This window comes from Achromobacter maghribensis (assembly GCF_057334215.1).
In genome coordinates this window covers 366992-416605 of the sequence record NZ_JBHFII010000061.1, presented here as the reverse complement: position 1 = coordinate 416605, position 49614 = coordinate 366992, and the positions used below count along the sequence as shown (strand labels likewise).

47 protein-coding genes and 1 tRNA gene are annotated in these 49614 nt (G+C 65.7%); 25 read left to right on the top strand and 23 right to left on the bottom strand.

From position 1 onward, the window contains the following. Positions 1 to 16: 16 nt before the first annotated feature. The gene (locus tag ACE039_RS27895; protein ID WP_105560362.1) at positions 17 to 991 is read right to left on the bottom strand and encodes a sialic acid TRAP transporter substrate-binding protein SiaP; all 975 of its coding nucleotides are present in this window, start codon (positions 989 to 991) and stop codon (positions 17 to 19) included. Between the two features lie 129 nt (positions 992 to 1120). Next, a complete protein-coding gene (locus ACE039_RS27890) occupies positions 1121 to 1855 on the bottom strand; it encodes a FadR/GntR family transcriptional regulator (protein WP_105560361.1) in 735 nt (244 codons plus the stop codon). Positions 1856 to 2026: 171 nt separating this feature from the next. On the opposite strand from ACE039_RS27890, the gene ACE039_RS27885 reads away from it, so the two are divergent. From ACE039_RS27885 to pyrF, 3 genes are read left to right on the top strand one after another with little or no spacing between them, the layout of a single operon-like run. Beyond that, positions 2027 to 2425, top strand: coding sequence for a diacylglycerol kinase (locus tag ACE039_RS27885; RefSeq protein ID WP_105560360.1), 399 nt, complete (start codon positions 2027 to 2029; stop codon positions 2423 to 2425). A gap of 48 nt (positions 2426 to 2473) precedes the next feature. Continuing rightward, positions 2474 to 3793 (top strand): NAD(P)/FAD-dependent oxidoreductase, encoded by a 1320-nt coding sequence (locus ACE039_RS27880; RefSeq protein ID WP_448713205.1) that lies wholly within the window; start codon positions 2474 to 2476, stop codon positions 3791 to 3793. Between the two features lie 8 nt (positions 3794 to 3801). Beyond that, positions 3802 to 4620, top strand: coding sequence for an orotidine-5'-phosphate decarboxylase (pyrF, locus tag ACE039_RS27875; RefSeq protein WP_006227618.1), 819 nt, complete (start codon positions 3802 to 3804; stop codon positions 4618 to 4620). A gap of 113 nt (positions 4621 to 4733) precedes the next feature. Here the strand turns inward: pyrF and ACE039_RS27870 are convergent, their stop codons facing one another. The 6 genes from ACE039_RS27870 to ribBA all read right to left on the bottom strand — a co-directional run bounded on the left by ACE039_RS27870 (position 4734) and on the right by ribBA (position 9270). Further along, the gene (locus tag ACE039_RS27870) at positions 4734 to 5303 is read right to left on the bottom strand and encodes a CinA family protein (RefSeq protein ID WP_485823919.1); all 570 of its coding nucleotides are present in this window, start codon (positions 5301 to 5303) and stop codon (positions 4734 to 4736) included. Then, positions 5300 to 5806 carry a phosphatidylglycerophosphatase A family protein gene (locus ACE039_RS27865; protein ID WP_105560357.1) on the bottom strand — a complete coding sequence of 169 codons (507 nt, stop codon included), beginning with the start codon at positions 5804 to 5806 and terminating at the stop codon, positions 5300 to 5302. The genes ACE039_RS27870 and ACE039_RS27865 overlap by 4 nt, the downstream gene beginning before the upstream one ends. Before the next feature lie 89 nt (positions 5807 to 5895). Further along, on the bottom strand, positions 5896 to 6861 hold the full coding sequence (thiL, locus tag ACE039_RS27860; RefSeq protein WP_485823918.1) for a thiamine-phosphate kinase: 966 nt from the start codon (positions 6859 to 6861) through the stop codon (positions 5896 to 5898). 217 nt (positions 6862 to 7078) lie between these two features. Next, positions 7079 to 7582: a transcription antitermination factor NusB gene (gene nusB, locus ACE039_RS27855; RefSeq protein ID WP_105560355.1), complete on the bottom strand. Its 504-nt coding sequence runs from the start codon at positions 7580 to 7582 to the stop codon at positions 7079 to 7081. Next, positions 7551 to 8081: a 6,7-dimethyl-8-ribityllumazine synthase gene (ribH, locus tag ACE039_RS27850; protein WP_006227613.1), complete on the bottom strand. Its 531-nt coding sequence runs from the start codon at positions 8079 to 8081 to the stop codon at positions 7551 to 7553. The genes nusB and ribH overlap by 32 nt, the downstream gene beginning before the upstream one ends. A gap of 10 nt (positions 8082 to 8091) precedes the next feature. After that, complete coding sequence (gene ribBA / locus ACE039_RS27845) at positions 8092 to 9270, bottom strand: bifunctional 3,4-dihydroxy-2-butanone-4-phosphate synthase/GTP cyclohydrolase II (protein WP_105560354.1); 1179 nt, start codon at positions 9268 to 9270, stop codon at positions 8092 to 8094. Between the two features lie 156 nt (positions 9271 to 9426). On the opposite strand from ribBA, the gene ACE039_RS27840 reads away from it, so the two are divergent. The 8 genes from ACE039_RS27840 to ACE039_RS27805 all read left to right on the top strand — a co-directional run bounded on the left by ACE039_RS27840 (position 9427) and on the right by ACE039_RS27805 (position 19363). After that, on the top strand, positions 9427 to 10254 hold the full coding sequence (locus ACE039_RS27840) for an HAD-IIB family hydrolase (RefSeq protein WP_485823917.1): 828 nt from the start codon (positions 9427 to 9429) through the stop codon (positions 10252 to 10254). Between the two features lie 12 nt (positions 10255 to 10266). Beyond that, on the top strand, positions 10267 to 11082 hold the full coding sequence (locus ACE039_RS27835; protein WP_105560352.1) for an IclR family transcriptional regulator: 816 nt from the start codon (positions 10267 to 10269) through the stop codon (positions 11080 to 11082). A 184-nt stretch (positions 11083 to 11266) separates the two neighbouring features. Then, positions 11267 to 12265 carry a phosphate/phosphite/phosphonate ABC transporter substrate-binding protein gene (gene phnD, locus ACE039_RS27830; RefSeq protein ID WP_485811285.1) on the top strand — a complete coding sequence of 333 codons (999 nt, stop codon included), beginning with the start codon at positions 11267 to 11269 and terminating at the stop codon, positions 12263 to 12265. A 6-nt stretch (positions 12266 to 12271) separates the two neighbouring features. After that, on the top strand, positions 12272 to 13042 hold the full coding sequence (phnC, locus tag ACE039_RS27825; protein ID WP_485823916.1) for a phosphonate ABC transporter ATP-binding protein: 771 nt from the start codon (positions 12272 to 12274) through the stop codon (positions 13040 to 13042). Then, positions 13039 to 13923, top strand: coding sequence for a phosphonate ABC transporter, permease protein PhnE (phnE, locus tag ACE039_RS27820; RefSeq protein ID WP_310031675.1), 885 nt, complete (start codon positions 13039 to 13041; stop codon positions 13921 to 13923). The genes phnC and phnE (ACE039_RS27820) overlap by 4 nt, the downstream gene beginning before the upstream one ends. Continuing rightward, positions 13920 to 14744, top strand: a complete 825-nt coding sequence (gene phnE / locus ACE039_RS27815; RefSeq protein WP_105560348.1) for a phosphonate ABC transporter, permease protein PhnE — start codon at positions 13920 to 13922, stop codon at positions 14742 to 14744. The genes phnE (ACE039_RS27820) and phnE (ACE039_RS27815) overlap by 4 nt, the downstream gene beginning before the upstream one ends. 218 nt (positions 14745 to 14962) lie before the next feature. Further along, positions 14963 to 16621 carry a CYTH and CHAD domain-containing protein gene (locus ACE039_RS27810; RefSeq protein ID WP_485823915.1) on the top strand — a complete coding sequence of 553 codons (1659 nt, stop codon included), beginning with the start codon at positions 14963 to 14965 and terminating at the stop codon, positions 16619 to 16621. A gap of 534 nt (positions 16622 to 17155) precedes the next feature. Next, positions 17156 to 19363: a phosphocholine-specific phospholipase C gene (locus tag ACE039_RS27805; protein WP_485823914.1), complete on the top strand. Its 2208-nt coding sequence runs from the start codon at positions 17156 to 17158 to the stop codon at positions 19361 to 19363. A 105-nt stretch (positions 19364 to 19468) separates the two neighbouring features. Here ACE039_RS27805 and ftsY read toward each other — a convergent pair whose 3' ends face one another. Then, positions 19469 to 20563: a signal recognition particle-docking protein FtsY gene (ftsY, locus tag ACE039_RS27800; RefSeq protein WP_485824090.1), complete on the bottom strand. Its 1095-nt coding sequence runs from the start codon at positions 20561 to 20563 to the stop codon at positions 19469 to 19471. A gap of 334 nt (positions 20564 to 20897) precedes the next feature. Here ftsY and rsmD point away from each other — a divergent pair, with 334 nt between their 5' ends. The 4 genes from rsmD (at position 20898) to ACE039_RS27780 (ending at position 23616) form a co-directional block, all read left to right on the top strand. Beyond that, a complete protein-coding gene (gene rsmD / locus ACE039_RS27795) occupies positions 20898 to 21464 on the top strand; it encodes a 16S rRNA (guanine(966)-N(2))-methyltransferase RsmD (RefSeq protein ID WP_313457265.1) in 567 nt (188 codons plus the stop codon). Between the two features lie 58 nt (positions 21465 to 21522). After that, positions 21523 to 22026 (top strand): pantetheine-phosphate adenylyltransferase, encoded by a 504-nt coding sequence (gene coaD / locus ACE039_RS27790; protein ID WP_006227601.1) that lies wholly within the window; start codon positions 21523 to 21525, stop codon positions 22024 to 22026. A gap of 109 nt (positions 22027 to 22135) precedes the next feature. Further along, positions 22136 to 22387 carry a YfhL family 4Fe-4S dicluster ferredoxin gene (locus ACE039_RS27785; RefSeq protein WP_006221659.1) on the top strand — a complete coding sequence of 84 codons (252 nt, stop codon included), beginning with the start codon at positions 22136 to 22138 and terminating at the stop codon, positions 22385 to 22387. Then, positions 22384 to 23616 carry a benzoate/H(+) symporter BenE family transporter gene (locus tag ACE039_RS27780; protein WP_105556913.1) on the top strand — a complete coding sequence of 411 codons (1233 nt, stop codon included), beginning with the start codon at positions 22384 to 22386 and terminating at the stop codon, positions 23614 to 23616. Before ACE039_RS27785 ends, ACE039_RS27780 begins: the two co-directional genes overlap by 4 nt. A gap of 31 nt (positions 23617 to 23647) precedes the next feature. Here ACE039_RS27780 and ACE039_RS27775 read toward each other — a convergent pair whose 3' ends face one another. Both ACE039_RS27775 and ACE039_RS27770 read right to left on the bottom strand, forming a co-directional pair. Next, entirely contained in the window at positions 23648 to 24034 is a 387-nt protein-coding gene (locus ACE039_RS27775) for an MOSC N-terminal beta barrel domain-containing protein (RefSeq protein WP_105556914.1), read from the bottom strand. Continuing rightward, positions 24031 to 26520, bottom strand: a complete 2490-nt coding sequence (locus tag ACE039_RS27770; protein WP_485823913.1) for an AsmA family protein — start codon at positions 26518 to 26520, stop codon at positions 24031 to 24033. Before ACE039_RS27770 ends, ACE039_RS27775 begins: the two co-directional genes overlap by 4 nt. Positions 26521 to 26917: 397 nt before the next feature. Here ACE039_RS27770 and ACE039_RS27765 point away from each other — a divergent pair, with 397 nt between their 5' ends. Next, a complete protein-coding gene (locus ACE039_RS27765; RefSeq protein ID WP_313457246.1) occupies positions 26918 to 28516 on the top strand; it encodes an MDR family MFS transporter in 1599 nt (532 codons plus the stop codon). A gap of 3 nt (positions 28517 to 28519) precedes the next feature. Continuing rightward, positions 28520 to 28963: a MarR family winged helix-turn-helix transcriptional regulator gene (locus tag ACE039_RS27760; protein WP_105556917.1), complete on the top strand. Its 444-nt coding sequence runs from the start codon at positions 28520 to 28522 to the stop codon at positions 28961 to 28963. Between the two features lie 51 nt (positions 28964 to 29014). On the opposite strand, the gene ACE039_RS27755 is transcribed toward ACE039_RS27760, so the two are convergent. Then, positions 29015 to 29953, bottom strand: coding sequence for a LysR family transcriptional regulator (locus ACE039_RS27755; RefSeq protein ID WP_105556918.1), 939 nt, complete (start codon positions 29951 to 29953; stop codon positions 29015 to 29017). A gap of 89 nt (positions 29954 to 30042) precedes the next feature. Here ACE039_RS27755 and ACE039_RS27750 point away from each other — a divergent pair, with 89 nt between their 5' ends. From ACE039_RS27750 to ACE039_RS27740, 3 genes are all read left to right on the top strand, one after another. Continuing rightward, complete coding sequence (locus tag ACE039_RS27750) at positions 30043 to 31257, top strand: CaiB/BaiF CoA transferase family protein (RefSeq protein WP_485823912.1); 1215 nt, start codon at positions 30043 to 30045, stop codon at positions 31255 to 31257. Beyond that, complete coding sequence (locus tag ACE039_RS27745) at positions 31257 to 32309, top strand: NADPH:quinone oxidoreductase family protein (RefSeq protein WP_310032269.1); 1053 nt, start codon at positions 31257 to 31259, stop codon at positions 32307 to 32309. The genes ACE039_RS27750 and ACE039_RS27745 overlap by 1 nt, the downstream gene beginning before the upstream one ends. 65 nt (positions 32310 to 32374) lie before the next feature. After that, a complete protein-coding gene (locus ACE039_RS27740) occupies positions 32375 to 33298 on the top strand; it encodes a Bug family tripartite tricarboxylate transporter substrate binding protein (RefSeq protein WP_485824089.1) in 924 nt (307 codons plus the stop codon). Between the two features lie 72 nt (positions 33299 to 33370). On the opposite strand, the gene ychF is transcribed toward ACE039_RS27740, so the two are convergent. The 10 genes from ychF to ACE039_RS27690 all read right to left on the bottom strand — a co-directional run bounded on the left by ychF (position 33371) and on the right by ACE039_RS27690 (position 43263). Continuing rightward, the gene (gene ychF, locus ACE039_RS27735; RefSeq protein ID WP_105556919.1) at positions 33371 to 34462 is read right to left on the bottom strand and encodes a redox-regulated ATPase YchF; all 1092 of its coding nucleotides are present in this window, start codon (positions 34460 to 34462) and stop codon (positions 33371 to 33373) included. 96 nt (positions 34463 to 34558) lie between these two features. After that, on the bottom strand, positions 34559 to 35338 hold the full coding sequence (locus tag ACE039_RS27730) for a CPBP family glutamic-type intramembrane protease (protein ID WP_485823911.1): 780 nt from the start codon (positions 35336 to 35338) through the stop codon (positions 34559 to 34561). Then, a complete protein-coding gene (gene pth / locus ACE039_RS27725; RefSeq protein WP_006227589.1) occupies positions 35338 to 35934 on the bottom strand; it encodes an aminoacyl-tRNA hydrolase in 597 nt (198 codons plus the stop codon). Before pth ends, ACE039_RS27730 begins: the two co-directional genes overlap by 1 nt. Positions 35935 to 36034: 100 nt before the next feature. Then, positions 36035 to 36646 (bottom strand): 50S ribosomal protein L25/general stress protein Ctc, encoded by a 612-nt coding sequence (locus ACE039_RS27720; RefSeq protein WP_105556922.1) that lies wholly within the window; start codon positions 36644 to 36646, stop codon positions 36035 to 36037. A gap of 146 nt (positions 36647 to 36792) precedes the next feature. Then, positions 36793 to 37743 carry a ribose-phosphate pyrophosphokinase gene (locus ACE039_RS27715; RefSeq protein WP_006227587.1) on the bottom strand — a complete coding sequence of 317 codons (951 nt, stop codon included), beginning with the start codon at positions 37741 to 37743 and terminating at the stop codon, positions 36793 to 36795. A 145-nt stretch (positions 37744 to 37888) separates the two neighbouring features. Beyond that, a tRNA-Gln gene (locus tag ACE039_RS27710) sits at positions 37889 to 37965 on the bottom strand. 1 nt (position 37966) lies between these two features. After that, a complete protein-coding gene (ispE, locus tag ACE039_RS27705) occupies positions 37967 to 38866 on the bottom strand; it encodes a 4-(cytidine 5'-diphospho)-2-C-methyl-D-erythritol kinase (RefSeq protein WP_448710214.1) in 900 nt (299 codons plus the stop codon). A gap of 62 nt (positions 38867 to 38928) precedes the next feature. Next, positions 38929 to 40527, bottom strand: a complete 1599-nt coding sequence (locus tag ACE039_RS27700; RefSeq protein ID WP_485823910.1) for a methyl-accepting chemotaxis protein — start codon at positions 40525 to 40527, stop codon at positions 38929 to 38931. A gap of 250 nt (positions 40528 to 40777) precedes the next feature. Further along, a complete protein-coding gene (lolB, locus tag ACE039_RS27695) occupies positions 40778 to 41317 on the bottom strand; it encodes a lipoprotein insertase outer membrane protein LolB (RefSeq protein ID WP_233213994.1) in 540 nt (179 codons plus the stop codon). Between the two features lie 59 nt (positions 41318 to 41376). Then, positions 41377 to 43263 carry a tetratricopeptide repeat protein gene (locus ACE039_RS27690; protein ID WP_105556926.1) on the bottom strand — a complete coding sequence of 629 codons (1887 nt, stop codon included), beginning with the start codon at positions 43261 to 43263 and terminating at the stop codon, positions 41377 to 41379. Here ACE039_RS27690 and mutM point away from each other — a divergent pair. The 4 genes from mutM (at position 43262) to ACE039_RS27670 (ending at position 47207) form a co-directional block, all read left to right on the top strand. After that, positions 43262 to 44089 carry a bifunctional DNA-formamidopyrimidine glycosylase/DNA-(apurinic or apyrimidinic site) lyase gene (gene mutM / locus ACE039_RS27685; protein WP_313457226.1) on the top strand — a complete coding sequence of 276 codons (828 nt, stop codon included), beginning with the start codon at positions 43262 to 43264 and terminating at the stop codon, positions 44087 to 44089. The two genes, ACE039_RS27690 and mutM, sit on opposite strands and share 2 nt — an antisense overlap. 137 nt (positions 44090 to 44226) lie before the next feature. Then, complete coding sequence (locus ACE039_RS27680; RefSeq protein WP_105556928.1) at positions 44227 to 45180, top strand: MBL fold metallo-hydrolase; 954 nt, start codon at positions 44227 to 44229, stop codon at positions 45178 to 45180. Positions 45181 to 45310: 130 nt separating this feature from the next. Next, positions 45311 to 46990, top strand: a complete 1680-nt coding sequence (locus tag ACE039_RS27675; protein ID WP_485823909.1) for an FAD-dependent oxidoreductase — start codon at positions 45311 to 45313, stop codon at positions 46988 to 46990. A gap of 19 nt (positions 46991 to 47009) precedes the next feature. Further along, complete coding sequence (locus ACE039_RS27670; protein WP_006227578.1) at positions 47010 to 47207, top strand: DUF2783 domain-containing protein; 198 nt, start codon at positions 47010 to 47012, stop codon at positions 47205 to 47207. Between the two features lie 4 nt (positions 47208 to 47211). Here the strand turns inward: ACE039_RS27670 and ACE039_RS27665 are convergent, their stop codons facing one another. Beyond that, complete coding sequence (locus ACE039_RS27665; RefSeq protein WP_310031735.1) at positions 47212 to 48120, bottom strand: LysR family transcriptional regulator; 909 nt, start codon at positions 48118 to 48120, stop codon at positions 47212 to 47214. 163 nt (positions 48121 to 48283) lie between these two features. On the opposite strand from ACE039_RS27665, the gene hmgA reads away from it, so the two are divergent. Then, entirely contained in the window at positions 48284 to 49582 is a 1299-nt protein-coding gene (gene hmgA, locus ACE039_RS27660) for a homogentisate 1,2-dioxygenase (RefSeq protein ID WP_485823908.1), read from the top strand. Positions 49583 to 49614 lie beyond the last annotated feature (32 nt).

The window sequence follows — 49614 nt, the reverse complement described above, 5'->3', positions numbered from 1 at the left end:
GCCCCCCCCGCGCGGCTTACTTCACCGCCTGGATTTTTTCCCAATCCGATTTCTGGTAGCCGTATTGCTCGAACGGCACCTTCTCCAGCACGGTCTTGCGGAAGTCATCGACATTGACCTCGGCCACGTTCAGCCCGCGCTTCTTGAACACCTCGACCATCTTCTTCTCGCTGTCGGCCACTTCGGACGACGCCTTTTCCGCCGCCTGCCGGGCGACTTCGGAGAAGATCTTCTTGTCCTCATCGGACAGGCTCTTCCACAACTTGCCCGAGATCACCGTGTTCAGGTGATCGACGATGTGGCCCGTCAGGATAATGTTCTTCTGCACCTCGTAGAACTTCTTGGCTTCGATGGTCGTCAGCGGGTTTTCCTGCGCTTCCACCGTGCCGTTCTGCAGGGCCAGGTAGACCTCGGCGAACGCGATGGGTGCGGTGTTGGCGCCACAGGCGCGCGGCATCGCCAGGTAGGCGGCCACGTCCGGCACGCGGATCTTCAGGCCCTTCATCTCGGCGCACTTGGTGAAGGCGCGGTTGGAGGTCGTCTGGCGCGTGCCGTAATAGGTGGTGGCGACGATGTGGTTGCCGCTTTTCTCGTCGTAGCCCCGCGTCAGCTCTTTGTAGATATCGCTCTTGGTGTAGGCGATCAAGTGCTCGGGATTGCGGAAGATGTAGGGGTAGTACGTGACGCCGATGCGGGGAAAGCTCTTGGCGGCGAAGCTGGACCCGGAAATGATCATGTCCACCGTGCCGAGCGTCAGCCCCTGGTTGATGTCGTTTTCCTTGCCCAACTGAGAGGCGGGATAGACATCGATGTGATAGCGGCCGTTGGTGCGTTTCTCGATTTCCTGCGCCGCCCACACCGACGAGGTATGGAACGGTTCGGACGTCTCGTACACATGCGCCCATTTCAGCTTGGTTTGCGCCAGCGCGCTGCCACTGACGGCCAGCGCGACGGCGGCAAACAGCACTTTGATAGCGTTGCCTCGATTCATGATGTCTCCTCTCTCTGAGGTAGCGAGTCCGGCGAATGTCGTCACGCGCTCGGCCCGCTTTATGTTTCACATGGGAATTTCACATACAGGTTGCACCTTGGTACAGCGACTACGGCTTCCCCGAAGGCGTCAAGACGCCGCCGGTTCTTTGCTATCGGCACGCAATGCGTCCGCCGCTGCCGGCCAACTGGCCGTCAAACGGTCAAACGAGCAGGAAAGATGGTGATGCATGGCGGCGCGCGCGGCGGCCTCGTCACCGGCCGCGATGGCGGCGATGACGCGGCGGTGTTCGGTAATGGCCACGGCCCAGCTGTCCGGGTTCTCGAAGTAGTCCCCCAGCTTCACGGACAAGGGGTTGTGGCGTTCGTCGAAGAGTTCGCCCACGACGCGCACCAGGACGGCATTGCCGGCCATTTCAGCCACGCGCAAGTGAAACAACCGGTCGCCGCGGATAGGCACGCTGCCCGCCTGGGCCTCGTCTTCCATCGCGCCCATCGCTTCCAGCAGGCCGTCGACCAGTGCGGGCACGGGGTTGCGCGCCGCCTGCGCGGCAAGTTCGCCTTCGATCGTCCAGCGCGCGCGGATGGTTTCCAGGGGGCTTTCGGCGGTCAGGCTGGCGCGCGGCGCGCCGGCCAGGCTTTGCACATACACGCCGGACCCCATGCGCACTTCCACCCAGCCTTCGACCTCCAGCGCAATCAGCGCTTCACGCACCGACGGGCGGGACACGCCAAGCTTCAACGCCAGGTCGCGCTCGGGCGGCAGCCGGGCGCCGACCGGAAATTCGCCGGCTTCGATCAGCAAACGGAGCTGGTCGGCGATCTGGCGGTACAAGCGGCGGGGCTCGATAGTCTGGATCGGCATGGGATCAGATGGAGGCAACGGCGAAAAGGTAAAGTGGCCTTACCAATTGACCAGAATCCTGCGCCAGCCTTTCCTCCGTCACAATTAGGGTTTGCCCATAGCCCCACGCCGCACTACGCGGGCAACCCTTATCTGTTAAAAAGCCGCCACACCCGGCAATCTTCCGCATCCATGACCTACGACCCGCAACACTCGCCCTTTAAAAGCACTGGCGGCCTGCGCCGCATCCTGAATGCGCTGCGCTACTCCTGGCAGGGGCTGAAAGCGGCCGTCAAATACGAGGCCGCCTTCCGCCAGGAACTGGCGCTGGCGGTGTTGATGATCCCGGCGGCGTTCTTCCTGGGCCGGACCACGGTCGAGGTCTTTTTCCTGGTGGGCACCGTGATCATGGTGCTGGCGGCCGAATTGCTGAACTCCGCCATCGAGGCGCTGGCCGATGCGCTGTCCGTCGAGCGCCATCCGTTGCTGGGGCGGGCCAAGGACCTGGGCAGCGCGGCCGTGATGCTGCTGCTGCTCTTCGCGGGCGCGGTCTGGATCGGGGTGGCCATCAGCCGTTTCGTCATGCATTGACACGGCCGGCCTCCCACGAGGGGCGCGCCAGTCTTTATACTGGGAGCCATGATGCCTAAATCGACGTCAGCCCCCACTCAACGCATCGTCATCGTCGGCGGCGGTGCCGGCGGCCTGGAATTGGCCGCCAAGTTGGGCCGGATCCATGGCCGACAACACATCACGCTGGTCGACAGCCGCCCCTTCCATATCTGGAAGCCATCACTCCATGAGGCGGCCGCCGGCACGCTCGACATCCACCAGGAAGGCCTGTCCTACCTGATGCTGGCCCACATGAACGGCTTTTCGTTCGCGCAAGGCCGCTTGCTGAGCGTGGACCGCGAACGCCGCCAGATCGTGGTGGACACCGTCAACGACGCGCAAGGCCAAGAGGTCCTGCCCCGTCGCGAGCTGGCCTACGACACGCTGGTGCTGGCCCTGGGCAGTACCTCCAATTTCTTCAATACGCCCGGCGCGGCCGACCACGCCGTGACGCTGGACACCACCGAAAACGCCGAACAGTTCCGCCTGACCATGCTGAAGGCCATGGCGCAGGTGGACCTGGCCAAAGTGCGCAACCCGTCGGCCCGGCTGGATCTGGTCATCGTGGGCGGCGGCGCGACTGGCGTCGAATTGGCGGTGGAACTCACCGAAGCCAGCCACGTGGTCAGCGCCTACGGGCTGCCGAACTTCCGCGCCGAACGCGACCTGGCCATCACGCTGGTCGAAGGCGCGCCGCGCATCCTGTCGGCCCTGCCCGAGAAAATCTCGGAAGCCGCCACCCACCGGTTGAAAGAACTGGGCATCGGCGTGGAAACGTCCTGCCGCGTGTCGGAAGTCACGGACGGCAGCGTCAAGACCGCCGACGGGCGCGAATTTCCCGCCCAACTGTGCATGTGGGCGGCCGGCATCAAGGGCCCGGCCCTGTTGGCTGATCTGGACCTGCCGCTGAACAAGCTGGGCCAGCTGGAATTGAACGAACGCATGGAAACGGCGGATCCGCACATCCTGGCGCTGGGCGACTGCTGCTCGGTCCCCTGGCGCGACGGGCGCACCGTGCCCGCCCGCGCCCAGGCGGCCCATCAGCAGGCCGATTACCTGGCCAAGAAGTTGACGGCGCGATTGCGCGGCTCAGCCGAGCCCGCCGGCCCGTACGTCTATCAGGACCACGGTTCGCTGGTGTCGCTGGGGCAGGACGCCGGGGTCGGCAGCCTGATGGGCAAGCTGGCCGGACGGGGACTGTTCGTAAGCGGTACACTGGCGCGCTTGATGTACATGAGCCTGCACCTGATGCACCACAAAGCAGTGCTCGGCATCTCTCGCACCGCCTCCCTGGCCCTGGCCCGCCTGCTTATGCGGCGCACGCGCCCCCGGGTCAAACTGCACTGAACTCCCCCATGAATTTCCTGCAAAAACTCGAACACGCCTGGACCACCAGCAACTCGCTCCTGCAAGTCGGGCTGGATCCCGACCCCCAACGCTTTCCGCGCGAATTGCAGGACAAGCCGGACGCCATTTTCCAGTTCTGCCGCGACATCGTCGACGCCACCGCGCCCTACGCCTGCAGCTTCAAGCCGCAGATTGCGTACTTCGCGGCGCATCGCGCCGAAGACCAGCTGGAAGCCCTGTGCCAGCACATCCGTGACAAGCATCCGGACCTGCCCATCGTGCTGGACGCCAAGCGCGGCGACATCGGCTCCACCGCCGAGAACTACGCGCGCGAAGCCTACGAGCGCTATCAGGCGCACGCCCTGACGGTCAGCCCCTACATGGGCCTGGACTCGGTTGAACCCTACCTGGCCTGGCGCGACCGCGGCGTGATCGTGCTGTGCCGCACGTCCAACCCCGGCGGTTCCGACCTGCAATTCCTGAAGATGGACAACGGCGAACCGCTGTACCTGCACGTTGCAGGGCTGGTGGCCGACAAATGGAACGCCAATGGCCAGTGCGGCCTGGTGGTGGGCGCCACGTTCCCGAATGAACTGGCCGCCGTCCGCCAACGCATCGGCGACGCGCTGCCCCTGCTGGTGCCCGGCATCGGCGCCCAGGGCGGCGACATCACCGCCACCGTGAACGCCGGCGCGAACGCCGCCCGCAGCGGCATGATGATCAACTCCTCTCGCGCCATCATCTACGCCAGCGGCGGCGACGATTGGCGAGAAGCCGCCGGCCGCGCGGCCATGGGCCTGCGCGACGCGATCAACGCGGTGCGTTGATCCCGGGATGTGGCCGGGCGGCCTTTTTGCCGCCGGGCCGCCCCAAGGCAAAAAAGCCCCCTCGGGGGGCAGCAAACACACAAAGCGTGTGCAGCGTGGGGGCCAACACCCGCCTAGCGCCGGTTGACCGGCGCTCCCACGAATTCCAGCAGCCCCCGCAACGCGTATTCCACGGCGGCCTGGCGCACTTGCGTCCGGTCCCCCGGGAACACGTGCGTCACGGCGCGGCTGGTGATGCCGTCGCCGACGCGCATCGCGAAGCCGAAGCACACCATGCCCACCGGCTTGCCCGGCGTGGCGCCGCCCGGTCCGGCAATGCCGGTCGTGGACACGCCCACATGCGCGGCGGGCGACACCAGCAACACGCCATTGGCCATTTCCAGCGCAACGGGTTCGCTGACCGCGCCGAAGTGATGCAGCGCATCGGGTGAAACATCCAGCTCGGCCACTTTGGCTTCGTTGCTATAGGTGACGAAGCCGCGCTCGAACCATTCGCTGGAACCGGCTACCGATGTCATCGCGCCGGCCAGCAAGCCACCGGTGCAGGATTCCGCGGTGCCAAGCATCCAGCCATGACGCCGCATCGCGTCGCCCAGTTGTTCGGCCAGGCCGACGGTCATCGCCTCGGTCAACTGCGCGGCCGACAGATTCAAACGCGATCCTGCTGCTTGTTGCTCGTTCATCCCAAGACTCCTGTACGCGCGACCAACGCCATCACCAGCAAGGCATAGCCGGCCGCCACGATATCGTCCCACATAACCCCGAAGCCGCCCTTGATATGAGCGTCGAAGAACTTGATGGGAGGCGGCTTGACGATGTCGAACAGGCGAAACAGCCCGAACGCCAGCAACTGCGACACCCAGCCGGCGGGCGTCAGCCAGAGCACCAGCCAGAACGCCACCATCTCGTCCCAGACCATTCCGACATGATCCGCCTGCCCAAGTTCGCGGCCCACGCGATGGCAGGCCCAGCACCCGTACAGGAAAGCCAGCGCCAGGAACACGCCAATCGCCAGGTCCGATGCGGCAGGCGCGGCCGCCACCCAGATGCCCCATGCCAGCAAGGTGCCCCAGGTGCCCGACGCCGGACGGATCAAGCCGCTGCCCAGGCCAAAGGCGATCAGCCGGCCGGGATCGCGGCATATCCAGGACAGCGGCGGATACTCGGCCCGCGAACGTTCGCGCATGGACGGGGATGGCTTATCGGTAAGGGACATGGCGTTCCTGGGCCGGGGGTAGAGGGGGATGTCGGTAAAAGCAGGCGAATCCGCCGGGATCACGCCGCGGGAAAGTGGTCGAAACCGGCCGGCAGCGTGGTCATCGGCTGGCCCTGCCCGTCCAGCACGGTCAGGCCCGGCTGCGCCAGCGTCTGGCCGATGCGGGTCACGCGGGCGTTAGCCGCCAGGCCAGCGGCCTGGACGGCGTCGCGTTTGGCGGCGGGCGCGGTAAAGCACAACTGATAGACGTCGCCGCCGCCCAGCACCGCGCGTTGCAACGGCGCGGCGTCCATCGCCGCCAAGGCCGCGGCCACCGGCATCCGGCTGAACTCGATGGACGCGCCCACCCCGCTGGCGGCCAGAATGTGGCCCAGGTCTTGCAGCAGGCCGTCCGACAGGTCGATGGCGGCGTGCGCGACGCCGCGCAGCGCCAATCCCAGCGCGACCTGAGGCTGCGGCCATTCCAGCGCGCCGCGGGTGGCGGCCAGCAAGGGCGCATCGGCCGGATACTGGCCGTCCAGCAGGCGGTAGGCCACGTCGGCCGCGCCCAGCTCGCCCGATACCCAGATGTCGTCGCCAGCCTGCGCGCCGTCACGCCGCAGCGCCTGGCTGGCGGGCACGGCGCCAAACACGGTGACGCTGATCGCCAGGTCATGCGCGCTGCGCGTGGTGTCGCCGCCAATCAGGGGGCAGCCATGCGCGGCGGCCAGCGCGTGAAAGCCGTCCGCGAACGCGGCCAGCCAGGGTTCGTCCAGGCGCGGCAAGGCCAGCCCCAGGACGCAGCCGATCGGCCAGGCGCCCATGGCGGCCAGGTCGGAAAGATTCACGGCCAGGGCTTTGTGGCCCAGGGCGCGGGGGTCTACGTCGGGAAAGAAATGCCGGCCTTCCAGCAGCAGATCAGTGCTGGTGGCGACTTGTTCGCCAGGCGGCACGGGAAACAGGGCGCAATCGTCGCCCACGCCCAGCATTCCTGCCGGCGCGGTCCGGGTGAAATAGCGCGCGATCAGATCGAATTCGGACGCCACGGCGACTCCGCTATCCGGCACGGCCGGCCGGCATTAACGCCCACATGGGACGTACAGTCCCGAAGATCATGCGCGGCGCACGCAACGGGGAAAAAAGCCCACCGCCGCGCGCATCGCAAGAAGCAAATGCCCCCAAAAACAGGGCCACGCGGAGCCGGCTCCGCCGGTCCGCAGAGGCGCCCCCCTGGGGGGGAAGCGCGCAGCGCTCGGGGGGGGGCTACCTCCTAGCGGCGGCCTGGACTTCGGTCGCACGCACGTCGGCGGCCAGCTTGTCGAGCACGCCGTTGACGAACTTGAAGCCGTCGGTGCCGCCAAACGATTTGGCCAGCTCGACCGCTTCGTTGATGGCAACCTTGTACGGCACTTCGACATGATGAATCAGTTCGAAGCTGCCGATCAGCAGAATGCCATGCTCAACAGGCGACAGCTCGGCCAGCGGGCGGTCGACATAGGGCGTGAAACGCTCGCGCAACGCGGGCGCTTCGCGCAGGACACCGTGCAGCAAGGTCTTGAACCACTGCGCGTCGGCCTCGGAAAAATCCTCGGTGTCGCGCAGGTGGGCGTCGATCTCGCCGGCGTCTTGCGTGCCTTCGCCACCGCGCAGCAGCCACGCGTACACGCCCTGCAGCGCGAATTCGCGTGCACGGCGGCGGGCGCTGCGCGCACTGGCGCGGGCTTGCGCCGCGCTATCAGCGCTGGTCGTCGTCTTCTTCGTCGTCAAAATCTTCGTCCTCGTCTTCGTCGTCTTCGTCTTCTTCCTCGGGTTCCAGCGCCGCCACCAGGTTGGCCATTTCAACGGCCACCTGAGCGCAATCGCGGCCCTTGCCGGCGGCGCGGGCTTGCGCCTGCTCGTCGGTGTCGACGGTCAACACGCCGTTTGCGACGGGGATGCCGGTTTCCAGGGAGATACGGGTGATTGCCATGGCCATTTCATTGCTGACCACTTCAAAGTGATAGGTCTCGCCACGGATGACGGCGCCCAGCGCGATCAAGGCGTCGAATTCGAACGTTTCGGCCATGTGCGACAGGGCCACGCCCAGTTCCAGGGCGCCGGGAACGGTCGCGACCATCACGTCGCGTTCGTCCACGCCCAGCTCGGCCAGTTCCTTCAGGCACGCTTCAAGTTCGGCTTGACCGATTTCTTCATTGAAGCGGGCGCGTACGATGCCGATGTGCAGCCCTTCGCCGTTCAGGTCGGGGGTAAGGATGTAAGGGTTCATGTGTCGGCCTTCAGTGTGTTGCGGAAGTATTCAGCGGGTCGCAATCGTAACCCGTAATGGTGAGCGAAAAGCCCGCCATGCTGGGCATCTTGCGCGGCCGAGCCAGCAGCTTCATCTGGCCTACATTCAGGTCGCGCAGAATCTGGGCGCCGATGCCGTAGGTGCGCAGCCCGAACCGGTCGGTGCTGGCGGCGGCGTCGGCCTGCGCCTTCGGGTCGTTCCAGCCGGCGATCTGGCCGAACAGGTGCTCGGTGGACGATTGGCAGTTCATCAACACCAGCACTCCTGCCGGAGCGGCCGCAATCGCCTGCAACGCTTTTGCCACGCCCCAACTGTGCGGGCTGGCGCCGGTGTCCAGCACGTCCAGCACGGAGGCCGGCTCATGCACGCGCACCAGCGTTTCGACGTCGGGGCTCACGTTACCATGCACCAGCGCCAAATGGGCAGAGCCCGTGGCGGCGTCTTCGTAGGCCACGGCCTCGAAGGTGCCCCAGGCCGTCTGCATGGGGCGCTTGCCCACGCGCTTGACGATGGATTCGTGTTCGCTGCGGTACTGGATCAGGTCGGCGATCGTGCCGATCTTCAGATTGTGCTGGCGGCCGAATTCCACCAGGTCCGGCAGGCGGGCCATGGTGCCGTCCGGCTTGAGGATCTCGCAGATGACCGCGGCAGGCGTCAGGCCGGCCATGGCGGTCAGGTCGCAACCGGCTTCGGTGTGGCCGGCGCGCACCAGCACGCCGCCGGGCACCGCGCGCACCGGGAAGATGTGGCCGGGCTGCACCAGGTCGGCCGGTTTGGCGTCGCGCGCCACCGCCACCTGGATCGTGCGGGCGCGGTCAGCAGCCGAGATGCCGGTTTCCACGCCTACCGCGGCCTCGATGGACTGCGTGAAATTAGTGCCGTATCGCGTGCCATTGCGGGCTGCCATCATCGGCAGCTCCAACTGGCGGCAGCGCTCTTCGGTCAGCGTCAGGCACACCAGGCCGCGGCCGTGCGTGACCATGAAGTTGATCGCTTCAGGCGTGACGAATTCGGCGGCCATGACCAGGTCGCCTTCGTTTTCACGGTCTTCTTCGTCAACCAGGATGACGATGCGGCCGGCACGAAGCTCGGCGATGATCTCGGCAACCGAAGCGATACCGAAGGATTCCGGCTCGGAGCCGGGCAAAGAGGACAACTGGACGGACATGGCGGGCACGCAAACCAGGCGGGAAAGCCCGGATTTTAGCGCCCCTGGCGCCAGATCCCCTATCGAACCGTCAGAACGGCTGCCGGCGGGGGGCATCCGGTTAAACTTTCGCCCGGAGACCCCCCTGAAAACGACACCCCCTCGAGGATAAAACCCATGCAAGCCCTTGCGGCCATGCCTTTGACCGTCGCGGCGGCGGTTCGCGTCGTCCTGACCGATATCGACGACACGCTGACCACCGAGGGCCGCCTGCCGGCCGACGCCTACGCCGCGCTGGAACGCCTGGAACAGGCGGGTATCCAGGTCGTGCCGATCACCGGCCGCCCGGCTGGCTGGTGCGACCACATCGCCCGCATGTGGCCGGTGCGCGCCGTGGTGGGGGAGAACGGCGCGTTCTATTACGCCTACGACCGCCAGGCCCGCCGCATGACCACCCACTACTGGACGGACGCGGCGTCGCGCCAGGCCAGCCGCAAGCAACTGGACGCCATCCGAGACCGCGTGCTGGCCGAGGTGCCGGGCTCGGCCGTCGCCAGCGACCAGGACTATCGCGTGGCCGACCTGGCCATCGACTTCTGCGAAGACGTGCCCGCGCTGCCTGATTCGGCCATCAGCAAGATCGTCCAGATCTTCCACGACGCCGGCGCCCAGGCCAAAGTCAGTTCCATCCACGTCAACGGCTGGTTCGGCGACTACGACAAGCTGACCATGACCCGCACGATGTTCCAGCGCGAATTCGGCGCGGACGTGGCCAGCGCGCTGGACAGCACGCTGTTCATTGGCGATTCGCCCAATGACGAACCCATGTTCGCGTACTTCCCTATTTCGGTCGGAGTGGCCAACATCCAGGCCCAGTTGCACCGCCTGACGCACCGCCCCGCTTTCGTCGCCGCCTTCCATGGCGGCGCGGGCTTCGTTGAAATGGCGGACCGGTTGCTGGCGGCCCGCCAGTCCGTGCAATCGCCGCACGCGCAACCGGCCTGAGGTCCGCATCCCGTGGCCACCACCAAGACACCCGCCCCCGCCGCCAACGACGGCCGCCGCAGCATCCAGTCCATCGAAGTGGGCGTGCCGTTGCTGGCCGCCCTGGTGGACGCCGCCAAGCCCCTGACCCTGCGCGACCTGGCCGCGGGCGCCGGCATGACGTCCGCCAAGGCGCACCCCTATCTGGTCAGCTTCATCCGCGTTGGCCTGGTGCAGCAAGACACCATCACCGGCCAATACGAACTTGGCCCCTTCGCCCTGCAGATGGGGCTGGTCAGCCTGCAACGGCTGGACCCCGTGCGCATCGCCATGCCCGAGATCGCCAAGCTGCAATCCGAGATCGGCCACACGCTGGGCATCGCGGTGCTGGGTTCCCACGGGCCCACCATGATCCACATGACCGAAGCCAGCTACCCGGTCCACGTGAACATGCGCAAGGGCACCGTCATGTCCATGCTGCACACCGCCACCGGGCTGGTGTTTGCCGCCTGGCTGCCGCCCAAGGTCAGCGAACACTACATTGCTCGCGAAGAAGGCGACACGGCCGTCATCGCCAGCGTGCCGCCCCCGCGCAAGGCATCACGGGCCAATATCGAAGCCCAGTTGGCCGATATCCGCGTGCACGGCATGGCCCGCGCGCTGGGCAATCCGCTGCCCGGCGTGGACGCCCTGTCCGTGCCGGTATTCGACAACACCGGCAACATCGTCCTGGGGCTGACCAGCCTGGGGCCCACGGGTCTTTTCGACGTGAGCTGGGACGGCACGATCGCGCGCCCGCTGCTGGCCTGCGCGCAGGAGATCTCACGCAAGCTGGGCTACCGGGGCTGAACCGGCGGATCCTGGCCAGGCGCATACCCGGCACGTTCGAATGATCGAAAATAAACGAACATAAAACGAACAATTCGAACAAAAGACGAAAAGAAAGGCAGGGACTTTCCCAAGTGTGCCCGTCCCCGCTTGTGTGGTTGAATTCAGCGAATATTCAAATTCGTCCCACAAGAGGAGACAAACCATGCACGCGATGCGTCTATTGCAAGCGGCCGCCCTGGCCGCATTCGCCGTTGGCGGCGCCACCGCCCAGGCCGCCGACACCTGCTCCAACCGGGGCGATCTGGACCAGATGTATTGCGACAACAACAAGGACCTGGTGGCCGATACGCCCACCGACGCGTCCAAGTTGAAAACGCCTTCGACACTGGTGTTCACCTACACCCCGGTGGAAGACCCGGCGGTCTACGAAGACATCTTCAAGCCCTTCACCAAGCACCTGTCGGAATGCACCGGCAAGCGCGTGGTGTTCTACCAGGTGCAAAGCAACGCCGCGGAAATCGAAGCCATGCGCTCGGGCCGCCTGCACGTGGGCGGCTTCTCGACCGGTCCCACTGCCTTCGCCGTGAACATCGCGGGCGCCGTGCCGTTTGCCGTCAAGGGCTATGCCGACGGCTTCCAGGGCTACAACCTGATCGTCATCGTCAAGAAAGACAGCCCCTACCAGAAGCTGGCTGACCTGAAGGGCAAGAAGCTGGCGCACACCGCGCCGTCGTCGAATTCGGGCCACATGGCGCCCGTGGCCCTGTTCCCCAAGGAAGGCCTGACGCCGGACAAGGACTACAAGGTGATCTTCTCGGGCAAGCACGACCAATCCGTCATGGGCGTGAACTCCGGCGACTATGACGCCGCCGCCGTGGCCTCGGACGTGTTCAAGCGCATGGTCGAACGCGGCCAGGTCAAGGAAGCCGACTTCCGCGTGATCTACAAGAGCGAGAAATTCCCCACCTCGTCATTCGCCTACGCGCATGACCTGGAACCGAAGTTCCGCGACCAGATGTTGAAGTGCTTCTACGACTACCGCTTCCCCGCGGAAATGTCGAAGGCCTTCGACAACGCCGACCGCTTCTATCCGGTGACCTATCAGAAGGACTGGGCCATCGTCCGCCAGGTGGCTGAATCGGGTGGCGAAAGCTTCAACCGCGCCGCCTACGACCGCGAATCCGCAAAGAGCAAGAAGTAATCCAGCATGACGACGTCGCTACGCATTTCCGGCCTGGTCAAGGAATACCGGGCCGGCCGGCCGGTTCTCAATGGCATCAACCTTGAAATCGCCGGCCAGGGGCTGACCGCCATCATCGGCCCTTCCGGCACCGGCAAAAGCACGCTTCTGCGTTGCATCAACCGGCTGATCGAACCCACCCAGGGCGAGATCGTGCTGCAGTCCAAGGATGGGTCGGTGGACCTGGCCCGCGTGCGCGGCGCGTCGCTGCGCCGCCCGCGCCGGCGCATCGGCATGGTGTTCCAGGAATACAACCTGGTCGAACGCCTGACCGTGATGGAAAACCTGCTGACCGGACGGCTGGGCTACACCTCGGCGCTCAAGGCCTGGATGCGCCGCTTTGAACCGGAAGACATCGAGCACGCCTACAAGCTGCTGGATACCGTCGGCCTGGCCGGCTTTGCCGACCAGCGCGCCGACGCGCTGTCGGGCGGCCAGCGCCAGCGCGTGGGCATCGCCCGCGCGCTGATGCAGCGCCCGCAGTTGCTGCTGGCCGACGAACCCACGTCGTCGCTGGACCCGAAGACCTCCGTTGAAATCATGGAGCTGCTGTCCGACCAGGGCAGCGCCACCGGCATTCCCGTCATCGTGAACATCCACGACGTGGAACTGGCCCGCCGCTACGCCACCCGCATCGTCGGCATGTCCGGCGGGCACGTGGTCTACGACGGCGATGGCCAGGGCCTGGACGCGACCATGCTCAAGACCATTTACGGAGGCGAGTCTTGGCTGGAATGACGCATCCCCGGGGCGTCCGCCCCTTCGCCATGTCCGGGCGCGCCAAGGCGGGCCTGGTGTTGCTGGTGATCTACACAATCTACGCCGGCGCGCAGCTGGATTTCAGCTGGGCGCGCTTTGAAACCGGCATGGGGCACGCGTCGACGTTTCTTTCGCGCATGTTCCCGCCTAATTTCGAAAAGCCCGCGACCTTGTGGAAAGGCATCGCGGAAAGCCTGGAAATCGCGGTACTGGCCTCGGTGCTGGGCATCCTGTTCGCGCTGCCGGTCGGCCTGCTTGGCGCCCGCAACATGATGCCCGCCTGGGTGTCGTGGCCCGCGCGTTCGCTGGTGGCGCTGTGCCGCGCCCTGCACCCGGTCATCGTCGCCATCCTGTTCGTCAAGGCCGTGGGCTTCGGCGCCCTGGCGGGCATCCTGGCGCTGACCGTGGCGTCGATCGGATTCATCGGTAAGCTGTTCACCGAAGCCATCGAGGAAATTTCGCTCAAGCAGGTGGAAGCCGTGCGTGCAAGCGGCGCGTCGTTTGCCAACGTGATCATCTTCGGCGTGCTGCCGCAGGTGTTCGCGCGCTTCATCGGCTTTGCCACTTACCAGTTCGATTCCAATCTGCGCAACTCCACCATGGTGGGCATCGTGGGCGCGGGCGGCGTGGGCGGCACCCTGTTCTCGGCCTTCCAGCGTTTCGATTACGACTTCGTCAGCGCCATCCTGCTGACGCTCATCGCCATCATCATGCTGGGTGAAATCATCGCCGGCTTCGTGCGCGCCGTGTTCCTGGACAACCTGGGTTTCGACCGCATTCTGCAAGGCCGTTTCGCGGGGGCCCGCGGCATCGGCTCCGGCAAGACGCCCGCGGCGCGCAAGGCGGAGGTGGAAGAATGAACGTCCATGCCTCCACCCTGAACCCCGCAGGTTCCCCTCGCGTCTGGCAGCGCTACAGCATGGGCCAGCGGCTGCTGCGCTTTGCGCTGTACCTGCTGGTGGTCGCGGCCATCGCGCAAGCGATTCGCGGCGTGGAAGTCATACCGGAATTCCTGTATGACGCGCCCGAGCAGATGGCGGACCTGTTCCGCCGCATGTGGCCGATCGACTGGGCCTACTACCCGGACGGCGTGCACCACGCGCTGATCGAAACGCTGCACATCGCTACCCTGGGCACCATCCTGTCCGTCTTCATGGCGGTGCCGGTGGGCCTGCTGGCAGCCAACAACCTGACGCCCAGCAAGACCATCAACATGCTGGCGCGATTGATCCTGGTGTCCAGCCGGTCGGTCAATTCGCTGGTGTGGGCGCTGCTGTTCATCGCCATCTTTGGACCGGGCGCACTGGCCGGCACGCTGGCCATCGCCTTTCGCTCCATCGGTTTCGTGGGCAAGCTGGTGGGCGAAGCCATCGAAGAAGCGCAGCGCGGGCCCATCGAAGCCGTGACCGCCACCGGCGCCAGCAAGGCATCGGTGCTGTGGTACGCCTACTGGCCGCAGATCCGTCCGGCGTTCTGGTCCATCGTGCTGCTGCGCTGGGACATCAACGTGCGTGAATCCGCCGTGCTGGGCCTGGTGGGCGCGGGCGGCATCGGCATGGCGCTGGACACCGCGCTGAACCTCTTCCAATGGGACCGCGTGGCGCTGGTGCTGGCCGCGATCTTCATTGTGGTCGTACTGGCCGAAATCATCATCACGCAGGCGCGCAAACGCATTCTTTGATCGCGTCCCTGTTTTACGCTTGTCGGTTTCCCCTGACCAGCGCTCCTTGGCGCCGCCTTTGAAAAAGGGCGGCGTTTTTTCTTGCCCGGCAAAAGCACGCGGCTTGTCCACAGGCTGCGTTCACGTCTATGCTCAATGTGAACAAAATATGAACGGTCATCAAATCCCGCCTCCGGGTTGATTAAGATCTCGGCTTTTGCCGTTGGACACCCCCCGCCATGTCGGAACAGGAATTGAAACTGCATGTGCCCACGGCTTCGCGCCAGGCCGTGCTGAAAGAGATCAAGCAACGCGAGGCCACGCGCATCCGCTTGCATGCCATGTATTTCGACACGCCGGAGCGCGAACTTGCGCGGGCGCGCATCGCCATCCGGCTGCGCCAGGAAGGCCGCGATTGGGTGCAGACGCTGAAGATGCCAGGCATCAACGCCATCACCCGCATTGAATTGAATCACCCGCGTCCCGGCCCCGTGCTGGACCTGTCGGTGTATGCCGGCACCGAGGTCGAAGCCGCGCTGTCCGCGGTCAAAGGCGAACTTGGCCTGCGCTACGAAACCGACGTGCAGCGCCTGCTGCGCAAAGTCCGCACGCGCTTCGGCACGGTGGAACTTGCGTACGACACCGGCATCTTGCGCGCCGGCGCGTTGGAACTGCCCATCTCGGAATTGGAATTCGAACTGGTGTCGGGCCGCCCGGCCGCCATCTTCGCTTGTGCACGCGGGTGGCAGCAGCGTCATAGCCTGGTGCTGGATCCCCGCAGCAAGTCCGAACGCGGCGACGCGCTTGCCCAGCTGGCGCAACGCCTGGCCGACGTGGACGCCATCCCGGGCGACGACCTTGAAACGCGCCGGGCCCAGGCCATCGCCCAATTCTGGGCGCCGCGCAGCGCGGCCGCCGTAAAGCTGCGCGACGACATGACACCGTCGCAGGCAATGGGGCGCATCGCCGCGGAATGCCTGGACCAGATCGCGCGCAACGCCGCGGTGCTGGCCGAGGTCGACACCGAAGGCGTGTACCGCGCCGGCAACTCCGAACACGTGCACCAGTTGCGCGTGGGCGTACGCCGCCTGCGCTCGGCCTGGAAGCTCTTCGATGGCTGGATCGCGCCGGTGCCCGACGCCATGCTGCAAGGCGTGCGCACGCACTTCGCCGCTTTCGGCGCCAACCGCGATCAAGACGTGCTGAACGAGACCGTGGCGCCCGCGCTCATCCGCGCCGGCATGCCCGTGATCCCCATGGAGGCCGCGCCGCCCGAACAGGACGCCCAGACCATCGCCGGCGGCAAGGCCTTCCAGGCCTGGCTGCTTGAACTGCTGGAATGGAGCCTGGACGTGCCGGCCGCGGTCCCCGCCAGCCCTGGCCATGCCATCGCCAACGGCACGCCCAGCGACACCGCGCCCGAGCCCGCCATCCGGCTGGAAGGCGGCATGGCCGGTCCCAGCGTCAAGCCCACCATCATCCCCATGTTGGCGCCGGAACCCGACCCGCAACACCTGCACAAGCAGTTGGCGCGCCGCCTGCACCGCTGGCACAGCAAAGTGGCCGACCAGGGCACGCAGTTCGCCAAGCTGGACGTTCCCACCCGCCATGAACTGCGCAAGCGCGGCAAACGGCTGCGCTACAGCCTGGCGTTCGCGGAATCGCTGCTGCCCGCGGCCAAGCTGCGCCGCTACCGCAAGCTGCTGTCCAAGGTGCAGGACGTGCTGGGCGAAATCAACGACCTGGCTGTCGCCCGCGACTACTACGAGTCGTGTACCGCCACGCATCCGCAAGCCTGGTTCGCGCTGGGCTGGATCAGCGCGCGCCTGGAAGAACTGGCGGACGAAGCGCAGAAAGCCTTCGACGACCTGGCGCGCAGCAAGCCCTTCTGGAAGTAATGGCTTCAAGCCGCGCCCGTCCTGGCCGCCCGGGCCAGGAGGGGCGCGCGCGTTTACCGCAGCGGCAAGTCAATTCGTGAATTCGTTTTCACCTGGACACGCATCTAGCACTGCGTTTCAAAAAAAGTGGCACGGCAAGCTTCGGGTCAGCTGTCTGTAAAACGAACGACATCCGACGCGCCAATACTGGATCGCTGTCGTCCGGCCCCCTGCGCCGGACGCACTCGTGGCCCGCAGCATCCGCCCGACATGCGTCCTGTGTGACGGCAACGGCCCCTGCGGGCCGTCAGCCCATCCACACTTACAGAACCATGGAAACCACTTCCCACTTGCTCGCCCATGCAAGACGAGGCCTTGCGGCCTTCTGCGCGCTGTCGCTCGTGTTTTCGCTGTCCGCCTGCGGCGGCGACGACAACGATTCGGACGAACCCGCTCCCCCGCCCACCACGACGCCCACCCCGCCGCCCGCCGCGTGCGCGTCGCACTGCGCCCCCTGAGCCCGTTCCCCTCCGACCTTCAACGACAGAGAAGCCAATGACGTTCGACGCCTCCAAAAGAAAATTCTTCAAGACCACGCTGGGAACCACCGCTGCCGTAAGCGCCTTGTCGATGTTCCCGCCCAGCATCCGCCGCGCGCTGGCCATTGAAGCCAGCAGCCCGACGGGCACCATCCAGGACGTCAAGCACGTCGTGATGCTGATGCTGGAAAACCGCTCCTTCGACGGCTACTTCGGCACCTTCCCCGGCGTGCGCGGCTTCGGCGACCGGTTCCCCATTCCGCTGGTCAACGGCAAGTCGGTGTTTCACCAAACGCGCAGCGACGGCACCGAAGAGTTGCCCTATCACCTGGACACGACGCTGGGCAACGCACAGCGTGCCGGCAGCACGCCGCACTCCTGGCCCGATTGCCAGGCCGCCTGGGACCATGGCCGCATGAACAAGTGGGCAAGCGTCAAGCAGCCGCTGTCCATGGGCTACTACGAGACCGCCGAAGTCCCTTTCCACCGCGCGCTGGCCGACGCCTTCACGCTGTGCGACAACTATCACTGTGCGATGCACGCGGGCACCATCCCCAACCGGCTTTTCTTCTGGACCGGCACCAACGGTCCCTCGGGCGACAACGTGTCGGTCGTGATGAACGAAATGAACGATGGCGCCGATGTGGGCCCGTCCACCGAAGGCTGGACCTGGACGACCTACGCCGACCGCCTGCAGCAGGCGGGAGTGAGCTGGAAGGTCTACCAGAACATCCCGGACAACTTCGGCTGCAACGAGATGATGAGCTTCCGGCACTGGCGCGCCGAAATCGAAAAGATGCCGGCGGACCGGCAGGTGACCAACCAGGGCGGCCCGGCCTACAACCCCGCCATCGACGATCTCTACAGCCCGCTGGCCAAGGGCTTTGGCAACACCATGCCCGACGGCGGCTTTCTACAAAGCCTGCGCGACGACGTGATGAACGGCACGCTGCCGGAAGTGTCGTGGATCATCCCGCCCGCTGCCTACAGCGAACACCCCGGCCCCTCCAGCCCCGCCAAGGGCGCGTGGTACATCCAGGCCGCGCTGGACGCCCTGACGCAATCGCCCGAGGTCTGGAGCAAGACCGTATTTCTGGTGACCTACGACGAAAACGATGGCTTCTTCGACCACATGCCGACGCCGTCCGCGCCATCGCGCAACGATGACGGCACGCTGGCGGGCAAGTCCACGCTGACGGACGCCGAGATGGCGTTCGAGTACTTCACCTACCCGCCTGCCACGCCCAAGCAGTTGACCGCCGACGGCAAGCCCTACGGCCCCGGCATGCGCGTGCCGATGTGGGTGATTTCGCCGTGGAGCCGTGGCGGCTGGGTCAATTCGCAGGTGTTCGACCACACATCCGCCCTACGCTTCCTGGAACAGCGTTTCGGCGTCGTCGAACCCAACATCAGCGCGTTCCGGCGCGCGGTTTGCGGTGACCTCACCTCGACGCTGAATTTCGTATCGCCCAACAGTGCCGCCCTGCCGACGTTGTCGGGCCGCACGACCAAGACGGACGCCGACGGCCTGACGACCTGGCAGGAATCGCAGCCTGCCATCGCCATCCCCACGCAACAGACGCTGGCCAAGCAGGCGCCCGGCACCCGACCCTCGCGCGCGCTGCCCTACGAGCTGCACACGAGCGCCCGCGAAGAGCCGCGCGAGAACCGCGTCAGGCTGCTATTCGCCAACGCCAGCAACGGTCAGGCGGCCGCCGTCTTCCACGTGTACGACAAGCTGCATCTGGACCGCATCCCGCGCCGCTATGTGGTCGAGGCGGGCAAGTCGCTGGACGACGCCTGGGACGTGTCCGCCGACAGCGGCAAGTACGACTTGTGGGTATTGGGGCCGAACGGCTATCACCGCGCCTTCGCGGGCGACTTGATGCAGACCGGCGGCGCGCAACCCGAGATCCAGGTGTGCTACGTGCCTTGCGACGACCCGCAGGTGCAAGTCAAGCTGCACAACAACGGCAGCCAGGCTTGCACATTCACCGTCAGCGCCAAGGCATACCGCAGCGACGGCCCCTGGACCGCCACCGTGCAAGCCGGCCAGACCGCCGAACTGAGCTGGCCGGTAAGCGAGAGCGGGCAGTGGTACGACTTTGCGGTGGCGTGCGAAGGCTATGCCGCGTTCCAACGCCGCTTTGCCGGCCGCATGGAAACGGGCAAGGACGGGGTCAGCGATCCGGCGATGGGCCAGGTGCCTGACGCGACGGCCTGACGGTAGGGCCGCGGCTCACTTCGCGGATTTCCGCGGATTGCCGCGTGCAAATGGCAACGGGGCGGCGCTTGCGCACCGCCCCGTTGTGTCGGACCTGCTGGCGGATCAGTCTGCCAGCAAGGCCGCGGCGAATTCGTCCGCCACGAAAGGCTGCAAGTCTTCGAGGCTTTCGCCCACGCCGATCCAGTAGACCGGGATCGGACGCACCCCCTGGCTGCCTGCGGCAACGGCCGCCAGCGTGCCGCCCTTGGCCGTGCCGTCCAGCTTGGTCACGACCAGGCCTGTCAGCGTGATGGCCGCGTCGAACGCGCGGATCTGCGCCAGCGCGTTCTGCCCGGTGTTGCCGTCCACCACCAGCAGCACTTCGTGCGGCGCGGTGGCGTCGGCCTTGCCGATGACGCGGCGAATCTTCTTCAGTTCTTCCATCAGGTGCAACTGCGTCGGCAAGCGCCCCGCGGTGTCCACCATGACCACGCCCATGCCGCGTGCGCGGCCGGCGTTGACCGAGTCGAACGCCACGGCGGCAGGGTCGCCGCCATCCTGCGCAATGACGCTGACGTTATTGCGGCTGCCCCATTCCACCAGTTGTTCGCGCGCGGCGGCGCGGAAGGTGTCGCCGGCGGCCAGCAGAACGCTGGCGCCCTGGCGTTGGAACGTGTGGGCCAGTTTGCCGATGGAAGTCGTCTTGCCCGCGCCGTTCACGCCGGCGATCATCACCACCAGCGGTTTGGTGCGGGTCAGGTCGAACGCGCGCTCCAGCGGACGCAGGTGATCGGCCAGCAACTGGCGCAGGGCCGTCTTCACCTTGGCCGGGTCTTCGATGCGTTCCTTCTTGACCCGCGCGCGCAGCGCGGTCAGCAGCTTCTCGGTGGCCTCCAGGCCCGCATCGGCCATAATGAGCGCCGATTCGAGTTCCTCGAACAGGTTTTCGTCGACCTTGACGCCGATGAAGATGCCGCCAATGCTCTGGCCGGTCCGCGACAGGCCCTGCTTCAACCGCGACAGCCACGACGCTTTTTTCGGCGCTTCGGCGGGCGCAGGCTCGACGGCCGGAGCGGGTGCCGGAACAGGTTCCGGTGCAGGAGCAGGAACAGGAACAGGTGCAGGTGCAGGTGCAGGCGCAGGCGCAGGCGCAGGCGCAGGCGCGGCAGGCGCTGGCGCTGAGGTCGGAGCCGGCGCGGGTGCTGCCACGGGCGCCACGGCGGGCGGTGCATCAAGCGGTGCGTTGACCGGCGTCGGCGCCTGGGCCGGCGCATCGGCGCGTGCGATCGGCGCTACAGTCGGAGCAGCCGGGGCTGTCTGCACGGTCGGTGCGACAGGCGCAGGCGCGGGCACCTGGTCGGGCACCGGCGCAGGCGTCGGCGCGGCAACCACGGGATTCGGAAAGGGTGCGGCCGGCGTGGCGGCCGGTGGAATCACCGGCGCGGCGGCGGGCTCCGCAGGCGCGACGGCGGCGTCTACGACCTCAGGCGGCGGCGCGGGCTGAGCCGGCGCGGCGGGCGGTGGGGATTTTTTCTTGAAGAAGCGGCTAAACATGGGTAACAAGTATATTCGTATCGTCGGTGGCCAATACAGGCGCACCCCCATCGCCGTGCCCGACGTGGAGACGCTGCGCCCCACGCCCGACCGGGTGCGCGAGACACTGTTCAACTGGCTGAATCACCTGTGGGCTGGCGAATTCGCCGACAAACAGGTGCTGGATCTGTTCGCCGGCAGCGGCGCCCTGGGGTTCGAGGCGGCCTCGCGCGGCGTGGCGCATGTGCAGATGGTCGAGCGGGACAAGACCGCTGCGTCCGCGCTGCGGACACTGCGCGACAAGCTCAAAGCCGACATGATACGCATCCATGTGGGCGACGCGATGCAGGTCGCCGAACGGATGGATGCGTCCCGATTTGACCTCATCCTGTTGGATCCGCCATTTGGCCAGGGCTGGCTCCCGCGACTCTGGCCCATCCTGCCGGGCATTTTGACCGAGCATGGGCTAGTCTATGTCGAGGCGGAAACCGCCATCGAAGCGCCGGAAGGATTCCAGATCTTGCGGCAGGACAAGGCAGGTGCGGTCCACTACCATCTGCTCGAATTTGCTGCATTGCGGAAATAGATCAATAATCCGAGCTTCGGAGGATGGTGTACACCACTAATAACGGTACGGAGCTCGCATGATCATCGCTGTATATCCCGGCACTTTCGACCCGCTGACCCGGGGCCACGAAGACCTGGTCCGCCGCGCGGCCACGCTTTTCGACAAAGTCGTGGTGGGCATCGCGCTTAGCCGCAACAAAAAGCCTTTCTTCAGCATCGACGAACGCGTGGAGATTGCCCGCGAAGTCCTGGGCCACTACCCCAACGTGGAAGTGCAGAGCTTCGGCGGCTTGCTGAAAGACTTCGTCCGCGACCAGGGCGGCCGCGTCATCGTCCGCGGCCTGCGCGCCGTGTCCGACTTCGAATACGAATTCCAGATGGCCGGCATGAACCGCCATCTGCTGCCCGACGTGGAAACGCTGTTCATGACCCCGTCGGACCAGTACCAGTTCATCTCGGGCACGATCGTGCGCGAAATCGCCCAGTTGGGCGGTGACGTCAGCAAGTTCGTGTTCCCGTCCGTCGAACGCTGGCTGCAGGAAAAAGCCAAAGAGCGCCGCGAACAGTCCTGGCCGGGCTGATCCGCCACGCGCCGCACCATCCCTGAAGGGCGCGATTTCGCGCCCTTCTTGCGCTTTCCGGCCCGGCAGTACAATGTGAGCCGCCCCTGGCTTTCCTCCGCTGCCCATCATGGCCCTGCTGATCACCGAAGAGTGCATTAATTGCGACGTTTGCGAGCCCCAGTGCCCGAACGACGCGATTTCCATGGGCGACGACTATTACGTCATCGACCCCGACAAATGCACGGAGTGCGTCGGCCATCACGACGAACCCCAGTGCAAGGTGGTGTGCCCGGTGGAGTGCATTGAACTGCACCCGCAATGGAACGAAGGCCAAGAGCAGCTCATGGCCAAATACCGCCGCCTGACCGGTGCCGCATGAGCGACACGACGCAGACGGGCATCAACCTTCCCTCTCCGTCGCCAGCTCCCCACCACGCGCGCCGTGACGTGTCCGCCTCGGCGGTCGCCGCCGGCCTGGTCGCCGTGCTGGTCAGCTTCGGCGGCACCGCCGTCCTGATGGTGCAGGCCGGCCATGCCGCAGGCCTGAACTCGGCGCAGATCGGTTCCTGGATCGGCTCGTTGAGCCTGGCCTTCGGATTCGGCGGCGCGTTCTACAGCCTGCGCACCGGGCTGCCCATCGTCATGGCCTGGTCCACGCCCGGCGCCGCGCTGCTCGTCACGGCGCTGGTCGGCGTCCCCTTCAATGAAGCAATCGGCGCCTACGTGCTGGCCGCCAGCCTGACATTGCTCTGTGGGCTATTTGGCTGGATCGATCCCATCCTGCGCCGGATCCCCGGCGAAATCGCCGCCGCCATGCTGGCCGGCGTGCTGCTCAACTTCGGCATGGGCATCTTCAGCAGCGTCGGCAAGCAGCCCGCGCTGGTCCTGGCGATGTGCGCCACCTATCTGGCCTGCCGGCGCTGGGCGCCGCGCTATGCCGTGCTGGTGGTGATGGTGATCGCCATCGCGCTGGCCTTCGGGCTGGACCTGATTCGCCTGGACTTGCTGGACTGGCACCTGACGGAATTCGTCTGGACCACGCCCACCTTCAGCGCCCAGGCCATCGTCAGCCTGGGTATCCCGCTGTTCGTCGTGGCCATGGCGTCGCAGAATCTGCCCGGCCTGGCGATCCTGCAAGCCGCCGGCTATCGCCCCCCTGCTTCTCGCATCGTGGCCGCCACGGGCCTGCTGGGTTTGCTGGCCGCCCCCTTCGGCGCGCACAGCGTCACCATGGGCGCCATCAGCGCGGCCATCTGCACCGGCCCCGAAGCGCACCCCGACCCCGCCAAACGCTATATCGCGGCGGCGACCTACGGGTTGGGCTATGTCGGGTTAAGCGTCGTGGCGGGCGCCGTGGCGGTGTTCTTCCAGGCCTTGCCCGCGGCGCTGCTGGCCGCGTTGGCCGGTCTGGCGCTGCTGGGCACGATCATGGGCGGCATGGCCGCCGCGATGGCCAACCCGCAGCGGCGCGAAGCGGCGCTCATCACCTTGCTGGCAACGGCGTCGGGGTTCAGCTTCTGGGGAATCGGGTCGGCCTTCTGGGGCTTGGCCGCGGGCCTGCTGGCCCATACCGCATTCGAATACAAGCGCGCCAGGTTGGGCGCCTAGTCCGCCGGATGGCTCCGGCGGGTGATCTGGCTCAAGCGGGCCAGGCGGCCACGGGCGTATCCGGGTGCACCTTCATGATGCGGCAAGGCACCTGCACGAAGTTCGAGATCCAGGCCGCGGCCAGTTCCCCTTCGTCGATCACGTCGATGGTCTGCTCACCCACCTTCATGCTGTAGCGCACGCTGTCGTCGTCTTCGATGACGTCCAGCGGAATATCCATGCGCAGCATGCCCGGCGCCTTCAGCACCAGATAACCCAGGCGCAGCTCAACCGACACGTCGGCAAGCCGGGGGCACAATTCGCGGTTCAACCACTGGCCGGAATCGTTAGCAATCAGCCATTGCCGGTGATACGCGGCCGCGGCCGACTGCGACGTGACGCCGCATTCCGCGATGGGCTGGAAATTTTCGGTGCTCATTTGCCCAGCAATCCCTTCAAGGCCTTATCCAGCGGCGCGCCATTCTTGCCCTTGCCCGTGACGGCTTCCCGCAGCTTGTTTTCCAGGCTGCGTTTGAGGATGTTGCCGATGGCGTCCTTCCACAGCACGGTATAGGTCGGCTTGTCGAAATGGCCCTTCACGTGCACCGGGATCGTCACATCTTTCAGATCGATCAGTTCCTTGCCCTCGGGATCGGCAGCCGGGTTCACGACACGCGCGCGCGCCACCAGGTCCAGCTCGCTCTTCACGAAGTCGATGGTGGCCGGTTCGCCCTGCGTGACGCGCAGCAGCGGCGATACGACGTTCAAGCGCTTCACGGCAGCCACGCCCTTGGTGAAGGCCAGATCGGCGTCCATCTCCGAGAATTGGGTCTGCTTGCTGGTGTCGGCGGCCACGGTCTCGTCTTGCGACTCGGGCTTGAACGCCGCCTTCAACTCGCGCAGCGTCTGCGTCAGGTTGATACCCTTGACCGCGCCATCGCGCAGGCGCACCTGCACGGTGCCGCCCAGGCCGCTCTTCATTGCATAGACGTTGGCGCCGCCCGTCTTCAGGTCCAGCGCCAGGCTGCCCGTGCCGCTCAGCACGTTCCGGTTCGCCAGGTCCATCAGCAACGGTTCGATGGCAATACCCGCCAACGACATCTTGGTGGCCAACTGGTTGCCCTGCGCGGCGTCCACGGACAACGCGCCGGCCAGCTTGCCGCCGTACAGGCCTGCGGTCAGGCTGGAGATGTCGAGTTTGCCCTTGTCCAGCTTGACCACCGCGGCAACTTCGTCGGCCTTCAGGCCGCGCACGACCAGCTTGCCGACCTTCAAGGTGCCGTTGACGCTTGGGCCCACCAGCGCGGACAGATCGATCGAATCGTCCACGGGCGCGGCGGGTGCCGCAGGCTTGGACTCGTCTTTCTTGCCTTCGGCGGGCGGCTTGGCCGGCGCTGCCGCGACGGGCGGCACCAGCTTGTCCAGGTCCAGCGTATCCACCGCCAGGGCGAACTTCACCATCGGCGTATCGGAGAGCTTGGTGATGTCGGCGCTAAGGTCGAACTTGCCGCCTTCCAGCACGGCGTTGATCTTGCTGCTGGCCTGGTCCTTCAGCAGGTCCACGGTCAGGCTGCCGATCACGGGAATCTGCAAGCTGCCCTTGGGCAACCCCGGGTCGGTAATGTTGACGTCGCCACGCAAGCCGGACAGGCCGCCACTGCGTTGCAGCAGGTTCAACGTCAGCGGCGAAGCAAAGTTCAGCTTCACCACGCGTTCGCCGTTCTTGGAGGTGCTGTCGACCTTGGCTTCCTTGATGTCCAGCTCGCCGGCGTTGCCGCTGATGCCGTTCAGGCCGAAGCTGGCGTCCAGGCCGCTGAGGCGCACGCGGCCGGTCAGCGCTTCGCCGGTGGCCGACGCGGGCGAGATATTCAGCGCAGGCGCGTCCACCGCCAGTTCAAACGGGCCGTCCGGGGAAGAGCCCTTGGCGCGCACCGCCAGCTTTTCGATCTGCAGTTGGCTCTTGTGCGGATCGATCGCCAGTTTGGGCATGGCCACGCTGGCTTCCACATTGGTGGCGCGCGCGGCGGGATCGGTGATGTCGCCTTGGAAAACCACTTCCAGGCCCGCCACGTCCAATGCCGACTTCTGGCCATTGAAGGCCAGGTTGCCGCGCATGGCCAGGCTCTTGGCCTCGGCGCCGGGCAGCTTGCCGTCCATGCGCAGATCCAGCTTCTGGGCCGCGTAGCGCTTGGCCGACGGGTCAAGCGTCAGCAAGGCCTGGCCGGTCAGGTTGGCGTCGACACGCGGGTTGCCGCCTTCGACGCGCGCCGTCAGGCGCACATCGAACGGCTGGTTGAACGTGACGCGGCCGGTGTTGGCGTTGATCTTCGTCACGGCCACGGCCATGCCCGAGATCGCGTCCTGCAACTGCACTTCGCCATCCTTCAGGTCCAGCCCGGCGATGTCGATCTGCATGTTGTTGCGGGTCTGCGGCAACGTGCCGCTGGTGATGGCCTGGGCCGCGGTCTGGGCCGCCCCCACCAACGCTTCGGCGGGATTGGCCGGCGCGGTCATGATCACGGGCGTGCCGCCCACGAGGTTGCTGAAATTGAACTGGCCGTCCTTGTCCCGCACCACGCGCGCCTTGAAGCCGCTGATGGCCACATGGTCCACCACGAAGCTGTTCGACAGCAACGGCCAGACCGCGACCGCCAACCGAGTGCTTTCGATGGAAGCGAAGGTGTCGGAGCTATTGGGCTCGGACAGCGAGACGCCCTGCACCGACAGGCCGATGCGCGGGAAGAGCGACAGCTCGATCTCGCCATCGATCGTGAGGGTGCGGTGATAGCGTTCCTGCACAAGCTCTTCCAGCTTGTACTTGTACGCGTTGGGATCGAATGTCAGCAAGAAGATGGCCAGGCCAACGACGGCCACGACAACCAACACCACCAGGCCTATCAAAATGCGCTTGAACCACGTTTTCATTGCCGCCCCGTCGGTACCTCGACTGGAAATCCTTGAATGCCGTCCACCGCGCCATGGCGCGGGGATGGTGCTTATAGCGGTGGAAAACCACGCGCCAATTGGAGCTGTGTGCCTTTTAGGGCGAGTCCTCGCTTCTGCCGGAAGCCTGTGGCTACGGCGCCAAAAGAGAGGGTCTACCAAGGAAGGCCTGCTGAAGACGCCGGCATGACCAGCGTGCAGATTCCGCTATCGTAACAAATCGGGCCGGCTTCGCGATGCCAACCCGGCCGCGACGCCAAAAACCCGGGCGAATCGCCTGCCTCGCCCGCCTTTGGCAAGGCCTGGAAGCTGACGGCTTTCTGTCTGGCGGATTGTAGGACTAGAATGATTGATCCATCAATCATTGACCCATCCAACAATGTCCGCCCCCGCCCCCAGCACTCCGCATTCGCCCGGCCAAGTGCTTCCTTTCCGCCAGACCTTGATGGCCATGCTGGGCATGTGCTTCGTCATGATGATGGTCGCCATCGACCAGACGGTGGTGGGTACTGCGTTGCCGACCATTGTGGCCGAACTCAAGGGCTTCGAACTGTATGCATGGGTTGCGACGTCTTACCTGCTGACGTCCGTCATCACGGTACCGATCTTCGGACGCCTGGGCGACTACTATGGCCGCAAGCCTTTCGTGGTGGCCGCGATCATCCTGTTCACGCTGGCCTCGGTGCTGTGCGGCGCGGCCGACAGCATGTTCACGCTGGTGCTGGCGCGGGCTTTGCAGGGCATTGGCGGTGGCATGCTGGTGGGCACCGCCTTCGCGTCGATCCCAGACCTGTTTCCCGACCCGCACGTGCGGCTGCGCTGGCAGGTCATGCTCAGTTCCGCCTTCGGCATCGCCAACGCCGTCGGCCCCACGCTGGGCGGCGCGCTGACTGAACACTATGGCTGGCGCTCGGTGTTCTACGTGAACCTGCCGATCGGCATCCTGGGCCTGTGGTTCGTGACGCGCTATCTGCCGCACCTGCGCAACCATACGTCGGGCAAAGTACGGCTGGACTGGCAAGGCGCGCTATTGATCGCGCTGGCGCTGGGCAGCCTGCAGTTGCTGGTCGAACTCTTGCCCAAGGAAGGCCTTAGCGCCTTGATCGTGCTGCTGGGCGCGGGCAGCATCGCCGCGTTCGCGCTGCTGTATTGGTGGGAAAAGCGCTGCCCGCATCCGCTCTTGCCGCTGGACATGTTCCGCAACCGTGGCCTGGCCACGCTCTTCACGCTGGCCCTGCTGGTGGGCGTGACGATGTACTCGCTGCTGTTCTACGCGCCCCTGCTGCTGCAAGGCGGCTTCGGCCTGTCGCCACAAGACGCCGGCCTGCTGATCACCCCCATGGTCGTCTTCATCACGGTCGGCAGCATCATCAACGGGCGCGTCATCACGCGCATCCGCAACCCCAACCGGATGCTCTACGCCGGCTTCCTGCTGATGGCCCTGTCCTGTTTGGGTATTGTTACCACCCATAGCTATACGTCACACGGGCTGATCGCGGTCTACATGCTGATGGCAGGCCTGGGCATGGGCTTCATCATGCCCAACCTTACCGTTTTCGCGCAGCAGACGGCCGGTCGCACGCACCTGGGCATCGCCACGGCGCTGCTGCAATCCTTGCGCATGATCGGCGGCATGCTGGGCACGGCGGTGGTCGGCACGATGGTGAGCCACAGCTATTTCAGCGGCGTCGAATCCACGCTGCGCGGCGCCTCGGCGCAATGGCTGCCGGAACTGAACGATCCGCAGATGCTGGTCAATCCCGCGGCGCAAACGCAGTTCCTGGCACAATTGGCGCATCAAGGCCAGGACGGCACGTCGTTGATCGAGATCGCGCGCGTTGCGCTGGTGGGCGCCATCCACGAAGGGCAGCTCATCGCGCTGGCCGTCGCCATCTTCGCGCTGTGGTGCGTGCGGCGCGTGCCCCTGGTGCAATTGGCCCGGCCTCCGAAAGCGGAGCCCGCGGGCGTCGGAGAGTAGCTTTTGCCCAAACAACAACAAGGCCTGCAAGTCGTCCAGCACATGGGGCAGACGTACCGCGTGATGCAAAGCGCGTTCAGCAGCAAGGTCGGCCATGCCCTGCCCCGCTGGCGCATTCTGCTGGCGCTGCACGAATGCGGACAGTGCTCGCAAAAGCATCTGGCCGAACGCTGCCGCCTGGATCCCGCATCACTAACGCGCCAGTTGCAGGCCATGCAGAAACTGGGATGGATCTCGCGCGCGGTCGACCCGCAAGACAACCGCCTGACCAACGCCACCCTCACGCCGGCCGGGCAGGTCGTGGTGAACAACGCCCTGCCCAAGCGCGCGGCCTTCTTCGAGGAAGCGCTCAAGGGTTTATCGGTGGCTGATGTCGAGACATTGAACCGCGTGCTCAGCGTGCTGGAAGAGAACTTCCTGCGCGCGGCGGGCGGCAAGCCCGCGTAGCTCGTTCGCACAAGGACGGCCGCGCCGTGGGCCAGACCCAGACCCAGGCCATCAAGCAGCGGCAACGCGCTGCCAATCGCCGCGATGCTGTTCGATATGTTCGCGCAGATGCTCCACCAACGTCCGCGTGGCCATCGACGGAAAACGATTCGGAGCGGTCAGCAAATAGATGGCGTTGCCCACGCCTTCAGGTTCCAGCTCGGGCAGAACCTCGACAAGCTCGCCGTCGCGCAGCTGGCTCCATACCGCGTAGCGGGGCAGCAGCGCCACGCCCAATCCGGCCATGACGGCATCCCGCAAGAAGGGATAGTCGCCGGACTGCACCCTTGGCGCCACACGCAGCAGCAGCGGGTCGCCATCTTCTCGCTTGCAGCGCAGATCAAAGCGCCGGCCCAGCGATTGCGGCGCGATCAACGAACAAAGGCCCAACTGCTCAAGCGTCGTCACCGGTCCTTGGCGGCGCAGGAAATCCGGCGTCGCGCACAGGCACCACTGGACGTCGCAAATACGCCGCGCCACATGGTCTTCCGGCGGCGCGGACGTGATCTTCAGGGCCATGTCCACTTCGGCCGACACCAGGTCGCCGATGGCGTCATTGATGTGGACGCGCAATGAAATATCGGGATAGCGGCGCGTGAAGTCCAGCAGCACCGGCGCAAGATAAAGATGGCCCAGCCCCGTGGGCAGGCGTATCCGAACGTCGCCGCGCACGGTGCCATCCAGGCTATGGATGGAGGCTTGCGCCGTACGCATTTCATCCAGCAACCGCACGCCGTGCTGATACAGCAATTGCCCCGCCTGGGTCAGCTCCACATGTCGGGTGGTACGGCGCAAAAGCTGCGAACCCATCGCAAGTTCCAGCCGCTTCAACCGGTGCGACATGTTTGAACGGGTCATGCCGCAGCGCTCGGCGGCCGCGCTGAGGTTGCGCGATTCCACCATCGCGACGAACAGCCTGACCAGGTTCAGATCCAACTCTTTGTCAATCATTGTTCACCATTAAAGGAACAACTGCTTGGATTGTCCACCGGACGAGCCGAGTCTACCATCGGCCTATCAATCTCCCGCCCATGGATGCCATGAACCCTGCTGTTGATGCCGATCAGGCCTGCGGTCCCTTTTCCGGTTTGCGCGTGCTCGATATCAGCCAGGGCATCGCCGGCCCGTATTGCGCGCAGATGTTGTGGCAGCAAGGCGCCGAAGTCATCAAGGTGGAGCCGCCCGCCGGTGACTGGGGCCGCCATGTCGGCACGCAACGCGACGGGCACAGCGCGCTATCGGTGGCCTACAACGCCGGCAAGCGCGGCGTGTGCCTGGACGCGCGCCATCCCCAGGGAAAAAAGGCACTGCGCCGCCTTGCCGGAAGCGCCGACGTGTTGATCCAGAACTTCCGCCCTGGCGTCGCCGAACGCATGGGCGTGGGCTACGCAGACGTGCGGCAGCACGCGCCGGGCATGGTCTATGTGTCGATCAGCGGTTACGGGCCGGACGGCCCTTACGCCGGCGCGCCCGCATCGGATTCGGTCATGCAAGCCGACAGCGGTCTCATGTACGCGAACCAGGACGAGGCCGGGACGCCGCGCCGCATGGGCATGCTGATGGCGGACATCGCCACCGCCCTGTATGCCGCGCAGGCCACGGCCGCCGCGCTGTACCGGCAAGCCAGAACGGGCCGCGGCAGCCATGTCGAGCTTAGCCTGTTCCAAGCGTGCGCCGCGCTGCAGGTGAATGACATCCTGGCCCACGCCATGGCGGGCGCGCGACGCGCCGGCCCGGTCAGCGCGCCCAACGGCGTGTTCGACACCGCTGACGGCAGGCTATCGGTGCTGGCGCTGAACAATGAGCAGTTCGCCCGCCTGTGCCGCGCGCTGGAACGGCCCGAATGGCTGCAGCAGCCCGCCTATGCGGACAACGCCGGCCGCATGGCGCGGCTGAACGAATTGCATGAGCAGATCGCGGCGCAGTTGGCCACCCGGCCTTCGGCGCACTGGATCGAACGGCTGGCGCGCGAAGAGGTTTTACACGCCACGGTGCGCGACTACGACGATCTGGCGGCGCATGCCCAGGCCGCGCACGTGGAACTGCTGCAGACGCTGGACCAGCCCGGCGTGGGCGCGTTGCCCTATGCGCCACTACCCGGCCTGGCGCGGCGGCGGCCGTTGACGCCGGCGCCGCGGATCGGCCAGCATTCCACCGCGGTGCTGCAAGACTGGGGATGGAGCCAGGCCGACATTCGCGCGTTGATGACGGCGGGCGCGCTGCGGCAGGACGACACGCAACCGGAGCAGGCATGATGCGCGCCCTGCTCTGCGAACAGTTCGGCCCCGTGCGCGACGTGGCGTTGCGCGACGCGCCCGATGCTCGGCCACCGGGCCCGTCCGACGTCATGATCCAGGTGCAATACGCCAGCGTCAGCCACGCCACCAAACTGCTGATCGAAGGCCGCTACCAGACCCGCCCGCCCATGCCCTTCGTGCCAGGAACCGAGGCCGTCGGCCAAGTGCTGGCCTGCGGTAGCGCGGTGACACGGCTGCGCCCCGGCGACACCGTGGTGGCGCTGGCTCGCTGGGGCTGCTATGCGGAACGGCTGACATTGCCCGAGTACACCGTCTACGCCGTCCCGGACGGCCTGGAGCCGCTGCTCGCCCTGCCCGTGCCCATCTCCTATGGCACGGCTTACTGCGGCTTGCTGTGGCGCGCGGCCATGCAGCCGGGCGAAACCGTGCTGGTGCTGGGCGCAGGCTCCGGCGTGGGCCTTGCCGCGGTGGAACTGGCCGCGCTGCTGGGCGCCCGCGTCATCGCCTGCGCAAGCACCGAGGCCAAGCGGCAAGCCGCGCTGGCGGCTGGCGCCAGCCACGCCATGCTGGCGGACGCCGACATGGCCGCGGCGGTCAAGGCGCTGACCGAAGGCCGCGGCGCCGACATCGTGTTCGATCCGGTAGGGGGAACGGCATTCGAGTACGGGGTGCGCGCGGCCGCCGCGAACGCACGCATGCTGTCCGTGGGCTTTGCCAGCGGCACCGTGCCGCAAGCGCCGCTGAACCTGCTGCTGGTCAAGAATATTGCATTGCACGGCTTTTTCTTCGGGCGCTACCTGGGCTGGACGCCCGCCGACGAGCGCGTGGTCCATGCGCCTGCCATGCAGCGCGCCATGGCGACCCTGTTTGAATGGGCGCGCGGCAAGCGCATCCATCCCGCAGTAACGGCGGTCTATCCGATCGCCGAACTCGCCGCTGCGCTCGAAGCGCTGGAAAGCCGCCAGGTCGTGGGCAAAGTGGCACTCAAAATAATATCGGAGACAAGCCCATGCAATCCCCCACCGCCGCTTGCGGCGACCACGCCCTAAGCCCTCGCCAGACGCCGCGGCCCGCCTTCAACCGCCTTGCCGTGCTGGCGCTGGCCTGCGCCGGCATGACCGCCGCGATGCCGGCGGACGCCGCCGACGCCTATCCCAACCGCCCAATCACGATGGTGGTGCCGTATCCGCCTGGCGGCCCCACCGATATCGTGTCGCGGCTCGTGGCGGCCGAAATGTCCAAGACGATCGGGCAGAACATCATCGTGGACAACCGCCCCGGCGCCAGCGGCATGATCGGCGCGGACCTGGTGGCGCGTGCCGCACCCGACGGCTACACATTCCTGGCCAATGCTTCGCTGCACGTCATCAACCCGTACATCTACCGGTCCATGCGTTACGACGCGTTCAAGGATTTCACGCCCATCACGCAGTTGGCGGACGTGCCCCTGGTGCTGGTGGTGCCGCAATCCAGCCCCGCAAAGACCGTGCAGGACCTGGTGGCGATGGGCAAGACCCAGCCGCTCAATTTCGGCTCGGCGGGCAGCGCGTCGGCGCAGCAATTGGCAGGGGAATCCTTCAAGACCCGCACGGGCCAGCCGATGCAGCACGTGCCCTACAAAGGGAGCGCGCCCGCGCTGACCGATCTGGTGGGCGGGCAGATCCAGCTCATGTTCGACTCCATGCCTTCGGCCACCCCGTTCATCAAGTCGGGCAAGCTGCGAGCGCTGGCCGTCACCGTCTCGCAGCGCGTGCCCGAACTGCCGGATGTTCCGACCATGGCGGAATCCGGTTTCCCTGGTTTCGATATCAGCACGTGGTATGGATTGTGGGCGCCCAAAGGCACGCCGCCCGCCATCACGGCCAAACTGGCCGAGCATGCGGCGCTGGCGCTCAAGCAGCCGAATGTGATCAGCCAATACGCGAGCATGGGGGCCAAGCCGGTGGGGTCGAGTCCGGCGGACTTCGCGCGCTTCAATCTGGCTGAAGGCCGGAAATGGCGAGAAATCGTCACCACCGCCGGCATCGTGCCGCAATAGGGCCGCGCCGGGAACTGCCAAGCAAAGGAGCTTGCCTACGCCTGCAAGGCGGGCAAGCTCCGTTCGGTGGAGTTAGACGTTGAACAAGAAGTTCATCACATCGCCGTCCTGCACGATGTATTCCTTGCCTTCCGCGCGCATCTTGCCCGCTTCCTTGGCGCCCTGCTCACCCTTGTAGGTGATGAAGTCTTCATACGCGATCGTCTGCGCGCGGATGAAGCCGCGTTCGAAGTCGGTGTGAATGACGCCAGCCGCTTGCGGCGCGGTGGCGCCGATGGCGACCGTCCAGGCGCGCACTTCCTTCACGCCAGCGGTGAAGTAGGTTTGCAGGCCCAGCAGCTTGAAGGCGGCGCGGATCAGGCGGTTCAGGCCCGGCTCTTCCATGCCCATGTCGGACAGGAAGGCTTGGCGATCGGCGTCGTCCAGGTCAACGATTTCGGATTCGATGGCGGCGCAGATGGCCACGACCGGCGCGTTGCGCGCGGCGGCGAATTCGGTCAGGCGGTCCAGCAGCGGGTTGTTCGTGAAGCCGTCGTCGGCCACGTTGCCCACGTACATGGCGCGCTTGGCGGTGATGAAGCACAGCTGGGCGATGTCGGCGTGTTCTTCCGTCGTCAGGTCCAGCGCGCGGATCGGCTTGGCTTCGTTCAGCTGGGCAATGCACTTTTCCAGCACGGCCACGATGCGCTGCGACTCCTTGTCGCCGGAACGCGCGGTCTTCTGGTGGCGCAGCAGGGCCTTTTCGGCGGTCTGCAGGTCAGCCAGCGCCAGTTCGGTCTCGATGACTTCGATGTCGGCGATGGGGTCGACCTTGCCGGCAACGTGGATCACGTTGGGGTCTTCGAAGCAACGCACGACGTTGACGATGGCGTCGGTTTCGCGGATGTGCGACAGGAACTGGTTGCCCAGGCCTTCGCCCTTGCTCGCGCCGGCGACCAGGCCCGCGATGTCGACGAATTCGACGGTGGCGGACAGGATGCGTTCGGGCTTGACGATTTCAGCCAGCTTCTGCAAACGCGGATCCGGCACCTCGACCACACCGACGTTGGGTTCGATGGTGCAGAACGGGTAGTTCTCGGCGGCGATGCCGGCGCGGGTCAGAGCATTGAAAAGTGTCGATTTGCCAACGTTGGGCAGGCCGACGATGCCGCATTGCAGAGCCATGGGAATCCTGTGTAAGTACGGTATTGATCGTTAACGTTCTAGTTTACCCCGGGCAAGCGGCAGGTGCCCTGCCGCCGCGCCGGGGATGCGGCCCCGCTAACCGGCGGCGGTGGGCGCCCAGCGCATGACGGCCCAGATCATCAAAATGGGGCCGGCGTTGAAGGTGGCGTGCAGCAGGATGGCCGCGCCGATGCCGCGCCGCACGCGCATCCAGCCCAGCACCAGGCCGGTCAGCCACTGCGGCAGCACCAGTAGCGGCATCAGCCAGTATGGCGTCTTGCTGTAGACGAAGTTCGTCAGGTGCACGGCCGCGAAGGTCAGCGCCACCAGATGGAACACCAGGCCGAAGTGCTTCAGGTAATAGCGCCGCCAGGTCGTATCCCAGCCCTTCAGGGGCTCTGCGCGCTGGCGCGTCCCCCAGCATGCCAGCAGCACGAATGCGGCCAGCAGCAGTCCTGTCCACAGCTTGGGGCCATACAACACGACAGGCATCAGGGCGGGCACCAGCCACAACACCTGCCGCGGACGGCGCAAGCCGTAGCGAAAGAGCATTTCCTCGACCAGCGGCGCCCACAGCACGGCGGTCAGCCATGGCAGGTTGGCCGGGTCGATACGGTGGGTCGCGCCTCCCAGGCCGGCCGCCATCACGGCTACCGGCCCCAGCGCGAACAGGTTCAGCGCCCACAGCAGCCCGGCCCACGCCAGCAAACGCCCGGGACCGATGCCCGGCCACCAGTCGGCGGCAAGGCCGCCCCCGGCGAAGCGCCCGGACAAGCGCGCCACGGGACGCGGATGGCGGATGAAACGCCAGAAGTCCGCGACCTCGCCACGAAAGCGCAGCTTGCCGCCGGAGGAGGACTGCGGCTTGACGGACATCAGGCGACGTTGCCGCTATGCAGCTGGCGCGTGGCCAGCGCGAAATCGCCGGCCAGCATGGCCGGCACGACGGCGCGGCAACGGTCGATGACGGCTTCGATCTCTTTCTGTTCCTCGCGGCGCGGCGGATGCAGCACGAAGTCCGCCACTTGCTGAGCCAGGTTCAACGTGCGCGGATGGCCGATGCCGATGCGCAGCCGCCAGAAATTGGGGCTGCCCAGCACGGCCTGGATGTCCTTCAGGCCATTGTGGCCCGCATGGCCACCGCCCTGCTTGAGCTTGACCTGGCCCGGCAGCAGATCCAGTTCGTCATGCAGCACCAGCACCTGTTCCGGCTCCAGCTTGTAGAAGCGGGCCAGCGCGCCGACCGCCTGGCCGGATTTGTTCATATAGGTGATGGGCTTGAGCAGCAGCACGTTGTCCGCGCCCAGGCGCGACTTGGCCACCATGCCGAAAAAAGATTTCTCCAGCGCAAAAGAAGTGCGCAGGTCGTCCGCCAGGTGGTCGGCCAGCCAGAAGCCGGCGTTGTGCCGGGTGGTTTCGTAGTCGGGACCGGGATTACCCAATCCCACGATGAGGCGTATGGGAATAGACATGATGGAGGGTGTTTAAACCAAAAAACCCTGCGCATGCAAATGCACACGCAGGGTTTCGGGCATAAGCCGCAAGGAAAGCCCGAAGGCCTTCCCGCAGAACTTAGGCGGCCGGAGCGGCGGCTTCGGCTTCGTCGGCGGCGGCAGCGCCGCCCTTGACGATGGCGGCAGCCAGCAGCGGGTTGTCTTCACCGCCGTGGGGGACGTACGTCACGCCCATGGGCAGCTTGATGTCGGCCAGGTGGATCGAAGCGCCAGCCAGGATGTTGGTCAGGTCGACTTCGATGAACTGGGGCAGAGCCTTCGGCAGGCAGGTGATTTCCAGTTCGGTCGTCACGTGGCTGATGATGGCGCCCGACAGCTTCACGGCCGGCGAGATTTCAGCGTTCACGAAGTGCAGCGGCACCTTGGTACGCAGGGCTTGGTTGGCGTCGACGCGCTGGAAGTCCACGTGCAGGACTTGCGGCTTGTAGGCGTGCCATTGAACCGAACGCAGCAGAACTTGCTCTTCCTTGGCGCCTTCGAGCTGCATTTGCAGGATCGATGCGTGGAATTCTTCCTTACGCAGGGCGTGGTAGATCTCGTTGTGGTCGAGTTCGATATTCAGGGGGGCAGCCGTACCACCATAGACAATGGCGGGAACGCGGCCCGCGCGGCGCAGGCGGCGGCTCGCACTCGAACCCTGGACGCTACGCGCAGTGGCGATAAATTTCATGGAAAACTCCAAAAACAAAATAAGGTGAAGAGGCTTCACCAGTTAACGGCACGGCGCGCAACATGCGCGCCGTGTTGATTGCGCCTTGCCGCGACCAGCAAGGTGCAAAAACTAGGGTAGGCGGTTGCCTGACCGACGCCTGGGCGTCAGTCGACGAACAGCGAGCTGACCGATTCCGCGTTCGAGATACGCAGGATGGTCTCGCCCAGCAGCGCGGCGCACGACAGCTGGCGGATCTTGCCGCTGGCCTGGCCTTGCTCGGAGAGCGGGATGGTGTCGGTGACGACCAGTTCGTCCAGTTCCGACGCTTCAATGCGGTCGATGGCGCCGCCCGACAGCACGGGGTGCGTGCAATAGGCGTAAACGGCGCCGGCGCCGCGGTCTTTCAGGGCCTGGGCCGCCTTGCACAGCGTGCCGGCGGTGTCGACCATGTCGTCCATGATGATGCAGGTGCGGCCGTCGACTTCACCGATGATGTTCATCACTTCCGACACGTTGGCGCGCGGACGACGCTTGTCGATGATGGCCAGGTCGGCTTCCAGCTGCTTGGCCAACGCGCGTGCACGGACCACGCCGCCGATGTCGGGGGACACCACGACCAGGTTCGAGAAATTGCGGCGCCAGATGTCGCCCAGCAAGATCGGACCGGCGTAGATGTTGTCCACGGGGATGTCGAAGAAGCCCTGGATCTGGTCGGCGTGCAGGTCCATCGTCAGGACGCGGTCGACGCCAGCCACTTGCAACATGTTGGCCACGACCTTGGCCGAGATCGCGACGCGCGCCGAACGCGGGCGGCGATCTTGGCGGGCATAGCCAAAGTAGGGAATCGCGGCGGTGATGCGGCCAGCGGAAGCGCGGCGCAAGGCATCGACCATAACCATGATTTCCATCAGGTTGTCATTGGTAGGGGCACAGGTGGGCTGCAGAACGAAGACGTCCTTGCCGCGCACGTTCTCGTTGATTTCGACCATCACCTCGCCGTCCGAGAAGCGACCGACGGTCATCTTGCCCAGGGACATATCGAGGTGGTTGACTACGTCCACGGCCAGCCGAGTGTTGGCCGTGCCCGTGAAGATCATGAAGCTATCGTTTGCCATGATGGATGATGCGATGGTCGTTGTAAGACACTAACGAGGTGATGCGGGGTGCTACGAGACACCAGCGGACCCGGAAAATAAAAAAGCTGCTGAACCCGGGCCAGTGTCTTACAGGCGTGTTCAACAGCTTTTTTATGTATTCGGTTGGCTGGGGAGGAAGGATTCGAACCTTCGCATGCCGGAATCAAAATCCGGTGCCTTAACCAGCTTGGCGACTCCCCAACTATCTTGCAATCCAATTCCGCAATGGATGTTCAGTTAAACCAGTACATGCCTGCACTAACCGAAACCCTGGATGCGTTGTGCTGTTTGTTTTAACAGCGCCGCGCATTATAGCGGATATTTCTGCTTTTGCCAAAACGGCTTCGGAAAGTTCGGAAAACTCGGCGAATAAACACGCGCCTGATCCCGACATGCGAACAGGTATGCCCTGTTCAGCAAGCCACCGCGTTGCCCTGAGAACCTCAGGATAAAGACGGTGAACTACCGGCTCCAAATCATTTTTCCCGAAGGAAAAAGTTGGCGAAGCAAGAAAGTCCGCTATTGTGATGCAGGAAGAATCCCTTGTCAAATCGGGTGCGGAAAATATTCCAGCAGTCGGCACGCTGGTGTCCGGTTGCGCCACCAGATAAGCGCGTTCTGGCAGCGCCACGGCGGTCAGGTCTTCACCCACGCCTTCGGCGAATGCCGACTGCCCAAAAACGAACACGGGCACATCCGCGCCCAGCGGCAAGGCCAGCGCCATGAGTTCGCGGCGCGTCAGCCCCGTCCCCCACAGTTTGTTCAAGGCGATCAGCACGGTCGCGGCGTCACTGGAACCGCCCCCCAGGCCGCCGCCCTGCGGAATGCGTTTTTCCAATGCAATCTGCGCACCCTGGCGCGTGCCCGTGGCGCGTTGCAGCGCATGGGCCGCGCGCAACGTCAGGTCATCGGCTTCGGCAACGCCGGGCAGTGCCGACGCCCGGCTGATGACGCCGTCGGCGCGCACCTCGAAATGCAGCGTGTCGCACAGGTCGATGAAACGGAAGACCGTCTGCAGCAAGTGATAGCCGTCGGCGCGGCGACCCACCACATGCAGGAACAGATTCAGTTTGGCGGGAGCGGGAACGTCGTACAAAGTCACAGAAGACTACCGGTGCGGGACATCCCCACATTCTAGCCACGCACCGGCTGCCGCGTCCGATCTCAGGCCAATTGCGGCGTGCCCGCGCCAGCAAGCCGCTCGGCCTGCGCGTCGAGCACCTGCCCGGCCGGCAGCTTGAAGACGGACACGGCGCCCGCAAGCTGGCGGGCCTGTTCTTCCAGCGCCCCGGCGGCCGCGGCCGCCTCTTCCACCAGGGCCGCGTTCTGCTGCGTCACGCCATCCATCTGCGACACGGCGCGGTTGACCTGGTCGATGCCGCTGGCCTGCTCTTCGGAAGCCGCGGATATCTCGCCCATCAAGTGGGTCACGCGCTGCACGGAATCAACGATCTCGCGCATGGTGGCGCCGGCGCGCTCGACTTGTTCGGATCCCTTGCCAACGGTCTGCGCGGAGTCTTCGATCAATTGCTTGATCTCCTTGGCGGCAGCCGCGCTGCGCTGCGCGAGCGTGCGCACTTCGCTGGCCACGACGGCGAAGCCTTTGCCCTGCTCGCCCGCACGCGCGGCTTCCACCGCGGCGTTCAGCGCCAGGATGTTGGTCTGGAACGCAATGCCATCGATGACGCCAACGATGTCGGCGATGCGCGAAGAACTGCCGGAGATGGCGCGCATGGTCTCGACCACGCCGGCCACGGCCTCCCCGCCGCGCTGCGCGACCGCGGCGGACGTCGCCACCATGCGGTTGGCTTCGCGCGCGGTGTCGGCGTTCTGCTTCACGGTGGACGCCAACTCTTCCATGCTGGCGGCCGTTTCTTCCAGGGACGCGGCCTGTTCTTCCGTGCGGCTGGACAGGTCGGTGTTGCCCGACGAGATTTCACGCGCCCCCACATTGATTTCGTCCACACCCCTGCGCACGGCGGACACGGTGCGCACCAGGCTGTCCTGCATGCCCTTCAAGGCGGCCAGCAATGCGCCGATTTCGTTCTTGCCACGATCGGCCACGCGGCGGGTCAGGTCGCCTTCGGCGATGCGGCGGAAGATCTCGCCAGCTTCCAGCAACGGACGCACGATCATGCGGCGGATCAGCACGTGCGCGCCCACGGCCATCAACAGGCCCAGGGCCAGAATGCCGGCCAACAACGACGTAAATAGCGTGTGGAAGAGGGATATTTCGTTCATGACGCCCTGCCCCGCCTCTTCGGCCCGGACCATGAAAGCGTCGCGTTCGCTGACCAGCAGCTCCTGCGCTTGCTGCGTGCCTTGCTTGAAATAGCTTTCCATGTCGCCCGCCTCCAGCACGCGGCCGACGCTTTGCAGATTCGCGCTGAGGTTGGCGTAGGCCTGGATCAGGTCCGCGGAAGCGGTCTTTTCGTCGGCCGACAGGCCGCTGGAAAAGCCCTGGAAAGCGCGGTCGCCCGCCGCGATGCGCTGGCGCGCCAGACGCAGCGCCGTCGTATCACTGAGGTTGCCTTGCGCGACGCGCGTGGCGTAGCGGCTTAAATCGGTGCGGGCCGCCACCAGCGACAGGGCCGCGGTGTTCACGGCGTTGACCTGTTGCGAGGACAGGCGATAGAGCTGGCCAACGTCCTGGTTGGTCTGGCGCAACGCGACAAAACCCATGCCGCCCACGAGCAGCTGAAACGTGAAAAATATCGCGATGATTCCCAACAGCATCGTCGCGATGCGCGTGTTCCTGAACATAGGGCATTCTCCAAAAAAGGCGGCGACAGGATTGGCCGCCGCCGCACTTGCGGTCCGCGCAAGGGGTGGCCCCGCGCGGGCATGAGGAGAATTATTCAGTCCGGCCTGACTATTTCAAGCCGTAACACGACCAGCTTTGCCGCGTTTATTTGCCCGATTGCAGCAGGCCGGACGTGTTAAGGCCGGCTGCGGCAGGCAGGAATTGCAATACAAGCGGAAAGGCGACGGAGCGCGAACGGCTCCGTCAGGATCAAGGCTGGTTGACGACCAGACGCACCGTGACGCGGCGCCCGGGTTCCTGGCGTTCCAGGACCAGCAATTGCGGCCCCAGCGTGTCGTAGCGCGACAGCTTGGCTCGCCAGCCGCCTTGCTCGAACGACGCGGGTCGGCCCAGTTCATCATGCGTGACGTCGGACGCTTCGGGTTGCGCCGGCAGCCTGCCGCGCAGCCAGTCGCGCAAGCCGGACACCGGCACGCTGCTGCCCAGCGCGTCTTCGGCCAGGGCGTCGGGATTGTCGGCGACCAGGCGCGTGCCGTCGGCCTTGGTCAGGCTGGCAGCGCCGGGCTGGCCTTCCACGCGGGCTTCGGTGGACCCCAACGGATTGGTCAGATCCAGCACGTAGCGCCGGCCGTCGTCAGACCACGAGAAACCGCCCTGCACGGCGTTCTGCTTGCCGCTTTCTTCGTTCACGGTGATGGCGAAACGGCCGATGCGGGAAAACGCATCGGGGCTGGCGCCTTCGATAGGCTTTGGCGTGGTGGTGCAGGCGGCCAGCGTGAACGCCAGCATCGCCAGCAGCGCCCAGCGCAGCCAGCCGGACACATCAGCCAAGCGTTGCACCGCTACCGTCACAGACCCACTCCCAGACGCTTGACGACGTCCTGGACGGTCTTGTTCTTGGGATCCTTCATCAGTGCGGCGCGCAGCAGATCCGTCGCCTGGTCGCGCTTGCCCTGGGACCACAGCACTTCGGCCAGGTGGGCGGCGATGTCGGCTTCCGGGCGCACGCTGTAGGCGCGGCGCAGGTATTCCGCGGCGGACTCGGATTCGCCCATGCGGAACTTGACCCAGCCCATGCTATCCAGAATGAACGGGTCGTTCGGCGACAGCTCCAACGCTTGCGTGATGAGGTCCAGCGCTTCGGGCAGGCGTTGGTTATGGTCCGCCAGCGTATAACCCAGCGCGTTGTAGGCGTGGGCGTGGTCCGGATCCAGCGCGATGACTTGTCGCAGCATGCGTTCCAGGTCGGCCAGGCGGTTCTGGCGTTCGTACAGCATCGCCAGTTCGTACTTGATCTCGACGGTGTCCGGCAGCGCCTGGTCGGCGGCTTCCAGCGTGGTCACGGCTTGCTGGAGGCGGTCGGCATCGCGCAGTATCTGCGCCTTGGTCAGTACGCCCAGCGTGCGTTCTTCGTCGTCCTGCGGGCCGGCGCCATCGATCATGGCCAGCGCGTCGTCGACCCGGCCGCTCTTGGCGCGCAGGGCGGCTTGACGCATGGCGACCGAATAGCGCAGCGTGGGGTCGTCGATACGGCCGAGTTCCTTGATGGCTTCGTCGTATTGGCCTTGGTCTTCGGCAATGCGCGACAGCAGGACGTGTGCGTCCGCCGCGGCGGCGCCGGCATCCGTGGCGCCCGGCACGGTAGCGCGCTGGCGCTGCTGCTGCACGTCCAGGTACTGCTGAAGCAGCGTCTTGGCTTGCGGCAACTGGCCCGCCTTGTAGGCCAATTGGGCCTGCATGAACAACAGGTCGAAGTCTTCAGGCGACCGGCGCGACATGGCTTGCAGTTCAGACAGCGCGCCGTTGTAGTCGCCGCTGTCGGCCAGTTGCCCGGCCAGCATCAGGCGAACCTTGCGGGCGCCGGGATTACGGTTGATATAGGCGCGGGCCTCGGTCATGGCGCGTTGCGGATCGACCTTCGAGCCGTATTCCAGCACGCGCTGAGCGGCGGCTTCGGACTTGGGATCGGCCGCCAGCGCCGCGCGGGATTCCTGGGCCGCGCGCTCGTAGTCGCCCGAGGCAGAGGCCACGTCGGCCAGCGCCAGATGGGCGGCCGGCAGCTTGCGCACGCTGTCGCTCAGCGATTCGTCCAGGATGCGCAGCGCCAGGCGGCGGTCGTTCAGGCGGCTGAGCACGGCCAGAGCCTGGCCGATGGCGGCCGGCTTGTCGCGCGAGGCATCGATGCGATTGCGCAGCGCCTGGGCCAGGCCCTTGGTCTGCCCGTTGGCGGCAGCCAACGCCAGTTCGGTGGAGCTGGCTTCGACGTCGTTGGGAGACAGGCGCGCCCAGACGCGGGCCGCCTCCAGCGCGCCAGGCAGATTGCCCCCGGCCAGCTGGAACTCCAGGCCGCGGCGGGCCAGACGGGGGTCACCCGTGTCCCGGGCAAGGCCGATCATGGTGGTTGCAGCCGTGCCGTACATGCCGCGCTGGGCGGCGATCTCCGACGCGAGGACGCGATAGAAGATGTCGGCGGTGAGCGATACGTAGGGCAATTGGCCCGGACGCAGGCGGATCACCTCGGTTTCGGGCTGATGGTTCTGCGGCGCCATGCGGGGCCCGGTCGCATCACGCGTCCGGCTGTCGGCCGCCTGGGCCGGCAGCGCAAAACCTGTTGCCAGCGCAAGCGCAAGCGTGGCGATCCCGATATTCATTTGTTTGAAAGACGACTTCACGCGGCCCGTCCGGTTGATGGCACAATCTTCGTACACGCAATTGATGATCTTACACTGGCTCATGCCGGAACTGCCTGAAGTCGAAACCACGCGTCGGGGAATTGACGCCGTCATCACTGGCCGGACGCTCAAGCGCCTGGTCGTCCACGAAGCCCGCATGCGCTGGCCCATTCCGCCCGATCTGCCGTCGCTGATCGGCGGCCGCGCCGTCCTGGAATGCGCCCGCCGGGGTAAATATCTATTGCTGCGCTTCGAACATGGCACCCAGATCGTGCATCTGGGCATGTCCGGGTCGCTGCGCAGCGTCGCCCCGGGTGAATTCCTGCGCAAGCACGACCACGTTGAATGGATTTTCGACGAAGCCGTGTTGCGCCTGCATGACCCCCGGCGATTTGGCGCGGTGCTGTGGCACCCCGGCGCCGACGGCCCCATCGAGACCCACCCCCTGCTGGCCAAACTGGGCATCGAGCCCTTCGACCCGCGCTTTGACGGCGCCTGGCTGCACCGGCACTTCAAGAACCATGGCGCCGCCATCAAACAGGTGTTGCTGGCCGGTCTGGCGGTCGTCGGGGTGGGCAATATCTACGCATCGGAATGCCTGTTCCGGGCGCGCATCAACCCGAAGACGCCGGCCAACAAGCTGTCGCCCGCCCGCTGCGACCGGCTGGCGGACATGGTCCGGGCCACCCTGGCCGACGCCCTGACATCCGGGGGCAGCACGCTGCGGGACTACGTGGGCGCCACCGGCGAGCCGGGGGCCTACTTCGAGATCCATGCCGCGGTCTATGAACGCGAGGGCCTGCCGTGCCGGGTCTGCGCCACGCCGATCCGGCGCTTCGTCCAGGGCCAGCGTGCCACTTATTACTGCCCGAAATGCCAACGGAACTAGCCCCAGCACCTTGAAAACCCTGGGGAAATCCCTGCAAAAACAAGGACATTTGTTTATAGCAAACGTATTGCACAAACACTAACGCCAAGCTATATTCCTTTCACACACCTATTCCTAGAACAGTGGAAGGAGCCTCCATGAGCAAGCAATTCGCCTCGCACGCCGACCTGGACGACAAGGTCGTCTCGTTCGAAAAACTGTCCGACAACGCCTATGCCTACACGGCCGAAGGCGACCCCAACACGGGCGTGATCATCGGCGACGAGGCCGTCATGGTGATCGACACCCAGGCCACGCCGGTCATGGCGCAGGACGTGATCCGCCGCATCCGCGAAGTCACGGACAAGCCGATCAAGTACATCCTGCTGTCGCACTACCATGCCGTGCGCGTGTTCGGCGCCTCTGCCTACAACGCTCAAGAGATCCTGGCCAGCCGCGATACCTACGACCTGATCGCCGAACGCGGCGAACAGGACAAGGCCAGCGAAATCGGCCGCTTCCCCCGCCTGTTCCGCAACGCCGAATCGATTCCGCCGGGCCTGGTGTGGCCGACGATGACGTTCAAGGGCGAAATGACCGTCGACCTGGGCAACCTGGAAGTCAAGCTGCTGCAAGTGGGCCGCGGCCACACCAAGGGCGACACCATCGCCTGGCTGCCCGAACAGAAGATCCTGTTCGCTGGCGACCTGGTCGAATACCAGTCCACCCCGTACTGCGGCGACGCCTACTTCCGCGACTGGCCCAGCACGCTGGACGCGCTGTCGGGCTTCGAAGCCGAGAAAATGGTTCCTGGCCGCGGCCCGGCCTTGAAGAACGCCACCGAAGTCCGCCAGGGTCTGGCCGGCACCCGCGCCTTCCTGACCGACCTGTACGGCGCCGTGAACCGCGGCGTGGCCGAAGGCAAGGACCTGAAGACGATCTACCGCGAGGTCTACGACTTCATGAAGCCGCGCTACAGCGACTGGGTCATTTTCGACCACTGCATGCCGTTCGACGTGTCGCGCGCCTATGACGAGGCCAGCGGCCACACCCATCCCCGCATCTGGACCGACAAGCGCGATCTGGAAATGTGGGCGCAGCTGGAAGGCTAAGGCCAACGGGGCCAAGTCGGGCGCAGACCCGCGGCGGCCCAGACTGATATTGCAAGAACCGAAACTGCGCGCCGCCGACGGCGCGCGGCTTCGCGACATAAAAACAAAATGACCCACACAGGAGACAACCGTGGGAGACATCGACTTTCAGGCGATGGAGTTCGCCTATGAAAAGCACGCCGACCAAAGCGCCGGCGCACCGCCGCGGCACCAGGTCGTGGTCGTGGGCGCCGGCCCGGTCGGCCTGACCACCGCGCTGGACCTGGCCCGCCAGGGCGTGCGCGTCGTGGTGCTGGACGACGACTACCGCCTGTCCACCGGCTCGCGCGCCATCTGCTTTTCCAAGCGCACGCTGGAAATCTGGGACCGCCTGGGCGTGGGCCAGCGCATGATCGACAAGGGCGTGTCGTGGAATGTCGGCAAGGTGTTCTTCCGCGAACAGGAAGTCTGGCGTTTCGACCTGCTGCCCGAACCCGGCCACCGCCGCCCCGCCTTCATCAACCTTCAGCAGTACTACGCCGAAGGCTACCTGTATGAACAGGCGCGCCAGGAACCCAACATCGACCTGCGCTGGAAAAACAAGGTCGCCGGCGTCGTTCAAGCCGAAGACGGCGTCGACCTGACGATCGAAACCCCCGAAGGCCCGTACACGTTGCACGCCGATTGGCTGGTGGCCTGCGACGGCGCGCGGTCGCCGGTGCGCAAGCTGATCGGCCAGGAAAGCCATGGACGCATCTTTCGCGACCGCTTCCTGATCGCCGACGTGAAGATGAAGGCCGACTTTCCGACCGAACGCTGGTTCTGGTTCGATCCGCCCTTCCATCCCAACCAGTCCGTGCTGTTGCATCGCCAGCCCGACAATGTCTGGCGCATTGACTTCCAGCTGGGCTGGAACGCCGACCCCGTCGAAGCCGTCAAGCCCGAGAACGTGCTGCCGCGCATCCGCGCCCTGCTCGGCCCCGACGCGCAGTTCGACCTGGAATGGGTCAGCGTCTATACCTTTGCGTGCGAACGCATGGACAAGTTCCGCCACGGCCGCGTCGTGTTCGCTGGCGATTCCGCGCACCGCGTGTCGCCATTCGGCGCGCGCGGCGCGAACAGCGGCGTGCAGGACGCCGAAAACCTGGCGTGGAAACTGAAATTGGTGCTGGCGGGCCTGGCGCCCGACACGCTTATCGATAGCTACAGCGCCGAACGCGAGTACGCCGCGGACGAGAACATCCTGAATTCGTCGCGCGCCACTGACTTCATCACGCCCAAGAGCGACATCAGCCGCAGCTTCCGCAACGCCGTGCTGAACCTGGCCAAGACGCATCCGTTCGCCCGGTCGCTGGTCAACAGCGGGCGTCTGTCGCTGCCGGCCACGTACGGCGGCTCGCCGCTGAACACGCCGGACACTGACGCCTTCACGGGCCGCATGGTGCCCGGGGCCGTCGCGCTGGACGCGCCGGTCGCGTGCCGCAGCGAACAAGACTGGTGGCTGGCGCAGCTGGACGGCGGCTTCGTGCTGGCGCTGTTCTGCGCCGACGCGCTGCCTGGCGCCGACACGCTTCAGGCCTTGCAGGCCCTGCGCATGGCGCCCGTGCCCGTCAAGGCCGTCCTGGTCGTAGCCGCCCAATGCGACACGACAGGCCTGTCCGCCGACTTGCCCGTGGTGGCCGACACCGAAGGCTGCCTGGCCAAGCGTTATGACGGGCAGCCCGGCACCGCCTATCTGATCCGGCCAGACCAGCACATCGCCGCCCGCTGGCGGGCATTCAATGCCGATACCGTGATCCGCGCGGTCCACCGGGCCACGGGCCACGCCTGAAGACAAAGGTCAACCCATCATGCTGATTACTGAAACGAACCTGAGCTCGCCGGACGACTTCTACGAAGCGCTGATCGAAACGCACCGCGACCTGACGAACGAGCAAAGCCAGGAATTGAACGCGGCGCTGATCCTGCTGCTGGCCAATCACCTGGGCGACGTGGCGCTGCTGCGCGAAGCCTTGCAGCAGGCGCGCGCGTCGGTGGTGCAGGCGTAAGGCGTCACACGCCCACCGCGAACGTATTCACGATCAAGGCGCGCAACCACTGATTGCCGCCGTCGCGGTCCACCCTGCGCTGCCAGTACATATTGGTCTGCAGCGCGGGGACTTTCAGCGGTGGCGTCATGAAGCGCAGGCCGAACGGCGGCGCGGCGCTGGCGGCCAGCTTTTCGGGCACGGTCGCCAGCAAGTCCGTCGCGCTGACGATGTAGGGCACGGCCGAAAAGTGCGGCACGCTGAAATGCTCGGCCAGCTCCACGCCCGCGCGCTCCATCGACTGATTGACTTGCCCGTAAGGCGCGGCGCGCGACACGATCAGATGCCGCTCGGCGCGGAACGCCTTGATGCCCATGCCCGCATGCGCCGTGGGGTGCGCCTGACGGAACAAGGTCGCGTAACCCTGCCGGAACAGCATGCGCTGCAGCGTGCCCGCCCCCATTTCGTCGAATGCGCCGATGGCAAGGTCCACCCTGCCCGACTCCATTTCGCGCGGCAGATCGGGCCCCTGCACGCGCACCGAATCAATGCGCACATGCGGGGCCACTTGCACGCAGACCTCCATCAGCCGGGGCATGAAGTGGATTTCGCCGACATCCGTCATGGCGACCCGGAAGCGGCGATTGCTGGTGGCGGCGTCGAACACGTCCTGATCCTTCAACGCCTGGCCCAGCATGGTCAGCGCTTCGCTGACGGGGCCGGCCAGCCGCTGCGCCCGGGGCGTGGGCAGCATGCCCTGCGCGGTACGCACGAACAGCTCATCGCCAAAGGCCTCGCGCAAGCGGCGCAGGGCATTGCTGACCGCGGGCTGCGTCAGGTCCATCCGCCGGGCCACGGCAGACAGATTGCGGTCTTCCAGCAGGTGCTGGAACAGGATCAGCAAGTTCAGGTCAACGTCGCGCAATTCGGCCATGCAGCCCCCTACTATTCACAAAATTTATAGTCTGTATTTTTGCATTCCCGTAGCCGTAATGGGCGTTTTTCCCGACAATATCGCATCGGCCCTGGGTTATCCCAGGCCGCCCCCGAATACCGACCGCGCGGCCAAGCACCGCGCCGCCACCCAGGAGGATTCCATGGAACTGCAATATCAGACCGGCTTCGGCAACGACTGCGCGACCGAGGCGCTGCCCGGCGCACTGCCGGTGGGTCGCAATTCGCCGCAGCAATGCCCTTACGGCCTGTACGCCGAGCAATTGTCCGGCACCGCCTTCACCGCCCCGCGCAGCGAAAACCGCCGCTCGTGGCTTTACCGCGTCCGCCCGGGCGCGCAGCACAAGCCTTTCGAGCCCTTCGGCGGCGCGGCGGGCTGGGAAAGCACCTTCGGCCATGGCCCGGTCACGCCCAACCAGTTGCGCTGGAGCCCGATGCCGATTCCGGATGCCCCGACCGACTTCCTGGAAGGCGTGAAGACCTGGGGCGGCAACGGCGGCCCCGATGAGCAGGGCGGCGTGGCCATCCACATGTATGCGGCCAACCGGTCCATGCAAGGCCGCTATTTCTACAACGCCGATGGCGAACTGCTGCTGGTGCCGCAGCAAGGCCGCCTGCGACTGGCCACCGAACTGGGCCTGATCGACCTGGAACCCCTGGAAATCGCGGTGATCCCGCGTGGCGTGCGTTTTCGCGTCGAACTGCTGGATGACACCGCGCGCGGCTACATGCTGGAGAACTTCGGCGCGGCCCTGCGCCTGCCCGAATTGGGCCCGATCGGCTCGAACTGCCTGGCCAATGCCCGCGACTTCCAGACGCCGGTAGCCTGGTACGAGGACCTGGAAGGCGACTTTGAACTGATCGCCAAGTTCACGGGCGGATTCTGGCGCGCATCCATCGACCATTCACCGCTGGACGTCGTGGCCTGGCATGGCACGCACGCGCCGTACAAGTACGATTTACGCCACTTCAACACCATCGGCTCGATCAGCTTCGACCATCCCGACCCCTCCATCTTCACCGTGCTGACCGCGCCGTCCGACACCCCGGGCACGGCCAACATGGACTTCGCGATTTTCCCGCCGCGCATCCTGGCGATGGAAGACACGTTCCGCCCGCCCTGGTTCCACCGCAACATCGCCAGCGAGTTCATGGGCTTGATCCAGGGCGTGTACGACGCCAAGGCCGATGGCTTCGCCCCGGGCGGCGCCAGCCTGCACAATTGCATGAGCGGCCACGGCCCCGACGCCGAGACCTTCGAAAAGGCCTCGCGCGCCGACACCCACACGGCGCATTACATCCGCGACACGATGGCGTTCATGTTCGAAACGCGCCGCGTCATCCGCCCGACCGCGCAGGCCCTGGCGTCGGTAGAATTGCAGGGCGACTATTACCGGTGCTGGCAGGGCATCGTGAAGCACTTCGATCCCAAGAAGGCGTGACGGCGGCTTCCCGCTGATCCACGCCCAGGGGG

What these genes read in the sequence shown, in the direction of transcription:
- ACE039_RS27730 (WP_485823911.1), bottom strand. Translation starts at nt 35,338, where the DNA reads ATGTCCGTCAAGCCGCAGTCCTCCTCCGGCGGCAAGCTGCGCTTTCGT.
- phnE (WP_105560348.1), top strand. Translation starts at nt 13,920, where the DNA reads ATGAACGTCCATGCCTCCACCCTGAACCCCGCAGGTTCCCCTCGCGTC.
- pth (WP_006227589.1), bottom strand. Translation starts at nt 35,934, where the DNA reads ATGTCTATTCCCATACGCCTCATCGTGGGATTGGGTAATCCCGGTCCC.
- ACE039_RS27750 (WP_485823912.1), top strand. Translation starts at nt 30,043, where the DNA reads ATGAACCCTGCTGTTGATGCCGATCAGGCCTGCGGTCCCTTTTCCGGT.
- ychF (WP_105556919.1), bottom strand. Translation starts at nt 34,462, where the DNA reads ATGGCTCTGCAATGCGGCATCGTCGGCCTGCCCAACGTTGGCAAATCG.
- ACE039_RS27680 (WP_105556928.1), top strand. Translation starts at nt 44,227, where the DNA reads ATGAGCAAGCAATTCGCCTCGCACGCCGACCTGGACGACAAGGTCGTC.
- ACE039_RS27700 (WP_485823910.1), bottom strand. Translation starts at nt 40,527, where the DNA reads ATGTTCAGGAACACGCGCATCGCGACGATGCTGTTGGGAATCATCGCG.
- ACE039_RS27810 (WP_485823915.1), top strand. Translation starts at nt 14,963, where the DNA reads ATGTCGGAACAGGAATTGAAACTGCATGTGCCCACGGCTTCGCGCCAG.
- ACE039_RS27785 (WP_006221659.1), top strand. Translation starts at nt 22,136, where the DNA reads ATGGCCCTGCTGATCACCGAAGAGTGCATTAATTGCGACGTTTGCGAG.
- ACE039_RS27745 (WP_310032269.1), top strand. Translation starts at nt 31,257, where the DNA reads ATGCGCGCCCTGCTCTGCGAACAGTTCGGCCCCGTGCGCGACGTGGCG.
- phnD (WP_485811285.1), top strand. Translation starts at nt 11,267, where the DNA reads ATGCACGCGATGCGTCTATTGCAAGCGGCCGCCCTGGCCGCATTCGCC.
- ACE039_RS27890 (WP_105560361.1), bottom strand. Translation starts at nt 1,855, where the DNA reads ATGCCGATCCAGACTATCGAGCCCCGCCGCTTGTACCGCCAGATCGCC.
- ribBA (WP_105560354.1), bottom strand. Translation starts at nt 9,270, where the DNA reads ATGTCCGTCCAGTTGTCCTCTTTGCCCGGCTCCGAGCCGGAATCCTTC.
- ACE039_RS27805 (WP_485823914.1), top strand. Translation starts at nt 17,156, where the DNA reads ATGACGTTCGACGCCTCCAAAAGAAAATTCTTCAAGACCACGCTGGGA.
- coaD (WP_006227601.1), top strand. Translation starts at nt 21,523, where the DNA reads ATGATCATCGCTGTATATCCCGGCACTTTCGACCCGCTGACCCGGGGC.
- ACE039_RS27770 (WP_485823913.1), bottom strand. Translation starts at nt 26,520, where the DNA reads ATGAAAACGTGGTTCAAGCGCATTTTGATAGGCCTGGTGGTGTTGGTT.
- ACE039_RS27865 (WP_105560357.1), bottom strand. Translation starts at nt 5,806, where the DNA reads ATGCGCGAACGTTCGCGGGCCGAGTATCCGCCGCTGTCCTGGATATGC.
- ACE039_RS27895 (WP_105560362.1), bottom strand. Translation starts at nt 991, where the DNA reads ATGAATCGAGGCAACGCTATCAAAGTGCTGTTTGCCGCCGTCGCGCTG.
- ACE039_RS27665 (WP_310031735.1), bottom strand. Translation starts at nt 48,120, where the DNA reads ATGGCCGAATTGCGCGACGTTGACCTGAACTTGCTGATCCTGTTCCAG.
- pyrF (WP_006227618.1), top strand. Translation starts at nt 3,802, where the DNA reads ATGAATTTCCTGCAAAAACTCGAACACGCCTGGACCACCAGCAACTCG.
- ACE039_RS27670 (WP_006227578.1), top strand. Translation starts at nt 47,010, where the DNA reads ATGCTGATTACTGAAACGAACCTGAGCTCGCCGGACGACTTCTACGAA.
- phnC (WP_485823916.1), top strand. Translation starts at nt 12,272, where the DNA reads ATGACGACGTCGCTACGCATTTCCGGCCTGGTCAAGGAATACCGGGCC.
- mutM (WP_313457226.1), top strand. Translation starts at nt 43,262, where the DNA reads ATGCCGGAACTGCCTGAAGTCGAAACCACGCGTCGGGGAATTGACGCC.
- ACE039_RS27880 (WP_448713205.1), top strand. Translation starts at nt 2,474, where the DNA reads ATGATGCCTAAATCGACGTCAGCCCCCACTCAACGCATCGTCATCGTC.
- hmgA (WP_485823908.1), top strand. Translation starts at nt 48,284, where the DNA reads ATGGAACTGCAATATCAGACCGGCTTCGGCAACGACTGCGCGACCGAG.
- ACE039_RS27870 (WP_485823919.1), bottom strand. Translation starts at nt 5,303, where the DNA reads ATGAACGAGCAACAAGCAGCAGGATCGCGTTTGAATCTGTCGGCCGCG.
- rsmD (WP_313457265.1), top strand. Translation starts at nt 20,898, where the DNA reads ATGGGTAACAAGTATATTCGTATCGTCGGTGGCCAATACAGGCGCACC.
- ACE039_RS27715 (WP_006227587.1), bottom strand. Translation starts at nt 37,743, where the DNA reads ATGGCAAACGATAGCTTCATGATCTTCACGGGCACGGCCAACACTCGG.
- ACE039_RS27720 (WP_105556922.1), bottom strand. Translation starts at nt 36,646, where the DNA reads ATGAAATTTATCGCCACTGCGCGTAGCGTCCAGGGTTCGAGTGCGAGC.
- ACE039_RS27840 (WP_485823917.1), top strand. Translation starts at nt 9,427, where the DNA reads ATGCAAGCCCTTGCGGCCATGCCTTTGACCGTCGCGGCGGCGGTTCGC.
- ribH (WP_006227613.1), bottom strand. Translation starts at nt 8,081, where the DNA reads ATGAACCCTTACATCCTTACCCCCGACCTGAACGGCGAAGGGCTGCAC.
- ACE039_RS27755 (WP_105556918.1), bottom strand. Translation starts at nt 29,953, where the DNA reads ATGATTGACAAAGAGTTGGATCTGAACCTGGTCAGGCTGTTCGTCGCG.
- phnE (WP_310031675.1), top strand. Translation starts at nt 13,039, where the DNA reads ATGACGCATCCCCGGGGCGTCCGCCCCTTCGCCATGTCCGGGCGCGCC.
- ACE039_RS27765 (WP_313457246.1), top strand. Translation starts at nt 26,918, where the DNA reads ATGTCCGCCCCCGCCCCCAGCACTCCGCATTCGCCCGGCCAAGTGCTT.
- ACE039_RS27740 (WP_485824089.1), top strand. Translation starts at nt 32,375, where the DNA reads ATGACCGCCGCGATGCCGGCGGACGCCGCCGACGCCTATCCCAACCGC.
- ACE039_RS27780 (WP_105556913.1), top strand. Translation starts at nt 22,384, where the DNA reads ATGAGCGACACGACGCAGACGGGCATCAACCTTCCCTCTCCGTCGCCA.
- ACE039_RS27885 (WP_105560360.1), top strand. Translation starts at nt 2,027, where the DNA reads ATGACCTACGACCCGCAACACTCGCCCTTTAAAAGCACTGGCGGCCTG.
- lolB (WP_233213994.1), bottom strand. Translation starts at nt 41,317, where the DNA reads ATGCTGGCGTTCACGCTGGCCGCCTGCACCACCACGCCAAAGCCTATC.
- ACE039_RS27775 (WP_105556914.1), bottom strand. Translation starts at nt 24,034, where the DNA reads ATGAGCACCGAAAATTTCCAGCCCATCGCGGAATGCGGCGTCACGTCG.
- ACE039_RS27690 (WP_105556926.1), bottom strand. Translation starts at nt 43,263, where the DNA reads ATGAGCCAGTGTAAGATCATCAATTGCGTGTACGAAGATTGTGCCATC.